This is a genomic window from Paenibacillus sp. MAHUQ-63 (assembly GCF_028765165.1).
Taxonomy (GTDB): domain Bacteria; phylum Bacillota; class Bacilli; order Paenibacillales; family NBRC-103111; genus Paenibacillus_E.
Genome location: NZ_JARADB010000005.1, coordinates 288,358 through 344,421 on the forward strand (window position 1 = coordinate 288,358; position 56,064 = coordinate 344,421).

64 protein-coding genes and 1 tRNA gene (1 of these 65 only partly in view) are annotated in these 56,064 nt (G+C 48.6%); 14 read left to right on the forward strand and 51 right to left on the reverse strand.

All coding sequences use genetic code 11. The annotated features are described in order from the left end of the window. Positions 1-124: 124 nt before the first annotated feature. The 6 genes from PUT07_RS27220 to PUT07_RS27245 all read right to left on the reverse strand — a co-directional run bounded on the left by PUT07_RS27220 (position 125) and on the right by PUT07_RS27245 (position 4,551). Positions 125-568 carry an SRPBCC family protein gene (locus tag PUT07_RS27220; RefSeq protein WP_274471922.1) on the reverse strand — a complete coding sequence of 148 codons (444 nt, stop codon included), beginning with the start codon at positions 566-568 and terminating at the stop codon, positions 125-127. 14 nt (positions 569-582) lie between these two features. Next, on the reverse strand, positions 583-1,014 hold the full coding sequence (locus PUT07_RS27225) for an SRPBCC family protein (RefSeq protein WP_274471923.1): 432 nt from the start codon (positions 1,012-1,014) through the stop codon (positions 583-585). Further along, positions 1,011-1,517: a MerR family transcriptional regulator gene (locus PUT07_RS27230; protein WP_274471924.1), complete on the reverse strand. Its 507-nt coding sequence runs from the start codon at positions 1,515-1,517 to the stop codon at positions 1,011-1,013. Before PUT07_RS27230 ends, PUT07_RS27225 begins: the two co-directional genes overlap by 4 nt. Positions 1,518-1,643: 126 nt before the next feature. Continuing rightward, positions 1,644-2,417: a TerC family protein gene (locus tag PUT07_RS27235; protein ID WP_274471925.1), complete on the reverse strand. Its 774-nt coding sequence runs from the start codon at positions 2,415-2,417 to the stop codon at positions 1,644-1,646. 209 nt (positions 2,418-2,626) lie between these two features. After that, complete coding sequence (locus PUT07_RS27240; RefSeq protein ID WP_274471926.1) at positions 2,627-4,105, reverse strand: M56 family metallopeptidase; 1,479 nt, start codon at positions 4,103-4,105, stop codon at positions 2,627-2,629. 68 nt (positions 4,106-4,173) lie between these two features. After that, the gene (locus tag PUT07_RS27245; protein ID WP_274471927.1) at positions 4,174-4,551 is read right to left on the reverse strand and encodes a BlaI/MecI/CopY family transcriptional regulator; all 378 of its coding nucleotides are present in this window, start codon (positions 4,549-4,551) and stop codon (positions 4,174-4,176) included. Between the two features lie 189 nt (positions 4,552-4,740). Between PUT07_RS27245 and PUT07_RS27250 the strand changes: the two genes are divergently transcribed. Then, positions 4,741-6,102, forward strand: a complete 1,362-nt coding sequence (locus tag PUT07_RS27250) for a catalase (RefSeq protein ID WP_274471928.1) — start codon at positions 4,741-4,743, stop codon at positions 6,100-6,102. 153 nt (positions 6,103-6,255) lie between these two features. Then, positions 6,256-7,818 carry a choice-of-anchor I domain-containing protein gene (locus PUT07_RS27255; protein WP_274471929.1) on the forward strand — a complete coding sequence of 521 codons (1,563 nt, stop codon included), beginning with the start codon at positions 6,256-6,258 and terminating at the stop codon, positions 7,816-7,818. A gap of 49 nt (positions 7,819-7,867) precedes the next feature. On the opposite strand, the gene PUT07_RS27260 is transcribed toward PUT07_RS27255, so the two are convergent. Beyond that, on the reverse strand, positions 7,868-8,329 hold the full coding sequence (locus tag PUT07_RS27260; protein ID WP_274471930.1) for a phage tail protein: 462 nt from the start codon (positions 8,327-8,329) through the stop codon (positions 7,868-7,870). Between the two features lie 165 nt (positions 8,330-8,494). Then, on the reverse strand, positions 8,495-8,848 hold the full coding sequence (locus tag PUT07_RS27265) for a winged helix-turn-helix transcriptional regulator (protein WP_274471931.1): 354 nt from the start codon (positions 8,846-8,848) through the stop codon (positions 8,495-8,497). A gap of 136 nt (positions 8,849-8,984) precedes the next feature. Here PUT07_RS27265 and PUT07_RS27270 point away from each other — a divergent pair, with 136 nt between their 5' ends. Both PUT07_RS27270 and PUT07_RS27275 read left to right on the forward strand, forming a co-directional pair. Continuing rightward, positions 8,985-9,875 carry an alpha/beta fold hydrolase gene (locus tag PUT07_RS27270; protein WP_274471932.1) on the forward strand — a complete coding sequence of 297 codons (891 nt, stop codon included), beginning with the start codon at positions 8,985-8,987 and terminating at the stop codon, positions 9,873-9,875. After that, entirely contained in the window at positions 9,872-10,381 is a 510-nt protein-coding gene (locus PUT07_RS27275) for a dihydrofolate reductase family protein (protein WP_274471933.1), read from the forward strand. The genes PUT07_RS27270 and PUT07_RS27275 overlap by 4 nt, the downstream gene beginning before the upstream one ends. 164 nt (positions 10,382-10,545) lie before the next feature. Here PUT07_RS27275 and trpB read toward each other — a convergent pair whose 3' ends face one another. The 4 genes from trpB to PUT07_RS27295 all read right to left on the reverse strand — a co-directional run bounded on the left by trpB (position 10,546) and on the right by PUT07_RS27295 (position 13,966). Further along, entirely contained in the window at positions 10,546-11,706 is a 1,161-nt protein-coding gene (trpB, locus tag PUT07_RS27280; RefSeq protein ID WP_274471934.1) for a tryptophan synthase subunit beta, read from the reverse strand. Between the two features lie 296 nt (positions 11,707-12,002). Continuing rightward, on the reverse strand, positions 12,003-12,482 hold the full coding sequence (gene rlmH, locus PUT07_RS27285) for a 23S rRNA (pseudouridine(1915)-N(3))-methyltransferase RlmH (RefSeq protein WP_274472004.1): 480 nt from the start codon (positions 12,480-12,482) through the stop codon (positions 12,003-12,005). Positions 12,483-12,545: 63 nt separating this feature from the next. Continuing rightward, positions 12,546-12,713, reverse strand: coding sequence for a CxxH/CxxC protein (locus PUT07_RS27290; RefSeq protein ID WP_274471935.1), 168 nt, complete (start codon positions 12,711-12,713; stop codon positions 12,546-12,548). A 29-nt stretch (positions 12,714-12,742) separates the two neighbouring features. Then, entirely contained in the window at positions 12,743-13,966 is a 1,224-nt protein-coding gene (locus PUT07_RS27295; protein ID WP_274471936.1) for a S1C family serine protease, read from the reverse strand. A 249-nt stretch (positions 13,967-14,215) separates the two neighbouring features. Between PUT07_RS27295 and PUT07_RS27300 the strand changes: the two genes are divergently transcribed. Beyond that, entirely contained in the window at positions 14,216-14,443 is a 228-nt protein-coding gene (locus PUT07_RS27300; protein WP_274471937.1) for a hypothetical protein, read from the forward strand. On the opposite strand, the gene PUT07_RS27305 is transcribed toward PUT07_RS27300, so the two are convergent. The 6 genes from PUT07_RS27305 to PUT07_RS27330 all read right to left on the reverse strand — a co-directional run bounded on the left by PUT07_RS27305 (position 14,394) and on the right by PUT07_RS27330 (position 21,688). Next, entirely contained in the window at positions 14,394-15,212 is an 819-nt protein-coding gene (locus tag PUT07_RS27305) for an MBL fold metallo-hydrolase (protein ID WP_274471938.1), read from the reverse strand. The two genes, PUT07_RS27300 and PUT07_RS27305, sit on opposite strands and share 50 nt — an antisense overlap. 55 nt (positions 15,213-15,267) lie before the next feature. Then, positions 15,268-16,110 carry a two-component system regulatory protein YycI gene (yycI, locus tag PUT07_RS27310; RefSeq protein WP_274471939.1) on the reverse strand — a complete coding sequence of 281 codons (843 nt, stop codon included), beginning with the start codon at positions 16,108-16,110 and terminating at the stop codon, positions 15,268-15,270. A gap of 42 nt (positions 16,111-16,152) precedes the next feature. Further along, positions 16,153-17,442 carry a YycH family regulatory protein gene (locus tag PUT07_RS27315; protein WP_274471940.1) on the reverse strand — a complete coding sequence of 430 codons (1,290 nt, stop codon included), beginning with the start codon at positions 17,440-17,442 and terminating at the stop codon, positions 16,153-16,155. Beyond that, entirely contained in the window at positions 17,439-19,271 is a 1,833-nt protein-coding gene (walK, locus tag PUT07_RS27320) for a cell wall metabolism sensor histidine kinase WalK (protein ID WP_274471941.1), read from the reverse strand. Before walK ends, PUT07_RS27315 begins: the two co-directional genes overlap by 4 nt. Before the next feature lie 2 nt (positions 19,272-19,273). Then, on the reverse strand, positions 19,274-19,996 hold the full coding sequence (yycF, locus tag PUT07_RS27325) for a response regulator YycF (RefSeq protein ID WP_274471942.1): 723 nt from the start codon (positions 19,994-19,996) through the stop codon (positions 19,274-19,276). 147 nt (positions 19,997-20,143) lie between these two features. Beyond that, positions 20,144-21,688, reverse strand: coding sequence for a M23 family metallopeptidase (locus PUT07_RS27330; protein WP_274471943.1), 1,545 nt, complete (start codon positions 21,686-21,688; stop codon positions 20,144-20,146). 313 nt (positions 21,689-22,001) lie between these two features. Between PUT07_RS27330 and PUT07_RS27335 the strand changes: the two genes are divergently transcribed. After that, on the forward strand, positions 22,002-22,265 hold the full coding sequence (locus PUT07_RS27335) for a hypothetical protein (protein ID WP_274471944.1): 264 nt from the start codon (positions 22,002-22,004) through the stop codon (positions 22,263-22,265). A 2-nt stretch (positions 22,266-22,267) separates the two neighbouring features. Here PUT07_RS27335 and PUT07_RS27340 read toward each other — a convergent pair whose 3' ends face one another. From PUT07_RS27340 to rpsF, 11 genes are all read right to left on the reverse strand, one after another. After that, a complete protein-coding gene (locus tag PUT07_RS27340) occupies positions 22,268-22,924 on the reverse strand; it encodes a hypothetical protein (RefSeq protein ID WP_274471945.1) in 657 nt (218 codons plus the stop codon). 158 nt (positions 22,925-23,082) lie between these two features. After that, positions 23,083-24,369, reverse strand: a complete 1,287-nt coding sequence (locus tag PUT07_RS27345; protein ID WP_274471946.1) for an adenylosuccinate synthase — start codon at positions 24,367-24,369, stop codon at positions 23,083-23,085. Positions 24,370-24,741: 372 nt separating this feature from the next. After that, a complete protein-coding gene (gene dnaB, locus PUT07_RS27350) occupies positions 24,742-26,085 on the reverse strand; it encodes a replicative DNA helicase (protein WP_274472005.1) in 1,344 nt (447 codons plus the stop codon). 123 nt (positions 26,086-26,208) lie between these two features. Beyond that, positions 26,209-26,658: a 50S ribosomal protein L9 gene (gene rplI / locus PUT07_RS27355; RefSeq protein WP_274471947.1), complete on the reverse strand. Its 450-nt coding sequence runs from the start codon at positions 26,656-26,658 to the stop codon at positions 26,209-26,211. After that, positions 26,655-28,619 carry a DHH family phosphoesterase gene (locus PUT07_RS27360; protein ID WP_274471948.1) on the reverse strand — a complete coding sequence of 655 codons (1,965 nt, stop codon included), beginning with the start codon at positions 28,617-28,619 and terminating at the stop codon, positions 26,655-26,657. Before PUT07_RS27360 ends, rplI begins: the two co-directional genes overlap by 4 nt. A gap of 18 nt (positions 28,620-28,637) precedes the next feature. Beyond that, complete coding sequence (locus tag PUT07_RS27365; protein WP_274471949.1) at positions 28,638-29,552, reverse strand: DUF2232 domain-containing protein; 915 nt, start codon at positions 29,550-29,552, stop codon at positions 28,638-28,640. 6 nt (positions 29,553-29,558) lie between these two features. Next, entirely contained in the window at positions 29,559-29,870 is a 312-nt protein-coding gene (locus PUT07_RS27370) for a MazG-like family protein (RefSeq protein WP_274471950.1), read from the reverse strand. Positions 29,871-29,944: 74 nt separating this feature from the next. Further along, complete coding sequence (locus PUT07_RS27375; RefSeq protein WP_274471951.1) at positions 29,945-30,283, reverse strand: cupin domain-containing protein; 339 nt, start codon at positions 30,281-30,283, stop codon at positions 29,945-29,947. Between the two features lie 72 nt (positions 30,284-30,355). Continuing rightward, entirely contained in the window at positions 30,356-30,643 is a 288-nt protein-coding gene (gene rpsR / locus PUT07_RS27380; RefSeq protein WP_274471952.1) for a 30S ribosomal protein S18, read from the reverse strand. A gap of 23 nt (positions 30,644-30,666) precedes the next feature. Further along, entirely contained in the window at positions 30,667-31,143 is a 477-nt protein-coding gene (ssb, locus tag PUT07_RS27385; RefSeq protein WP_274471953.1) for a single-stranded DNA-binding protein, read from the reverse strand. A gap of 35 nt (positions 31,144-31,178) precedes the next feature. After that, entirely contained in the window at positions 31,179-31,466 is a 288-nt protein-coding gene (gene rpsF, locus PUT07_RS27390) for a 30S ribosomal protein S6 (protein WP_274471954.1), read from the reverse strand. Positions 31,467-31,731: 265 nt separating this feature from the next. Between rpsF and PUT07_RS27395 the strand changes: the two genes are divergently transcribed. Continuing rightward, positions 31,732-31,914 carry a YjzC family protein gene (locus PUT07_RS27395; RefSeq protein ID WP_274471955.1) on the forward strand — a complete coding sequence of 61 codons (183 nt, stop codon included), beginning with the start codon at positions 31,732-31,734 and terminating at the stop codon, positions 31,912-31,914. Between the two features lie 16 nt (positions 31,915-31,930). After that, the gene (locus tag PUT07_RS27400) at positions 31,931-32,203 is read left to right on the forward strand and encodes a hypothetical protein (RefSeq protein ID WP_274471956.1); all 273 of its coding nucleotides are present in this window, start codon (positions 31,931-31,933) and stop codon (positions 32,201-32,203) included. 78 nt (positions 32,204-32,281) lie between these two features. On the opposite strand, the gene PUT07_RS27405 is transcribed toward PUT07_RS27400, so the two are convergent. From PUT07_RS27405 to PUT07_RS27450, 10 genes are all read right to left on the reverse strand, one after another. Further along, a complete protein-coding gene (locus tag PUT07_RS27405; RefSeq protein ID WP_274471958.1) occupies positions 32,282-32,977 on the reverse strand; it encodes a response regulator transcription factor in 696 nt (231 codons plus the stop codon). A 17-nt stretch (positions 32,978-32,994) separates the two neighbouring features. After that, on the reverse strand, positions 32,995-34,422 hold the full coding sequence (locus PUT07_RS27410) for a sensor histidine kinase (RefSeq protein ID WP_274471959.1): 1,428 nt from the start codon (positions 34,420-34,422) through the stop codon (positions 32,995-32,997). A gap of 12 nt (positions 34,423-34,434) precedes the next feature. Further along, a complete protein-coding gene (locus tag PUT07_RS27415; protein ID WP_274471960.1) occupies positions 34,435-35,220 on the reverse strand; it encodes an ABC transporter permease in 786 nt (261 codons plus the stop codon). Then, positions 35,174-35,896: an ABC transporter ATP-binding protein gene (locus PUT07_RS27420; RefSeq protein ID WP_274472006.1), complete on the reverse strand. Its 723-nt coding sequence runs from the start codon at positions 35,894-35,896 to the stop codon at positions 35,174-35,176. The genes PUT07_RS27415 and PUT07_RS27420 overlap by 47 nt, the downstream gene beginning before the upstream one ends. 68 nt (positions 35,897-35,964) lie before the next feature. Continuing rightward, the gene (locus PUT07_RS27425; RefSeq protein WP_274471961.1) at positions 35,965-37,203 is read right to left on the reverse strand and encodes a hypothetical protein; all 1,239 of its coding nucleotides are present in this window, start codon (positions 37,201-37,203) and stop codon (positions 35,965-35,967) included. A gap of 160 nt (positions 37,204-37,363) precedes the next feature. Next, positions 37,364-37,810, reverse strand: a complete 447-nt coding sequence (locus PUT07_RS27430) for a hypothetical protein (RefSeq protein WP_274471962.1) — start codon at positions 37,808-37,810, stop codon at positions 37,364-37,366. A gap of 190 nt (positions 37,811-38,000) precedes the next feature. Continuing rightward, positions 38,001-38,088: transfer RNA gene (locus tag PUT07_RS27435), tRNA-Ser, on the reverse strand. 68 nt (positions 38,089-38,156) lie between these two features. Next, on the reverse strand, positions 38,157-38,384 hold the full coding sequence (locus tag PUT07_RS27440; RefSeq protein WP_274471963.1) for a DUF951 domain-containing protein: 228 nt from the start codon (positions 38,382-38,384) through the stop codon (positions 38,157-38,159). Positions 38,385-38,411: 27 nt separating this feature from the next. Next, positions 38,412-39,218: a mechanosensitive ion channel family protein gene (locus tag PUT07_RS27445; RefSeq protein ID WP_338000778.1), complete on the reverse strand. Its 807-nt coding sequence runs from the start codon at positions 39,216-39,218 to the stop codon at positions 38,412-38,414. 50 nt (positions 39,219-39,268) lie between these two features. Continuing rightward, on the reverse strand, positions 39,269-39,505 hold the full coding sequence (locus tag PUT07_RS27450; protein WP_274472008.1) for a DUF3343 domain-containing protein: 237 nt from the start codon (positions 39,503-39,505) through the stop codon (positions 39,269-39,271). Positions 39,506-39,603: 98 nt separating this feature from the next. Between PUT07_RS27450 and yyaC the strand changes: the two genes are divergently transcribed. Beyond that, positions 39,604-40,227 (forward strand): spore protease YyaC, encoded by a 624-nt coding sequence (yyaC, locus tag PUT07_RS27455; protein WP_274471965.1) that lies wholly within the window; start codon positions 39,604-39,606, stop codon positions 40,225-40,227. On the opposite strand, the gene PUT07_RS27460 is transcribed toward yyaC, so the two are convergent. The 12 genes from PUT07_RS27460 to rpmH all read right to left on the reverse strand — a co-directional run bounded on the left by PUT07_RS27460 (position 40,202) and on the right by rpmH (position 51,134). Beyond that, entirely contained in the window at positions 40,202-40,693 is a 492-nt protein-coding gene (locus tag PUT07_RS27460; RefSeq protein ID WP_274471966.1) for a DUF4446 family protein, read from the reverse strand. The two genes, yyaC and PUT07_RS27460, sit on opposite strands and share 26 nt — an antisense overlap. Before the next feature lie 15 nt (positions 40,694-40,708). Further along, complete coding sequence (locus PUT07_RS27465) at positions 40,709-41,869, reverse strand: aminotransferase class V-fold PLP-dependent enzyme (protein ID WP_274471967.1); 1,161 nt, start codon at positions 41,867-41,869, stop codon at positions 40,709-40,711. 105 nt (positions 41,870-41,974) lie between these two features. Beyond that, on the reverse strand, positions 41,975-42,835 hold the full coding sequence (locus PUT07_RS27470) for a ParB/RepB/Spo0J family partition protein (protein WP_274472009.1): 861 nt from the start codon (positions 42,833-42,835) through the stop codon (positions 41,975-41,977). A gap of 8 nt (positions 42,836-42,843) precedes the next feature. After that, positions 42,844-43,602: a ParA family protein gene (locus PUT07_RS27475; RefSeq protein WP_274471969.1), complete on the reverse strand. Its 759-nt coding sequence runs from the start codon at positions 43,600-43,602 to the stop codon at positions 42,844-42,846. A gap of 161 nt (positions 43,603-43,763) precedes the next feature. Further along, entirely contained in the window at positions 43,764-44,579 is an 816-nt protein-coding gene (gene noc / locus PUT07_RS27480; protein WP_274471970.1) for a nucleoid occlusion protein, read from the reverse strand. A gap of 341 nt (positions 44,580-44,920) precedes the next feature. Next, positions 44,921-45,649, reverse strand: coding sequence for a 16S rRNA (guanine(527)-N(7))-methyltransferase RsmG (rsmG, locus tag PUT07_RS27485; RefSeq protein ID WP_274471972.1), 729 nt, complete (start codon positions 45,647-45,649; stop codon positions 44,921-44,923). Positions 45,650-45,652: 3 nt separating this feature from the next. Next, entirely contained in the window at positions 45,653-47,542 is a 1,890-nt protein-coding gene (gene mnmG / locus PUT07_RS27490; RefSeq protein ID WP_274471973.1) for a tRNA uridine-5-carboxymethylaminomethyl(34) synthesis enzyme MnmG, read from the reverse strand. Positions 47,543-47,589: 47 nt separating this feature from the next. Then, entirely contained in the window at positions 47,590-48,966 is a 1,377-nt protein-coding gene (mnmE, locus tag PUT07_RS27495) for a tRNA uridine-5-carboxymethylaminomethyl(34) synthesis GTPase MnmE (RefSeq protein WP_274471974.1), read from the reverse strand. Positions 48,967-49,041: 75 nt separating this feature from the next. Continuing rightward, a complete protein-coding gene (gene jag / locus PUT07_RS27500) occupies positions 49,042-49,659 on the reverse strand; it encodes an RNA-binding cell elongation regulator Jag/EloR (RefSeq protein WP_274471975.1) in 618 nt (205 codons plus the stop codon). Next, on the reverse strand, positions 49,656-50,429 hold the full coding sequence (yidC, locus tag PUT07_RS27505) for a membrane protein insertase YidC (protein WP_274471976.1): 774 nt from the start codon (positions 50,427-50,429) through the stop codon (positions 49,656-49,658). The genes jag and yidC overlap by 4 nt, the downstream gene beginning before the upstream one ends. A 71-nt stretch (positions 50,430-50,500) precedes the next feature. Beyond that, entirely contained in the window at positions 50,501-50,860 is a 360-nt protein-coding gene (gene rnpA, locus PUT07_RS27510) for a ribonuclease P protein component (RefSeq protein WP_274471977.1), read from the reverse strand. A 139-nt stretch (positions 50,861-50,999) separates the two neighbouring features. Continuing rightward, complete coding sequence (gene rpmH, locus PUT07_RS27515; protein WP_028557239.1) at positions 51,000-51,134, reverse strand: 50S ribosomal protein L34; 135 nt, start codon at positions 51,132-51,134, stop codon at positions 51,000-51,002. A gap of 633 nt (positions 51,135-51,767) precedes the next feature. Between rpmH and dnaA the strand changes: the two genes are divergently transcribed. From dnaA to remB, 5 genes are all read left to right on the forward strand, one after another. Then, the gene (dnaA, locus tag PUT07_RS27520) at positions 51,768-53,132 is read left to right on the forward strand and encodes a chromosomal replication initiator protein DnaA (RefSeq protein WP_274471978.1); all 1,365 of its coding nucleotides are present in this window, start codon (positions 51,768-51,770) and stop codon (positions 53,130-53,132) included. A gap of 178 nt (positions 53,133-53,310) precedes the next feature. Continuing rightward, complete coding sequence (gene dnaN, locus PUT07_RS27525; protein ID WP_274471980.1) at positions 53,311-54,453, forward strand: DNA polymerase III subunit beta; 1,143 nt, start codon at positions 53,311-53,313, stop codon at positions 54,451-54,453. A gap of 12 nt (positions 54,454-54,465) precedes the next feature. Continuing rightward, positions 54,466-54,681 (forward strand): S4 domain-containing protein YaaA, encoded by a 216-nt coding sequence (gene yaaA / locus PUT07_RS27530; protein WP_274471982.1) that lies wholly within the window; start codon positions 54,466-54,468, stop codon positions 54,679-54,681. Between the two features lie 30 nt (positions 54,682-54,711). Continuing rightward, positions 54,712-55,830 (forward strand): DNA replication/repair protein RecF, encoded by a 1,119-nt coding sequence (gene recF, locus PUT07_RS27535; protein WP_274471984.1) that lies wholly within the window; start codon positions 54,712-54,714, stop codon positions 55,828-55,830. Between the two features lie 5 nt (positions 55,831-55,835). After that, a protein-coding gene (gene remB / locus PUT07_RS27540; RefSeq protein ID WP_274471985.1) for an extracellular matrix regulator RemB crosses the window boundary here: on the forward strand, positions 55,836-56,064 show its 5' portion. It continues 20 nt past the right edge of the window; only the first 229 of its 249 coding nucleotides appear in the window; its start codon is at positions 55,836-55,838; its stop codon lies beyond the right edge, outside the window.

Here is a 56,064-nt window from a genome sequence, read left to right on the forward strand (position 1 = left end):
AATAATTCGTTAATGGACATGCATCTATTATATCACTTGGCAGCAAAAAAGCCCCATACAGGGGCTTTGTTACAGACTTATTGGCTATCCTATTCGGGAGCGCCCTCTCGACGCCCCTGCACCCTTACTTTCCACTCGCTAGCACCGCATTCAACCGGTCAAAGTTCTGTTCGTTGCCTTCGATGCAGTACTTCTTAGCATTCTCGAACTGCTTGGCTATCTTGAAAAGCTGCCGGAAGACGACTTTCGTACGGCCATCCACATCCTCGAAGGTAGCCGTCACTTGAAATTCCGGGGCGGACATATGCTGAATGACTATTCGTTCATTCGGGACGATCTCCACAAATTCGCTATGATTCGGATAGTCCTTACCATCCGGGCCGTGCATAACAAAACGCCACGTACCGCCCGGCCGCATGTCGCACTCGTGAAACGTGTTGGTGAAGCCCTGCGGCCCCCACCACTGAACCAACTGCTCGGGATTCACCCAAGCTTGAAAAACCTGCTCCCGCGGGAAGTCAAACTCCCGCGTCGAGATGATCTCATTCACGCCTGCGATAGCTTCCATGATAGCCCTCCTCCTTAGAGTGACTTGCCTAACGCATCCAGCATCTCTTTGGTACCATGCTCGCGGATCTCCGGCGTATCGTGTCCGTCGAAGAACGCTCCTTGCTCGGTGAAAACCAGCTTCGTGCCGCCCTCGACCTGGAAGAACTCGATCGTCGTCAGCGAAGCGGAGATGCGCGTATCGCCCGCATCCAGCGTGTATGTGTAGACGATGCGCTGCTCGTTTACGATCTCTTGGTAGGAAGCGTCATAGGTAAAGACAGGTCCCTCTGGCGGACCTCCGCTGCTGTATTCGCGGCCGCCAACCCGGAATTCGAAGATTTCGGGCTTCGAAAACCACTTGGATTTCTCGGCCTGGTCAGACCAAGCGCTGTATACCTTCCCAAGCGATGCGGCATAGGTGCGCTCAACCACGAAAGTGGCGTGTTTAACGAATCTTTCAATCATGATTCATCCTCCTCTGATTTCGTTCCATTCGTTTCATTGCCTAGGAATTTCCCCAGCGCATTCAGACTGTGCTCCCAGCTCGTCCGCCGCTCGAAGACAAGCTTCTCATGGCTTTTCTTCATCGCTTGCAGCAATCCTGTGAAGTCTTCCACAGTTAATGGCGCATTTCGTTGAATCGACTTCGATACGTGTTGAAGCTGCTCAAGGAGCTTCTGCTGGAGATTAATTTGCTCTTTGATCCGAGCCATTTGCAGGTCAACAATCTCAAGCGCACTGATCCGTCCCCCGGTCAGGAGAGTCTTAATCTCGTCAAGCGACAAGCCCAGCTCCTTCAGCGATACGATCTGCTGCAGCCGCGAGAGGTCGGATTCGTTGTACAGCCTGTGACCGGAATCCGTCTGATCGGACGGCGAGAATAAGCCGATTTGATCATAGAAACGCAGGGTTCGAACGGTGAGTCCCGTTAATTGCGCAAGATCTCCTACCTTCCAATGTCGTTTCATGGCCACTCCTTCGTTAGCGCTAACTGCTTACCGGTAATTTGATTATAAAAGATGACGTAACGTAAGGTGCAAGAGGGAATTTCAAAAAAAGCACCCCGTAAGAGTGCCTTCAATGATCATCCAATGCTAGGATGGATCGGCTTGGGAGCGTTTTTTGCCCGGTGCGAACCAGCCGACTAGAGCTATAACAACCAAAACGCCGTAGAATACCAACGTCCAGCCCGTGCTATGCGGGAAATCATGGCCCAGAATGCCAATATCCCCATGAGCCAAGGTAATGACGGCAAGCTTCACGCCCACCCAAGCTACAATTGCATAAGCCGTTGTCTCCAGCGAGGGGCGCTGCTCAAGCAGCTTCACGAACCATGTCGCCGCATACTTGATTAAGATGAGCCCCGCGACGCCGCCGAGCACGACGACAATAAACTGCCCGCCGTCCATACCGCCGAAATCGCCAAGCGGGGAATCCGGCAGACCCAACGCGAGAGCCACGGCTGCTAGAATGGAATCAATGGCAAAAGCGAGATCCGCGAACGCAATTTTGCCAACCGTCGGCCAGAAGCCCTGTCCGGCGGAATCTTTGGCGTCTTTGCCGTGAGCGCCGCCCTTTCCTTTGTTCAGGCGCGCCGCAATGATGTGCTTTAACCCGAGATACAAGAGGTAAGCCGCACCAATCGCCTGCACTTGCCATACGTTCGCGATGAACGAAATCGCGAAGAGCGCCACAAACCGGAAAGCGAAAGCCATGATAATTCCATAGTTAATGGCTCGCTTCTTCTGGTCTTCCGGCAAGTGCTTCGCGATCACCGCCAAAACAAGCGCATTGTCGGCCGATAGTAAGCCCTCTAAACCAATCAGAATAATTAATGTCCATGCATACTGCAGCCAAAGTGATTCCAATTTACCTTCTCCTCTACGAAAAAGAATACTGTCGGCACTAATCTTAATTTATAGCGTAATGATGTCCTCCTCCTCCATTTTAGCTTAGATAAATCGGGCTTTACAAATTTTACCTCGCACCCGGTACAGGAGTGATTCACGTTGAAACAAAAGGGCTGTCCGCATGCAGGAATTCCTGCAACGGGACAGCCCTCAATTATCCTATTTAATTACCGGGCGGATGGAGCGCTCTCCGCTGTCGGTGCTGCAGGCCGCGACTGCTCTGGCGAGGTCTCGGTTACGGAGCTCCCGGCAGGAATGACCCTTGGTGCCGGTGCAGGCGCCGACTGTCGTTCCGAAGGTACAGCCCTCGGCTTCTGGGCTTGCGCCGCGGCCGGCCGTGACTCTTGGACGGGCACCCGTCTCTCTGAAGCTGCCGGCGCCGCTGTCGGTTCCCTTGTCGAAGCTACAGGCATCGGACGCTGGTCCGCTGCTGCCGGACGCGTTTCTGCCGGTTGCGGCTTAGCTTCCGTTTTTGTTGAGTCCGCTCCTGCGGAATCCGACAACTGGGCCGAATTGTCTGCAACACTTTGCAGCTGATCTCCCGCACCGGCCGGCTTCGTGGAACTCTCCGGCATCACCTGCTGCTCACTGCCGGCCGGTTTATCCGCCGATGTGATTGCGGAGCTCGCCAGCGGCGAAGAAGTCGATTCCATTGGGGGATTGGTTAACGTACATCCGCTAATGAATACCATGATTGCCGCACCAAGGAACGACCACCGGTAGGATTGGGCCTTAAACTGTTTGATCATTCTCATTCTCCTTTGCAATTGCACTTTTTGTCCTATCCAATTGACACTGCCCATCGCTCTGGCAGGCTGCGAGAAGCTCTCCAACAGTTTGATCAACGTGTATCCGTAGTCCTGTCGTTGTTCCGGATTCAAGCAGCTGAGCGCCAGAGCGTCGCTCGCGATCTCCTGATCGTCCCGCATACGGCGGTAGGCGTACCATAGTACGGGATTAAACCAATGAATAATGAGCAATGCATACATAAGTCCATTGACCTTAATATCGTTTCTTTTGCTATGAGCTAGTTCATGCAGGAAAATATGCCGCCATTCGTCATCGTTCAAGCTGCCGGCCAAGTTATGAGGGATGATGAGGACAGGTTTTAGGAAACCGAAAAGAGCCGGGCTTGCCAACTGGCTGGATTGAACCAGACCGATAGAGGTTTGGACGCCCATCCTTGTTTTACACTCATAAAACAGCTCCCGAACCCGCGTGTCGGTTACCGCAACTGTGTCTCTTTTCAGCTTAAGGGCAAAGATCCCGTTCACCCAGACGGTGTAGGCAGCCAGCAGACACACCCCAACGACCCAAATAAGCACGAATACATGCCGGTATGTGAATGAGTCCGTGGCGCCCTGATCCGCCCCAACCATCCTATCTGGACTAAGTTGTACATCGGAGTAAAAGGAATTAGAGTAGTCAATCCAATGATAGATACTAAATTCGCTCTCCGGCCCCCACGGCAGAATTAACCGCATGATAACGAGCAGCCACATCAAATAAAGCCACCGCGGCTTCAGCCGATTCTTGAATACCTGCTGAAACACCACAATCAAAGCAACCAGGATCGCAGCCATGAGCGAGACAGAGCAAACCCAATTGAATAGACCCGCAAGATGTTCTGTGAGTAATCGAATCACGCTTACCCTACCCTTCTCTATTGGAGTTAATAAGATTATTAGTGTCGGTTTGGCTCTTCATGGAGCACTTACTCCTTGGCTTTATCATCGAGAATATGTCTTAATTCTTTGATGTCTTCCGAGGACAATTTTTCTTCTTTTAGAAAGTTGACCAGCAATGGCTTAAAGGCGCCTCCAGATATTCTTTTCAAGAAGGAGGCCGTTTCCGACCTGACGCATTCGTCTTCGGAGACCAACGTATAGTAGGCATACACCTTGCCTTCTTGCGAATAAGCAATCGCCCCTTTCTGTACTAATCTGTTCATAAGCGTTCTTATCGTTTTGGGCTTCCAGTCCGTGTAGTCTTCTAAGGCCTCTATGACCTCATTGGCAGATCTGGGCGACTTAGACCAGAGAACCTTCATGACTTCCCATTCCGCGTCCGAAATTTGGGGAATTTGGCTCATCCTTGTACCTCCTTGCATCGATTGATTACATATGTAATACAACATCCATATTACAAGTGTAATCTTCTATTGTCAAATTCAACGCAGCTTCCGTCCGAATCAGTTCTCTACCTTGTCATATTCCCATTGAACCTATTCATACCTTTAATATGTCCATACAAATTGCAGAGCGGCATGGGAGGTTGCGAGATGAACGGGAATAAGGGGAATCACCCTGACCAATGGCCGGGAGATACACCGGCGGCTTTACATTCGCAGACAGTTGGCGAAAGAGGCCCCGTATTGGAACAGGACAGTGTCCTGCATGAAACGCTGGAGACTTTTGTCCATTCGAATTTATTGGAGAGGCCTGTACATGTCAAAGGTTATGGCGCATTCGGCTGCTTTCAGACCGTGAATGCCATGTCGGCCTACACACAGCTATGTTTCTTGCAAAATCCGGGTCAGCAGGTGCCCGTCACGGTCAGATTCTCCCTTGCCGTCAGCAATAAAGGCACGCCGGATACACCTCGCAACGTGCGAGGGTTCGCCACTAAGTTCTATACGGATCAGGGCGTCTTCGATCTTGTCTGCAACCATATCCCTGTATTTTCTGTCCGAGACGCCATCCGCTTCCCGGCATTCATCAAGTCCCTCCTGCCATCACCGGTCAATAATCTCCTTGACCCGGAGCGATTCTGGAGCTTCGTCGCCCAGACTCCGGAATCCACGAACTTTATCGTTTGGCTCTACTCCGACGTTGGCACCGTCAAGAGCTTTCGCCACATCTCGGGTCACAGCGTCAATACATACGTATGGAAGAACGCACAAGGCGTCCGCACCTATGTCAAATATCACTGGATGCCGCTTGCGGGCGTGCAGTACATCGACCAACAAGAGGCTGCCCGGCTTGCCGGCGAGAATCCCGATTATGCAGGCAAGGATCTTTTCGACACGCTGAACGCGGGAAACACAGTTGAATACGGCCTTTACGTACAGCTGATGGACCCTGTGGACGAGGCGTCTCTCCCTTACGACCCGCTTGACCCTACGAAGGTATGGGATGAGCAGCAATATCCCCTGCACCCGGTTGGCAGATTGATCTTAAACCGCAATCCGCATAATTATAAGGAGCAAGTAGAGAAGTTAGCCTTCTCTCCTTCCAACCTGCTCGAAGGCGCCGAGTTATCGGATGATAAGCTGCTGCAGGGGCGTGCCAATATTTACTCGGATTCACAGCGGCGGCGGCTGGGACCGGACTTCCGCCATATTCCGATCAATCATCAGCAGAACTGGTCGCCTGAATCGCTTGTGACCAGCGGTAACGGCAGATTCGTCGAAGGACGTCTCGGACGGTCCGACATCTCCAAGCAAGACGACTTCACGCAAGCCGGTCAGTTCTATCTTGCTCTTGCACCGTTGCAGCGGGAGCACTTGGCCGATCATCTAGCCGGTGATCTTGCCCAGGTATCACACGGGACGCAACATACTGTGCTTAGATATCTGTACCAAGCATCAGCCGAACTTGGCGAACGAGTCGCCACAAAGATACAAATGCATGGAAGTAGATGAGAGAACAGCCAGGGCACCCCGATCGGGGTGCCCCTTTTCCATGTTAGCCATCTATTTTTACGTAATATTTACATATAGTTCTAATAGAGTTTACAAAAGATTTCTATGATAGTAGTAAGCTTCATAGAACTTTACTTTAGAGGGGTGTACACGTTGATTAATAAAAATAACATTGCCGCTGCCATTACCGGCTGTGTGCTAGCCGCGAGTCTGAGCATCGGCACCGCAAGCGCGAATACCGACGATATCCAGCTGAGGAAAGCAATCGAGAATATGCAAGGTACGGTAACATGGAATGAGCAAGATCGTTCGGTCACCCTTAACGTGAGCGGGATACAAGCAACTATCGCTATCGATCAGGACAATGCCACCCTTCAAGGCAAAGCGTTCAAATTGAGCCAGAAACCATACATTTCTAAAGATACTGCTTACATTTCGCAGGAAGTCTTCAAGCTTATCCGCGACAAAGTGGTCGCTGAACAGAACCAATCCGGACTTGAGCTGTTCGGCTCCTATTCCATGCCATCCCAGAAGGCGGAAATCGCCGCTTCCACGCCGGACGGCAAACGTCTCATCGTGACCGAAGCCAACCTGGGCAGCATTCGCGTACTGAACATCGAGGATGTAACGAAGGTGTCGGATGTGCAACAAATCAGCTTCAAATCCGTCTCCGATAAAGCTGAAGTTACCAGTGTGGCTGTAACCCCTGACGGTAAATTCGCCTTGGCGGCAGTTCGGACGGGAGATCATGTATCCAACCCTAGCAAAGGCTTCGTAGCCGTAGTCGATCTGTCCACCCTAGAAACTGTCAAAACTTATGAAGTAGGTATCGGCCCTGACTCCATCGCTGTCTCGAAGGACGGACAATACGCAGTTATCGCCATTGAGGACGAAGAGATCGACCCGACTACAGAGGAAATCGACATGCCTACTACGAAGCGGCCGGGTTCGATTGCCATCTTGACATTGCCGGCAGGTGACGCGACGAAGGGAGAATTGACGGATGTAGCCATCGATTTGAGTCAAACCGGCGGCGGTGCCGTTTACCTTCACGATCCCCAACCGGAATATGTTGCGATTAGTCCTGACAGCGCGACGGCAGCGGTAACGCTTCAAGAAAATAATGCGATCGCTATCGTAGATCTGAAAACAAAGAAAATAACGAAAACCTTCGGTCTCGGGACAACCAAGCATTTGGCGGACCTGAAGAAGGACGATAAGGTGTCTTTCCAAGATGAATTGACAGCCCGCCCTGAACCGGACGGCATTGTCTTTACGGCAGACGGCAAATACCTGGTCACAGCGAATGAAGGCGATTTGGGTAAGGATGAGTTTAAGGATGGCGTGAAGTCCGGCGGGCGGAACATCATGGTCTGGGATCTTGACGGCAAACCGGTGTACGACAGCAAGGAGCTGGTTGACTTGAAAGCAGCCCAAGCCGGCTTATACCCGGACGATCGCAGCGCTAACCGCGGCTCGGAAGTGGAGAATGTCACGATCGGCGAAATCAACGGCAAACAGCTGCTGGCCGTAGCCGCCGAGAGGGACAATGCGATTTTGTTCTTTGACGTGACGGATCCTATTAAGCCGATTTACCAAGGATTGATCCCTAGCGCCGGCGTTTCCCCTGAGGGCATTCACAAGGTGAACGGGCGAGATCTGTTCGTGAGTGCGGACGAGGTTTCGGGAACCATCAGCTTTTATGGAGTCAAATAAAAGATAACGAACAAGGCCTTCTGTCATAAGAAGGCCTTGTTTTACAGCTTTAATATTCTCCTTTGATTACAAAAAACGAACCCCGGATTGTTCCTGCCAATGCAGACTTCTGCCTAGCAAACTTAAACTTTCCTTCTAACTCCTGCGGCACTTCCATCCCCTCCGACAGTTTAAAACCAACAGCCCGCTTCTTAGGGTCATCAATTGTGTACATGACATTGAGCGCAAGCCCGTCTTCATAAAAGACATAGGCAAATTTAATATTTTCCACCTGAAAGCGCGATGTCTCTAAAGGTTTGGCCGCAAATTCGATTTGACGCTCTTTCAAAATTTGGTTCACATAATTAAGCGTCTCCTGGCTTTCGCTCGCGGGTACAACCGTAAATTCATGTTTGTATTTGTTCATAAAGTATCGAGCTTCATTGGCACGTAAACCGGCAAGCGCTTCAACTACAGGTGAAGACTCTAAACCAACCTTAGACACTTTTTTGAAATCAACGATATAGGACATAATCATCTCTCCTTTTATCTCTTTATTTCCTAGTGCTAGTCATTTAATTCATTTACAAGAGTTGTTCACGCTCAGAACCTCTTATTAATTAGACACCATTTGGTGTCTGTTTTGATTATATGACACCTTTCGGTGTCTTGTAAAGACTATTCGCTAAAATAACTATCAGTCCGTCTGATTGATCTCGTTCGTCTCTTTCCGTAAATAGGAGCCATGCTCTTGCGTCCACGTCCACATGGCGGCGAATATCGGCTGCAGGCCCTGCCCAGACGCCGTCAAATCGTATTCGACATGCAGCGGTACGCCGGGATACAACGTGCGCGTTACGAGTCCTTTCCCCTCTAGCAGCCGTAGCCGATCCGTCAATGTTTTCGGGCTAATCGGATGCAGCTTGCGGCGCAATTCCCCGAACCGCCGGTTACCGTTAAACAACTCGAACAAGAGAAGGAGCATCCACTTACTGTCCAGTATTTCAAGAATGGGCTCGACCGTGCCGGGGCAGGATTTATCCATTTCCATTCGCGATTCCTCCATAGTTCATTTTTTGAAACTATTGCACTTTAATGTAACTACTTTTCAAATGTACCACAGAGCCGTTATGATGTGAATCAAGAAGTGGGAAAATTATGCAGGCAAGCAAAAGGAGTGATTATTCATGGATCGACCATTTGAATTGGATCCGGCGGAATACCCGTTCGAAGATCATTGGCTGTCTTACCGGGATGGGCATATCCATTATCTCGATGAAGGTCAAGGACCGACGGTTCTTCTTCTACACGGTAACCCCACATGGTCCTATCTTTATCGAAACGTTATCAAAGAGCTTCGTGAGGATTTTCGTCTTATCGCCCCTGATTACCCCGGATTTGGAATGTCGAAAGCGCCGGCTGGCTACCGATTTACGCCGCAGGAGCAATCGGTAGCCATTCAAGAGCTGATTCGCTATTTGGATTTAAAGGATTTTATATTAGTGGTTCAAGATTGGGGAGGACCGATCGGCATGAACTACGCGGTACGACATCGCACTAACTTGCGCGGCATTGTCGTGATGAACACTTGGGCTTGGCCTGCAAAAATATGGCCGATGAAGTTGTTCTCGCTCGCAATGGGGGGCCGGCCTATCGGTTATTGGCTTCAGACACGGTTCAATTTCTTCGCCAAAGTTATTGTTCCGCACGGGATATACCAGACCGACAAAGTCACGAATAGTTTGCGAAGAGCTTATACAGACCCATTCCCCACCCCGGAATCCAGAAAACCGACATGGGTATTCCCGAGGCAGATCCGCAAAGCACGGACTTGGCTCGCCGGCATTGAATCGAAGTTGTCAGATTTGAACGACTTACCCGCACATATTCTTTGGGGAACAAAAGACAGTGCCGGGTTCCCGCCTGAACAGATGGCTAAATGGCAAAAATATTTTCCGCTGAACGAAACCGAAATTCTGGAAGATGCCTCCCATTATGTGCAAGAGGATCGTCCTGACCGGGTAGCGGCATCCATTCGAAGTATATTCAAGAGAACAAGAGGAGGCGTATTTCAATGAAAACGATTTTGTGGGCAACTTTAACCGCCAACGGCAATTATGCTCAATCCGGCCCTGAAAACCCACCGAAGAAAGAAGCGTTGGATGACTTCGCCACACAAGCGAAAGCGGCTGGGAACTTCGTTGTCGGGCGACGGACTTTTGAAGGTATGCGCGGAAATGGCGCTGGGGGGCCTTTTGGCGAAGTAGATATTGTCGTGATTTCCAGGAGTGCCGCGGAAATTCCCGGCGTAAAGATCGTCAGATCTCCTCAGGAAGCCTTGGACTACCTGCAACGGAAAGGTCATCAAACCGTTCTCATTAGTGGCGGCGCTGAAATCCACAATTCATTTTTAGGCCAAGAATTGGTAGACGAATTGATATTCAACGTGGCGCCCGTGTTGGAGGGGAAAGGGTTAAATCTGTTAATCGATAAAGAGAACTATAAGTATAAACATTTGCAATTACTGGACTGCAAACCCCTCGGCGGTGATGTCGTTCAACTGAGATATTCGCTAGAACGTTAACTTGTAAAGGCTGGGCCATGCATTCTAAACTTCATTTTGACGCTTTCGTATCTCGGCTCAGCATAACATCTGTACGGCGAAATTAAAGGGCGCCCAAATTGGACGCCCTTCCCCTCTTGCATGTCTATTTCTATTGTATTGTAATAAGTAATGCATACCCTGTGTTATTTGAGCATTTGATACACTTGCTCAACATCCTTATCCCCACGGCCGGACAGATTAACAATAATAATTTGATCCTGACTCATCGTCGACGCTAGCTTCTTTGCGTATGCAACCGCATGCGCGCTCTCTAGGGCAGGGATAATCCCCTCCGTGCGAGATAACTCCTGGAAGGCCTCCAGTACTTCCTCATTGGTGACAGTTGCATATTCTGCACGACCCGTCACCTTCAGGTGGCTATGCTCCGGCCCAATTCCCGGATAGTCAAGTCCCGCGGCAATCGAATAGGTCTTCTTTGGCTGGCCTTCCTCGTCCAACAGCACTAAACACTTAAAGCCATGAATGATACTTGGGACACCTTGGGTTAAGGATGGCGCTTGATCAGGCTCAACACCGATCAAGCGAACTGTCGGCTCATCGATGTAGTGAGCGAAAGCACCAATGGCATTGCTGCCACCACCTGCACAGGCTACTACGGCATCCGGTAAGCGGCCCTCCTTTTCCATAATCTGCAGCTTCGACTCTTCGCTAATAATCGCCTGAAAGTGCTTGACCATCGTCGGAAACGGATGTGGACCAACTGCGGAGCCGAGCAAATAAAACGTATTTTTATAATTGCGAACCAGATCGTCCAGCGCAGCATCTACTGCATCCTTCAATCGTCCTTGGCCATTATGAACCGGCACAACCGTTGCGCCGAGCAACTCCATTCGGAACACATTTAGCGCCTGCCGGCGCGTATCTTCAGCACCCATGTAAATGACACAGTCCATATTAAACATGGCGCAGGCCGTTGCCGTAGCAACTCCATGCTGTCCGGCACCAGTCTCGGCAATGATCCGCTTGGCACCCATCCGCTTCGCAAGCAGAATCTGGCCAATCGCATTGTTAATTTTATGCGCTCCGGTATGATTCAGATCCTCACGCTTTAAGTATATTTTGGGTCCTCCCCAAGCTTTGGATAACCGCTCTACATACGTCAGCGGATTCTCGCGGCCAACATATTCGCGCAGGTAATAGCGGAGCTCTTCCTTAAACTCCGGGTCATCTCTAAACTTGTAAAATTGCTCACTCAAATAATTCAACACTTCTTGCAATTCCGGCGGGACGAAGCTGCCGCCAAACTCCCCAAAGTATCCCTCTTGCTGCAATTGTTGGTCCATAGGTAAGCGCCTCCACTAAGTTAGGAATAGGAATAATTTCCACACTCAACTATCTTACCATAAATTACTGATATAACTCTCCGCGTTGTCTGGAACGGCCCATATTGAATATAAGAAAGCTCTCCCCAACTATACAAAAACAGGCTCCAGTATCCTCGGTAAGTTTTGAGGGTACCCCAATTGGGTGTCCTCTGGAGATATCTTTATCCGTTTTAAATCTCAATTTAGTTACTATAATGTCGTATCTGCTGGTCTAATTTCTACATTACGAAAAAATTTATTTGAAAAACTTATTGTCACTTATGATACGGCTCCCCCCGATTAATCCGCATAGCGCGATAAATCTGCTCCACCAGCACCAGCCGCATCAGCTGGTGCGGCAGCGTCATGCGGCCAAACGACAGCCGCATATCCGCACGGCGCAGCAGCTCGCTCGACAGCCCCAGCGAGCCGCCGATCACGAAGGCCACTTGGCTCCGTCCATAGGTGGCCAACCGGTCGAGCGACGCCGCCAGCTGCTCGCTCGACCACATCTCACCGTCGATGGCCAGCGCCATGACGTAAACGTCCGAGCCGAGCTTGGCCAACAGCCGCTCGCCTTCTTTGACCCGCACCTGCTGCTCCTCGGCAGGGCTCATGTTCTCCGGCGCCTTCTCATCCGGCACCTCCACGATGCTGACCTTGGCATACGGCCCAAGGCGCTTGACATACTCCGCGATCCCATCAACGAGATAGCGCTCCTTCAGCTTCCCAACCGTTAAAATCTGTATCTGCATGACGCCAACTCCTTTTCCTTCTCTTCCAATCGCCAAAACAAAAAGGAAGGCCTAAGCCTTCCCTCAAACAACCAGAAATCGCGCTAATTCCTTGCAATGCTCACAGTGTGTCGGAGGCTCCCAATTGGCGAAGTGGGTTTTCTGCAAATCCACAATGTCCGGCGCCTCTTCGTATTCATCGACAAATTCATCAATCGCGATTTCGACATGATCTTTGCAAACTACGTGCATGCAGCTACCTCTCATTATACATTCCTGTTTTATTTATCGGTTGCTTCCACTAAGGTGACCACCGTGTTCATTTTCTTGCCGCCGCGATAGAACACCACGTTCACTTTGTCCCCGATGTGCTTCTCGTTGTATAAATATTTACGCAGCGCGATCGTGGAGTCAATCTTCCGGTCGTCCAATTGGATGATGACATCCTGTGGCTTCAGACCCGCTTCCTTGGAAGGGCCGGAAACATCGAAGACGATAATTCCAGTCTTCACCTCTGCAGGCAGCTTTAATACATCCGTCCCCTTAAAAGCTTGCAGCTCCTGCGTAGACACACCCATGAGCGGCCGTTTCACCTTGTGGTCCGTAATCAAATTGTCGATAATCGGCTTCGCGCTGTTAATCGGAATGGCAAAGCCCAGACCTTCCACGCCCGTATCGGATATCTTCATCGAGTTAATGCCGATGACCTTCCCATCGATATTAACCAGCGGACCCCCGCTGTTCCCTTGGTTAATGGCTGCGTCCGTCTGGATCACATCCATTTCCCAATCGTAGTCCGTACCTTCGCGGGACAGCGCTACAGGAATCGTCCGCTTAGGCGATGAAATGATGCCCTGCGTTACGGTCGGCGAGAACCCCAGACCTAGCGGGTTCCCGACAGCAATCGCCACCTCGCCCGCGCGCAGCGTCTCAGAATCGCCAAATTCCGCAAGCACCTTAATGTCCTTGCCATCCGCCTCAAGCACGGCCAGATCGGTCACCCGGTCGCGCCCGACCAGGGTTGCACTGCGATGCTCGCCTTGGAAATTGACCATTTCGAATTGGTTGCCGTTCTCCACCACATGGCTGTTCGTGACAATTCGCACTTTATCGCCATTGCGGGCGAATATAACACCGGATCCGATGCCTATGCCGCTTTCTTGGCCCTTATCATCCTTCTTCGAAGAAATCACGCTGACCACGGCCGGTTTGATTCTCTCCGTTGCCGCTACGATCGAATCGTTAATATTCATAGGGCGTACTTCGGCATTAGCTGCTGCAGCCGGTATGGCCGTCGCTTCGGTAGACGATTCGCTGTCTCCGAACCCGTTGACGATTCCGACAAGCAGCAGCATGGCTAACGCTCCGCCCACCCCTGCAGCAAGGGCCACATTTCTTCTGCGTTCCGCGAAGCTCGCGAATGCGCCAGAACCTTTCGGGCGCCACACAGGCTGGCGATGCTTAGTTCTTTTGGTCGAGTAAAAATCATCATCAAACAAACTCACAGGGGGTCCCTCCTTTGCTGTCGGGGGTCTGTCGCTACAGGTATGAAAGCCACTGCAGTCTCTGCCATTTCTCAGTCACTCAGTCACTTAGCCAGATGCTGCAGCCCCATTCGCCACGGCAACCTATTTTTGCAAAAAATAGGAATGTTTCGTTCCGTTCTTGCCTACAATAATAGTAAACCAAATCTCTCAAGGAAATACTAGAGTCTGCCTAAACTTTTAAATCGGAAATTAAAGGAGATGCTCCCTATGAACCGGATTCCATCCCATCTCGACGAAATCAACATGATCGGCAAGCTCGCTGATCTCAAAGACAGCCAGTACCACCAATCGCTGATACTCTCATCTCTCATTCAAACGCTTATTGATAAAGGGATCATAACCCCCCAAGAAATTCAGCTCAAATCCAAAGAAATCGATGCGGCGCTTACTCCAAGTCCGAATCCGAATGCGAACCCAATACATCCCATTTCGTAGACCGGTCAAAATAAGTATCCATCAGCCTTAGCTGCTTAGACTCAGGGGCGCGCTCTTGTACTATGTTATTCACCGTCAGCCTGGCCAAATCCATTAAATTATGGTCGCGGCTCAAATGCGCCATGTAGACGGACTTCGTTCTATTCGTCAGCACATCGCAAAGCGCTTCCCCTGCAGCCTCGTTGGATAAATGCCCCTTATCCCCGAGAATGCGTCGCTTGATGCTCCATGGGTAATGCCCGACCCGCAGCATGTCCACATCATGATTCGTCTCCAGCACCAGAGCGTCGGAATCCGTAATCTTCTCCTTCACCTTCTCGCTCATATAGCCTAGATCCGTCACAACGCTTAACTTTTGCTCGCCTTCATAAAAGCAGTAGCCCACCGGCTCTGCAGCATCGTGCGAGATGCCGAAGGACTCCACGCGCAGCGTGCCGAATTCAACGGATCCTCCGGTTTCCATGACCCGCTTGTTCTCATCCGCGATCACGCCGATTTGACGGTCGAGCTCGACCCACGTCTTCTCGTTGGCGTAGATCGGCAGATCATACTTGCGCGCCAGCGCGCCCAAGCCTTTGATATGATCCGAATGCTCATGCGTGATCACAATGGCGTCAATACTGTCGGCCGCGAGCTCGCGTTCCTTCATCAGCTGTTCCATCTTCTTGGCGCTGAAGCCTACATCGATCAGCACCTTCGTTTCCCCATTGTCAACGACCGTTGCATTCCCTGTCGATCCGCTCGACAGCACTGTAAATCTTATACCCATCTTACCCTGCTCCTCTATGCTTCCATGTCCACGCTTATAAACCTATGTAAATCGTTTATTGCTTCTTGTTGTCCGGACTGCTAGGGCCGGCGGAATTCCCGGGGCCGATCGTGCTCCCCGGCTTCCCGCTGTCCCCCTGCGTACCGAACGGTAGGACGTCCGATCCTTTTTGCGGAGATTCCACTGCGCCGTTGAACGCTTGCAGATAATAAATATCTCGATTATCAACCGTAATCCGCCAGTGCGGGAACATCGGCTGCGTCTGCGAGTTGTATGGCTGCCCGTGATAGCCCAAGCGGACCTCCGTAATTATCGAGCCTTCGCTCAAATAATTGTCCGCCAGCGAACTGACCGCGAGCTGCGCCGGAATCAGCTTCTGCTCCGTCTGCTCCACTCCTGATTCTACTTCAACGTAAGCTTGTCGGTAACTGGTAATTTCTCCATTCTTCTCATTGAGCTCGACATTCACATCGAACAGCGGCAGCTTACCGTACAACTGGTTGAACACATAGACACCACTCTTACTTACGGCAGAATCCAGCTGGTACAGGTTGAAATTCGGGATTTCCGATTGCTTCTGCACTTCTTTGCTGGCTCCTTTGCCTAGCAGCGCACTCATGCTCAGCGGCGTCTTCAACGCCTTCTCCTCAGTCGGCTTGAAATTATCGTCATACTTCACCGTAATAACCTTCAGCTTCATCACATCGGTCGGCAGCTCCGCCGTTAACCGAATGTTCTTGCTGTGGAGCGCCCGGTTCATTTCTTCGAGCGTTCCCGAGACATCGAGCGCGATTTCCGTCTGGTTGGAGCGATTGGTAGACCACAGCTGGAAGCCAAGAATCATATTGAGCAGTAAAAAAGAACAAATCAGAATCGTTTTGGCCCTGCTCCAATTCATGGTCTCACCAACCTTTCCGTAATGGTTTGAATGCCTGCTTGATTATTCGATAAAATCATAGGTCCCATCCCGCAGCTCAAGCGCCCATACCGGCAGCAGTGTCAATGTCTTCTCTGCGACGACCGGACGATAGGCCGGGAAGATTGAGACAATGCTCGAGCGCCGCTGATAATACTGCAGCCGTTCTTCCAGCGCGTCGCCGGACATGAGCTCACCGTCGCGGCGCAGAGCCGTCTTGAGATCAGGAATAATCATCGACCTCTCGAAGCCGGTTACAATTCCCTTCTGTACCTGCAGTTTCATTGAACCGAACCCCTCCGGCTGCGTCGTGACGATCGGCAGAGATTCATAATACTGGCGGAACGTGAAAGCTTGATTCTCAAACAGCTGCTTCTCCGGCGTGCTCGCCACCATATATTTGCCATCCCAGCCGATATGCTGGTTAATGAATTTAATGCCGGCAACCAAATTCTCGAGCACATCGCTTTTGCTTTCCACCGGCGCTACGGGATCGGAGTACGTAATCCACCGCAAATCCCGGTTCAGCTGGAAGCCGCGCTTGCTGTCCGTATAAATCTCGGAACCGTCGCGCTCCTTGAGATACCGGGTAATGCCCGGATCGACGAATAAGCTCTGCTTCAATTGATCCGCCGTTAATTGCGTATAATTGAATGTGAAATTCGGCAGCTTGAGCGGTTTCACCGGCAGGTAATAATCTCCGCTGTTCGTTGATTTGTACAAGTTGGTCACATCGCCGAAAGCGGCGAAATTTTCCACGTCTTTACTCGTGAAGTCGGCCCCGATGACCTCATACCCTACGCCCGGCGAATCCGTAAAGAAGAAGGCACGAACATCCTCGTTATTCCCTTTGGAATAAATCCAAATCCGGGTTACTTTATCGTTATCCGCCGGCAGCTCGCCCTCAATCCGCAGCAATTGCTGAAGCACAGTGAACGGCATGCCGTCATTGAACCGGATCTCGACCCCTTGCTGCTTCGACCTGACGTCCTCCCAGTTCACATTGACCAAATACATCGAAGTTTTGCGGAAGCCTTTGAAACTCCGCTGCTTAATGTTGTCTAGCAACCGCGTATAGTAATAGTTGCTCGGGTAGAGCACAGAATGCTGCTGGTTGCCCAAATGCACGATAATCTGATCGGGGAACAGCATATCCTGCAGCTCGGCCTGCTTTCCGAGCGTCTCCGTTTGCATATAATTGCTCTGTTGGATGGGCTCGATCTTCGGAGGATTATAAGAAGCCAGCAGAAAGCTCTGATACAAAGAGGTTCCAATCAGGACGACAAGCAAGATAGACTTTACACTTTCAATCACAGCTCATCTTCCTCCTCTTGCAGAATCGGCAGCGTGAAGACAACCCGGGTTCCTTGCCCCAGCTCCGACTCCAAGCTGATCGTGCCCCCATGGGCTTTGACTATTTCCCGGGCAATGGACAAGCCTAGGCCCGTACCGCCCATATTGCGCGAACGCGCTTTATCGACACGGTAGAACCGGTCGAAAATCCGGCTCAAATCCTTCTTCGGAATGCCGATTCCGTTGTCCTGGACGGAGATTTCCAGTATATCCTTCTCCAGCCTCCGCGCTTCCAAGCGGATCGTCCCTTCGTCTCCCGTATATTTAATCGCATTCGATACGAGGTTATCGAGTACCTGATCGATTTTATCCCGGTCCAGCCGCAAGCTGGTCACGCCGGGCTCCACGCGAATGAAAATATCGATTTTGCGCTGCTGCAGTTGGAAGGAAAACCGGTCGGCCACCTCCTCCAACATTTCGTTCACCATGGTCTTCGTCTTGCTCATCATCGACTGCTTGGAGTCCAGGCGGGACAAATGCAGGAGATCCGTCACCAGGCGAATCATTCGTTCCGTCTCGCTGCGCGTCACGCTGATGAAGCGCGAAGCCAGCTGAGGCTCTTCAATAGCGCCGTCATCCAGCGCCTCTAGATAGCTCTTGATCGTCGTGAGCGGCGTACGCAGCTCGTGGGAGACGTTGGCCACGAACTCGCGCCGGGCCTGCTCCAGCTTCTCCTGCTCCGTGACATCCTGCAGCACGGCGATGATCCCGCTCTGCCCTTCTCCACGGCGATGAATCGGTGTGAACGTGATTCGTACCGAGAGCGCCTCATCGTCATCGGGGAGCTCCACATCGAGCAGCGTTGTTTGCACTTCGCCGTGAAGCAGCCCTTCAATCGTCTCCTTCGGTATGCCGAGCACTTCGGAGATATCGAGGCCCAGCGTCGCCTCTTCCTCCGTTTGGAGAATTTGCTTCGCCCTCCGGTTCAACACGATGACATGCCCTTTGTCATCCGTTGCGATGACGCCGTCGTTCATATTCGTCAGGATCGAAGCGAGCTTCTCCTTCTCTTCTTCATTGAGCGAGAGCGCTTCCCTTAACCGGTTCATCATGAAATTGAATGTATGCCCGAGCTGCCCGATCTCATCGGTCCCTTGGATATTCACCTGCTGGTCGAAATTCCCTTCCGCGACGGCCGTAGCCTGCCTGGTGATCTCCTTGATCGGATTGGTGATGGTGCTGGTGAGGATTACGCCGAGAATCGCCGTCAAGCCTAGAGCAATCAACGTGCCGGAGATTAGAATCCGGTTAATGGACCGGATGGTTTTGTAGACGTCTTCCATCGAAGCGATCAAGTAGACGGCGCCCAGCACGCGCACGCCGCTGCCGACCGGCTTGGCGATGATCACCTTGCGGTAGCCGTCCTCATCGGTGAAGATCCGTTGATTCTCCTTAATGCCCTGCAAGGCCCGAATGACCTCGGGCTGTGTATTCTTCTGTTTGAGATGATTGGGAACCGACGTCGATATCACGTTCCCGTTAGCATCTATAATTTGAATCTCCGCATTATTAATAGAAAATAAATTGCTGACGAACTCGTTCAAATCCGCGTACGTTTTCTTGCCTTCCGCCGCATTCTTGCTGTCCTGGTCCCCCGTCAAGTAGGAGCCGACGAAGCCCGCCAGCAGCGTCACCTGGCTGTTGCGCGATACCAGGAAGTCATTCTTGAAGTAGGTCTCCACCGTCTTGTAGAAATAAACCCCGATGAGCTGCATCGCAATCAGAATGAGCAGGACATACACAATGATCAGCTTCGCTTGAATCGATTGAAAGAAGCGGATGCCCTTCATGCTTAGAAGCCTCCGGCTTTCGGGCTGCGCATGAGATAACCGAGCCCCCTGCGCGTCATGATGTACTCCGGACGGCTCGGGTCGGTCTCCAGCTTCTCGCGGAGCCGCCGGATCGTCACGTCGACGGTACGAACGTCACCGAAATATTCAAAGCCCCACACCGCTTGCAGCAAGTGCTCGCGCGTCATCACTTTACCGGAATTTTTGGCCAAATATTGAATCAGCTCGAACTCGCGATGCGTCAAATCGAGCGGTGCGCCATCCTTGTACACCATGTACATGTCGTTGTCGATGAACAGCCCGTGAATTCGCATGCCGTTGCGCTGCGTATCCGCCTCGCTCGGCGGTGCCGCTACAGCCTTCGTCTGCCGGCGCAAATGCGCCTTCACACGAGCCAGCAGCTCCCTCGTGCCGAACGGCTTGGTCACATAGTCGTCCGCGCCCATTTCCAGCCCCAGCACCTTGTCCAGCTCCGTATCTTTGGCTGTAAGCATAATAATCGGCGTATTCAGCTTCGAACGTACCTCCCGGCAGACGTCCATGCCGTCCTTCACGGGCAGCATAAGATCCAATAGAATTAGATCGGGCTGCTCTGAGAAAGCAAGCTCGACAGCGCTCCCGCCGTCATAGGCACATATGACCTGATACCCTTCTTTTTCCAAGTTAAATTTCAAAATATCTGCAATCGGTTGTTCGTCATCCACCACGAGAATTTTCCCAAACAAACCTACCACCGCCTAAATAAGGTTAAACAACGGATAAACACTGGATCATCTTATTCGCTGCATACTACTCTCTATTTTATCATATATTCAACTGAAAAGAGACAAGGCCCCCCGAGTTGTCCGGTTTGACCTTGCCTCTTATGTAATTTAACGATTCAAATATTTCAAAGGATTTTCCAAGCTTCCGTTTTTGTGAATTTCTAAATGCAAATGCACGCCTGTGGAATCGCCTGTACTTCCCATAATGCCGATTTTATCGCCCTTCTCGACGATGGTGCCCTCTGTGGTCGTAATTTTGCTCAAGTGGCCATACAGCGTCTCGTAACCGTTCAAATGATTGATAATGATATAATTGCCGTAATCTGATTTGTACCCGGTTTCGACGACTTTGCCGTTATCGGCCGCCATAATATTCTTATTGCCTGTAATATCGATGCCTTTGTGGAGCTTGCCCCAGCGAACGCCGTACGTGCTTGAAATGCTCGGGGAAACGACAGGCCATGCGAACTTCCCTGTGCCCTCGCCTTGGATGACTTTGGTACCCTTCTTCACCTTCGCCGTCACCGGCTGATCGATGATCTCTTCGTCGACCAACTTCTCCTCGGTCATTAAACCGTCGACCTTGGTCACCTGGATCGTCACCTTCTTCAGCCCGTTCTTGCCAGGCGAAATCGGCTGTACAACCCCTACTCGTTGCGAATCATCCTTGATGTACTCGGTATCATATTGAATTTCTTGATTCTGTACGATTTTCTCCGTCGTTTTGACGGATAACGCCGGCTTCAGCACCGTCACATCCAGCTGGCTGCCTAACTTCAGCTTGTCATCCTGGATGCCAGGATTATTATCATAGATGAACTGCTTGGTAATTCCTAATTTCTTCGCGATACAGGAGACACAGTCTCCCTCAACGACCGTATATTTGGCAGGCGTTACATCGCCCGTCGTCAGCTTCTTCACTACATCTTCCGGCTTCGCCAAGTCTTCCGGCTCAATCGGTACTTCCTTCGTATCCACCTGCTGAACGAACTCTACTTTCTCGAGCTCCGAAGGAGCCGTAGAAATATCCTCGCCCTGACTAGCCGACAACGCAGCAACCTTAGAGGCTTCCTTGCCTTTGGGCGTGTAGGGCGCACTCACTTGCGCCAGAATTTGATCAGCCGTCTGCTGATCCTTCACAATAGCAATGGCTTTACCGTCTACCTTCAATTCTACCCCGACCGGTTGGGGCACTAACGCCTTATTCAGCGTTGCAAGGACAGCAGCATCATCCGTTTGCGGTTTGAAAGCCTTTTCAGAGCTGTAGGTGACACCGTTAGTTTTAAGAACGACATGAACGTCTGGGAAATTCTTTTGTACCTCAAGAGGTCTTTGCTGCTTATATTCATCAATTATCTTACTGTCGCTGACGACGCCGATTTCTTTGCCGTTCAGCATAACATGATATACATCTACCATTTTCGCTTGCACGTAGATATGCCCTGCAAACGTTATAACCCCTGTCAGTGCGACTGCACCAACTCCCAGAGCAAGAGACCATTTATGTCGTTTGATTACCGTTAGCGTCGTAGTTGTCGTTAATTCTTCCTGCTGCTTGTCTGATATTGATTCATTTCCGGTCAAGCTTTCTCGCTTCGACTTGAATCTCTCAATGAGATCCTTGACAAAGCGCATACCCCTGAAACCTGTCATGATCTTCTCCCTTTGAACGGTTTTGCATCCATGAAGTAATTATTCACAAGCACCCCAATGATTAATTACTCCAAAATACATAAATAAACCTTGATTAGACATAATATCCATTAAGGATGTCTTCCTTTTGTTAAATTTAACACACTTTCTCTGCCAATTTCAACAAAATACTCGATATCCATGTGATAGATTCGTGTCCACCGCCAAAAGAAGACGCTAAATTTTCATTTTTTTGGTTAAATATCCAATAGATTTTACACCCGATTACGAGAAATGACGAATTAGAGTGAAAATTGAAAGGGGAACTGATGAAATGGAAGTCCAGTTGGAAGCTACATTCACAGATCGACTAACGATGGAGAAAACAGCGGAAATTCTTCGCTCTCAGGGTGTGCTGGACATTAAATTTAATTATGGCGGCGATGCACAAGCTGTCGATCTTGGAGGCAGCCTCGTTCAATCCGTTGAATCCTACGCAGCCGCAGAACCGGCTTATGCGCTAACAGTCAGTGTGGAGAAGTCGCGCTACCGCCAAGCGGAAGACACCATCGTGAAATATGGCGGACAGCTCCATTAACATCACGAGTATTTGTTCAGGATGTCCGTCAGCTGTTTGTATTCCGTCTCGTTTAAATACTTTTTGAGCGTATCGTTCACTTGTTTCAGCTCATCATTCGTAATGCCGTTTTCCAGCAAAACAGACAAGTGCTGCACTTCGTCTTGCGGCAGCTTGGCAACCACAAGCGAAAATATTTTCATCTTATCATCACTGGACAGCGCCTCTTTCTTCTTGGCGAAATCCTCGGTCGACATGACGATTTGCTTATCCTGCTCGTTCGCTTCGCTACTTACTCGCCCCATGACGGCTACAGCATCGTCCTCCGCTCCTCGGGAAGCGCCGCTACCGCTCTCCGTTTCCGGGCTAACACGGTCAGCCGTGCCGGAACTCGGCACGCTTCCTGACGGGCTGGGACTAGGTGCAGGCTGCGTCGGTGCCGGCGATTCCGCCGGGGCAGCTTGCTTCCCCCCGTCTCTACGCATAACTATATTCAAGTCATCTGCCAATCTTGCTGCAAATTCACCAAATTGAATCTTTTTACCCAATGCCGGTATCTGATATTGTCGAAATATATCTTCAACATACATGTTCACCACATACCATGTCGTAAACATTGTGATGGATGTAATAAGCACCGAACTGATGATAATTTTGCCGAGCCATGTCAATACTTTCATTCTTCTGATCACTCCTGCCGTTTGGATCAAATGCCTCTCATAAACCGCTTCCTCCTTCCCAGTATTGACGAATTGAGCACCATTAAATCCCTTCCGGGCAAAAAAAGAAATCCTCTAAGCTGCGATTGCGCCTAGAGGATTTTCATTCATTTTGTCGCTTATGCGTAAATTGGACGAACCAGGTTCGTTTGCTCGCGATTGCGGCCAACGGAGAAGATGGCGATCGGGATGCCTGTCAGCTGGGAAATGCGCTCCACGTAGTGTCTCGCATTCTCAGGCAGATCGCTGAGCGTACGCGCGCCGGACACATCTTCGGACCAGCCTGGCAGCTCTTCATACACAGCTTCGCATTCGGAAATAGCTTTCAAGCTCGCCGGGTAATGCTCGATGAGTTGGCCGCGGTACATGTAGCCTGTGCAAATTTTTACCGTATCCAGACCTGTCAGAACGTCGATCGAGTTCAAGGACAAGCCTGTGATGCCGCTAACGCGTCTGGCGTGGCGGACAACGACGCTGTCGAACCAGCCGACACGGCGCGGACGGCCTGTTACCGTACCGTACTCGAAGCCTTTCTCCCGGATCCAAGCGCCCACTTCATTGTCCAATTCCGTAGGGAATGGACCGTCGCCGACGCGAGTCGTGTAGGCTTTGGCTACGCCGATGATGTTGTGAATCTTCGTCGGACCTACGCCGGAACCGATACATACGCCGCCGGCCGTCGGGTTGGAGGACGTCACGTAAGGGTATGTCCCTTGGTCGATGTCCAGCATCACGCCCTGCGCGCCCTCGAATAGCACTCTGCGGCCTTGGTCGATGTATTCGTTCAATACGACGGATGTATCTGTCACATAAGGACGAATGATCTCTGCATAGGCGAGGTACTCCTTCAGAATCGGCTCGACATCCAGCCCTTTGGAGCCGTACACTTGCTCGATCAGCACGTTTTTCTCCGCGACGATGCGTCTGAGCTTCAATTCGAACTCTTGCGCATCCATCAGATCGGCAATCCGAATCCCGTTGCGCGCCGCTTTATCCATATAGCAAGGTCCGATCCCTTTGCGAGTCGTACCGATCTTGCTGTCGCCTTTGCGGTCTTCTTCCAGACCGTCCAGCACCAAGTGATACGGCATAATGACATGCGCGCGGTCACTGATATGCAAATTTTTGGTGGAAAAACCATTATCATGAATGTAGTTAATTTCTTCAATAAGTGCTGCGGGATTAATGACCATACCGTTCCCGATCACACAAGCTTTCTCTTGATAAAAAATACCGGAAGGAATCATCGTCAGCTTGTACTTCTTGCCGCTGATAATGATCGTATGGCCTGCATTGTTACCACCTTGGTAACGAGCGACAACCTCAGCGGATTCCGCCAGGAAATCCGTGATCTTACCTTTTCCTTCATCTCCCCATTGTGTTCCGACAACAACAACCGTTGACATATGCACTTACCTCCGTACGGTGACGAGTCACCCATAATGAGCCGATTTGGCTTTCGTACCACAGATTAAGGTGGACCTCATTAAAGCGCTAAAGCGCGAAGCGTCCACGGTTCACCGAAGGATCAATTCGGTCTCTTCGGCAGCCATCTGCAGGAAGGGGACCTACCCATCGGCATGAAAAACGACCTTAACTCGCAGCTGCCCTGCGTGATGCAGTTGTACAGGCAGTCGAACAAGGTTTTTTTCACCGTCTCTAGTGTAGCAGTCCCCTTTCGCAAAGTCAATGAAAAACGAACAATTATTAATGCACATGTATAATCGTTCGGAAATTGTACATACTATGAAGTTGGCATAAAAAAAAGCAGCAGGGCGTCAATGCCCGGCTGCTTCCTGATGGGTTCGATCCATATTAACGAACTTGTTGAACTGCTTCAAGAACGCCAGCTCGACCGTGCCTACCGGACCGTTACGCTGTTTGGCGATAATGATCTCGATAATGTTCTTCTTCTCGGATTCTTTGTCATAGTAATCGTCACGGTACAAGAACGCGACGATGTCGGCATCCTGCTCGATGGAGCCGGATTCCCTAAGGTCCGACATCATCGGACGCTTGTCCTGACGCTGCTCGACACCCCGGCTCAGCTGTGAGAGCGCGATAACCGGCACGTTCAGCTCACGGGCGATCTGCTTCAACGTACGGGAGATCTCGGAGACCTCCTGTTGACGGTTGTCGCCTTTGCCGCGGCCCGCGATGAGCTGCAAGTAATCGATCAGGATCATCCCGAGGCCCCTCTCCTGCTGGAGACGGCGGCACTTCGCGCGGATATCGGCGACGGTAATTTGCGCGGAATCGTCAATGAAGATATTCGCCTCCGACAAGGCGCCGATCGCCATCGTCAGCTTCTCCCAGTCGTCCCCTTCCAGGTTCCCCGTCCGCATGCGGTTCGCATCGACGTTCGCCTCCGCGCAGACCATACGTTGTACGAGCTGCGCGGCGCCCATCTCGAGCGAGAAGATCGCGACGGTTTCCTTGGCGCGCACGCCGACGTTCTGCGCCACGTTCAGCGAGAAGGCGGTCTTCCCTACGGAAGGACGCGCCGCCAGAATGATAAGGTCGGAGCGCTGGAAGCCCGACGTCATCTTGTCCAAGTCGATGAATCCTGACGGGATGCCTGTGGAGCTTCCTTTATTCGAGTAGAGCGACTCGACCTTCTCGAATACTTCCATGAGCACGTCGCGAATGACGACGAACCCGCTGGAGCTGCGGCGCTGCGAAATCTCAAGAATTTTCGCCTCCGCCTCGCTCAACATGGACCCGACATCGTCCTCGTTGGCGTAGCCGTTGGTGACGATCTGGGTTGCAGTGCGGATCAAGCGGCGGAGCATCGATTTCTCTTCGACGATCGCCGCGTAGTAATCGATGTTCGCCGCCGTCGGCACCGCGTTGGCGAGCTCGGACAGGTAGGTGACCCCGCCGATCTCCTCCAGCAATTGCTTGTTCTGCAGGCGCGCCGTCAGCGTGACCAGGTCGACCGGCTCCTGCTCTTCCGCCAGCTCGACGATCGACTCGAAGATGCGCTGATGTGACCCCCGGTAGAAGTCGTCGCTCGTGATTCGTTCCATAGCGGTAATCAATGCTTCGCTATTGATCAGAATTGCGCCGAGCACCGCCTGCTCGGCTTCTATATTTTGTGGGGGTATGCGATCCATAAACATATTATCTCCGCTCATGCTACAGTACCCGCCTTTCTTTTCGTAGTTTAATAGATTGTGAGGCAATGTCACCCGACAATAGAGAAGAGCCCCTCCTAGGGACTCTCATCGGTCTTTCTCTGTCACTTACTTCTCTTCCAATACTTGCACGTTCAAACTTGTTGTAACCTCCGTGTGAAGCTTCACAGGCACTTTCGTTACGCCCAGCGTACGAATCGGCTCATCCAGAACAATTTTACGTTTGTCGATGGCAATCTTGTACTGCTTCTCCAGCACTTCAGCGATCTGCTTGCTCGGAATCGCTCCGAACAACCGTCCGCCTTCTCCGGCTTTCGCTTTAATTTGTACGGTCATTTCGCTCAGCTTCTCGCCCAGCGCCTGCGCTTCAGCCTTCTCTTGCTCCTTGCGGCGCTGTTCAGCCTTCTTCTGATTATCAAGCACTTTCACCGATCCTGCCGTCGCGGGAGCTGCCAGCCCCTGCGCAATCAGGAAGTTCTGTGCGTAGCCTTCCGATACTTCTTTCACTTCGCCTTTTTTCCCTTGGCCCTTTACGTCTTTCAAAAAGATTACTTTCATTCGAAAAGTCCCTCCTCTTCCTGTATTTCATCTAATACTTTCTTCAAACGGGTCGTTGCTTCCTCTAAGGTCACGCCATCAAGCTGCGTTGCCGCGTTGGTCAAATGTCCGCCGCCGCCCAGCCGCTCCATCACGATCTGGACGTTCATCTGCCCCAGCGATCTCGCGCTGATCCCGATCAATCCGTCCGGCCGCTCCGCGATGACAAAGGAAGCCATAATATTCGTCATATTCAACAATGTATCAGCAACTTGCGCAATCATCAACTGAGAATATTTGCGATTAGGCTCAGCAACTGCCAATGCGACGTGCTCGTGGATCGTTTCCGTATGCTTGATCACTTCCGCGCGTTCGATGTAGGAGCCGAGATCCTCCTTCAGCAAGCTCTGAATCAATGCGGAATCGGCACCGTTACGGCGCAAGTAAGACGCGGCCTCGAAGGTTCGCGCTCCGGTTCGCAAGCTGAAGCTCTTCGTGTCGACCACGATGCCCGCGAGCAGCGTCGTCGCCTCCAGCACCTCCATCGTCAGCTTCTCATTGATGTACTGGAGCAGCTCCGTCACGAGCTCGCACGTAGAGGACGCGTACGGCTCCATATAGACGAGCGTCGCATCGTGGATGAATTCCTCGCTGCGGCGGTGGTGATCGACCACCACGACCCTGTGGGTCTGCTGCAGCAGCTTAGGCTCGGCGACCATGGACGCCTTGTGCGTGTCCAGCACCACGGCCAGGGACCGCTGGGTCGTAATCTGCATCGCTTGCTCCGGCGTAATGAACCAGCGGTGCAGCCGCTCATCGCCGGCGATCGTTTCCATCACCTTCTGGATCGATGGGTTAATGCCTTCCAGCACGATGTAGCCTTCCTTGCCGACGACCTGCACCGCCTTCAGCACGCCGATCGACGCGCCGATGCAGTCCATATCGGGGAAGCGGTGCCCCATGATCATGACCTTGTCGCTATCCTTCATCAGATCGCGCAGCGCATGCGAGATGACTCTGGCTCTGACCCGGGTGCGCTTCTCTACGGCATTCGTTCTCCCTCCGTAGAAGGATAACCGCTGGCCGACCTTAACGGTGACCTGATCGCCGCCGCGGCCCAAGGACATATCCAGACTCATCTGCGCCTGTTGGCCGATCTCCGTTAGCTGCTCGGCTCCCGATGCGATCCCGATGGAGAGCGTCATCGGCAGCTTGTTCTCGATCGTCAAATCCCGCACGTCGTCCAAGATCTCGAAGCGCGTCTGTTCCAGCTGACGCAGCGCCTTCTGGTCCATCAGAATCAGGAAGCGGTCCGATGACGTCCGGCGCAAGTACAGCTGATGCTTCTGCGCCCACTCCGTAATCTCGCCCGTTACCTTGGCCAGCATAATGCTGCGCGTCTGATCGTCCAGCCCCTGCGTCGACTCTTCGAGATTATCCATCATAACGATTCCGATCGCCGTCTTCTCATCTTCATATTTCTTCGCCAGGTTGGCCTGCTCCGTGATTTCGCGGAAATACAGCAGCCGCTCCTCTGGTCGAATCCACACTTGATAGATCAGCTTGCCGATCGTCAGGTCCACCTTCTCGTTCTTGTCCTTCCGGCTTTTCAAATCCGGCAAGCACTCGTAGAGCGATTCCCCAATGACGGAATCCTGCCCCAACATTTTCGCCACAAAAGGGTTATGCCATTCGATTCGCTTCTCTTCATTGTACAGGATGATCCCGATCGGAAGGCCGCTCATGACTTCATTGCCTGCCTTCTTGACACGATGGGAGATCGTCCCTAAGTACGTATTCAGCTCTCTGCGGAAAGCCGCTTCCGCCTGCAGGGTGAAATACGCCAACAACCCGCAGATCAGGAAGGCCGTAACGCCCAGCCACCATTTGAACATATAAATCGTTGCGGTCATCAGGATGAGCAGGACGAAAATCCACACAATGTGTTGACCATGCCACCGCTTTAAAAGGAACTTCGGCATTCGAACTAGCTCCTAATCCTATAAATTTTTCTTGAATCGTTCACGGATTGGAAACGCAACATCAAATACCCCTAGTAAGCTGTAAACGATAAAAAGTGGAGGCATGAAGCAGACGAGAATGATCGCCAGAATCGGGAGTACCGGCTTCCACCTGTTGGTATGGGCAATAAAGAATAGAAAGCCTATGGCTTGAATCGCGAATGCCAGCATCAATAGCGGCATGGCGTTCATCAGCAGCGTAGGGATTAGCGCCGTGGATGCCGGGTTCATGAACATATCCAATACGAACACGACCAGATAAATCCAGACGAGGGATTTCTGCAGCATCCATTCCCGCATCGGCCGCAGGCCCGGGATGCCTTCCCCTGTCTTATTCAGCAGCCAGCGGCTGATCCCGTGGGTTACGAAGGTGAAGAACAATGCTACGAAAATCAAGTACAATGGGATCACTTGCACGATGAAGTTCACGTACCAGTCTTGATCCTTCGGCAGCACCTCGCGAATGCCCGGAGGCATGCTGGCGATGCTGTCGATCATGAAGCCCTTGAACTTCGCTACCGGATCGAACCCAAGCATATATCCGATAAGCAAGCTCAGCAGCGCCTCAGCCAAGATCGTGACGATCCCTGCCGTCAGAACGGACCGCGCCGGCGCCTTCCGCTTATACAAGTTGCCCATGACCAGCACCGGCGGCAGCATGAACAGCGATACCGATATCAGGGATATGCCATGCCACTGTGTCAGCAAATAGACGACTAGCAAGCTAAGCACATAGCTGATGACGAAACGTTTGGTGCTTGATTTCACATATAGCATCAGTACAGGAATCATAAGAAAACTGAATGTGAAAATAATAAAAGGCGTCATTAGAGACAGCAATGAAACAACGGTCACCGCGCTCCAGATGATGCTATGCCAACTTCGATTCCCCAACCGGGCTCACCTCTTACGTAAATGTTCTTCGAGCGATGAAATGTCGCCGTACCAGTCCTCAAGTTGATGGCCCTCTTGGCGGTGTTTTTTCATTTTCTCTGTCATGGCTTCGTCCAAATCTCGATACGATATGCCGAGCCTTCTCCCCAATATGTACCCGCTGGAGATCAAACTGGCTAACCCGTCTACAATTTTGACATGGCTGCCTTCCCATATGCCTTTGAGCAGGTGTGCGACATGATCCACGACTTCCGTCTTGAGCCACTCAATGACTTTGGCCCGTCTGGCTAGGTCAACTTCTTTCTCCCTATTCAGCAACCGTCATCTCTCCCTATCCCCAAAAGACTATTATGTTAATTATACCACAAAAAAGGGGTAAGAAAAGAAAGCCTCTACAGCGCTTTCCGATCCCCCGCGGTGGTCGGTGTAGAGATGACCAGGAACTCGACATCCTCCCCGGAGTCATTGCGTATTTGATGCGGAACGCCCGGCATAATCGTACAACCTTCCTGCATGGTTAACGTCGTTTCCTGACCGTCCACCCACATGACCGCTTCGCCTTTTATAATGAAGAAAAATTGCTTCGCCCTCTCGTGCACATGCTTGATCTCGCTCGTTCCTGCAGGCATGCGCTCCTGGATAATCGTTCTGTCTGCATCCCGCTCCAGAAACCAGCCATCGCAGCTGTCGCCCCATATGTAATGGTCAGCCTGATCCTTGTGAATTTTCATTATTGATCGACAGCTCCTCCACATTTCAAATAAAAAAAGACAGCCGGTTATCAGCTGTCTTTCTAATCTAACTTATTCCGTTGTGTAAGGCAACAATGCGATTGTACGAGCACGCTTGATAGCGATCGTCAATGCACGTTGGTACTTAGCGGAAGTACCAGTTACACGGCGAGGAAGGATCTTCCCGCGCTCACTGATGAACTTTTTAAGAGTTTCAATGTCTTTATAGTCAATGTGCTTGATTTTGTTAACTGTGAAGTAACAAACTTTACGACGTTTGCCTTTACCGCCTTTGCCACGAGGAGCAAATTTGCGATCGCCGCGATCTTCACTATTGTTATCTCTTTTTTGGAAAGCCATTAGTTTGTTCAGTCCTTTCTACTTTAGAATGGCAAGTCATCATCGGAAATATCGATCGGTTTTCCGTCATCGATGAAAGGATCCTGCTGTCCGCGTGACCCACCGCCGCGATTGCCGCTGCTTGCGCCATAGTTGGCGTTCGCATTCGATCCGCCGCCGTCTTCGCGATTCGCACCGTTGCTGGACTCAAGGAAACGTACATTATCGGCAATGACTTCGGTCACATAAACTCTCTTGCCCTCGTTATTGTCGTAATTCCGTACTTGAATGCGTCCTTCCACTGCTGTCAAACGGCCTTTACGCAAATAATTCGCGCATGTTTCGGCAAGCTGCCGCCATGTTACGATATTGATAAAGTCCGCTTCACGTTCTTTCGAACCTGCATTCGTGAAAGGGCGGTCTACCGCAAGTGTAAATTGCGTTACGGCTACGCCTGCTGGCGTATAACGTAGTTCCGGATCTCTGGTCAATCTACCGATAAGAATGACACGGTTCAACATCGAACATTCCCCCTGACGAAAAATACTGGCATGAATTAAGCTACGTCGTTTGTGATTAAGTGACGGATAACTTCATCCGTGATCTTAAGTACGCGATCAAGTTCAGTTACAACAGCAGGCTCTGCGTTGAAGTGTACCAGCACGTAGTGCCCGTCACGGAACTTATTGATCTCATACGCAAGACGGCGTTTGCCCATCAGGTCTTGTTTGGAGACTTCGCCTCCACCGTTCGTGATGATGCCTTGGAACTTTTCTACTGTAGATTGAACAACTTCTTGCTCAACGTCAGTACGAATGATGTACATCAGTTCATATTTGCGCATGTATGTCACCTCCTTATGGACTTAGCGGCTCCCTTCAAGCTTGCTTGTACAAGCGAAGGAGCAAGGAGCGAGGATTCTTTTTCAAAACTCGCACCTGAATACTATATCAAATTGCGCGGCGGATTACAAGTTTTTATCTTGAGGAATTGATCTGTCGTCCATCGCTAATGGGGCAAGGATGAACATGGCAATCCCTATCGTACATGGTTCCCCTGTCTTGGGACAATCTAAACATGATTGAAAATCTTCTGATGAGGTGATCAATATGGGTGAATGGACAGTATTCAATGAAGGCGACCATGTTCCTAACGACGGGGTATACATCGAGATGGGCGAAGATGCCGTCCACATGGGAATTGAGAACCCGAAAATCGTCACATTAAAAAAAGGCGACCGCTTCCCGGAGAACAGCAATCACAATCGGAAATGGCATCGCAAAAAGCCATGACGAGGAGACTGCAGGTATGAGAACTTCCACCTTTACCTGGCTGTTTACCTTCATTGGCGCAGCACTCTGTTTGATGCATTATTTATTTCACGATCATGATGCTTTCTACATGATTTTCTATGCGCTGAGCGTTCCGGCTTGGTTCGCATCTACGTTCACGAACGTCTATGAAATCTCCATGTTCCGGATGTTGATCATTTATGTACTGACGATCGCCACTTGGGCGCTTGTCGGCTATGTCATCGACAGGTTCTCGGTCAGCTACCGCAACCGGGACAGAAACTATTAGCAGCATGGCTGCCATCACACAACAACTGGCCCTTCTGTAGGAGTTCTACTTAAGGGCCAGTTCTTTGTATTGGAACGTTCATACGATAAACCTATACCCGGATCCCCATACGGTACCTATATACTGGGGTTTGGACGGGGTTTCCTCGATTTTCTCACGGATTCTGGCGATATGGACGGTTACCGTCGAAGCGTCGCCCAATGAATCCAGCCCCCAAATTCGCTCGAACAATTCTTCCTTGCCGAACACCCGGTTGGCATTCTGCAGAAGAAACAGCAGCAGATCAAATTCTTTTTGTGCCAGTGTCACTTCATTCCCATTCACGAACACTCTTCGTGCGTCCTTGTGCACTTCAAGTCCTCTCACTTGAAGCTTGCTGCCTTCGTTGCCTTTGCCGAACCGCTCTTTCATCCGCTCAAATTTCTTCAAATGCGCGCTAACCCGGGCCACCAGCTCTCCGGAACTGAACGGCTTCGTGATGTAATCGTCCGCTCCGAGGCCTAAGCCGTTGATTTTATAAATTTCTTCCGCTCTGGCCGAAACCAACAGAACCGGAATATCATCGTTTTCGCGCACGGTTCTCAGCACTTCGAATCCATCGATATCCGGAAGCATGATATCTAAGATGATAAGCTCAAACTGTTCTTCCTTCAGCGCCTTCAAGCCTGCCGATCCGCTGTTTACGATGGTTACCGAGTACCCGCTCAGCTCCAGATAGTCCCTCTGCAGATTGGCAATACTTTGATCGTCCTCGACAATAAGAATCTTCTTCATCCTATCCTCCCAAACACCTAGAACTTCTTCAACGAAATCATAATCCGGGTCCCTTCCCCTACCTGACTGGTCGCCCAGATCTTCCCTTCATGACCTTCCACAATCTGCTTGGCGATCGCCAGACCTAGTCCGCTTCCGATCTTCCTGGAGGGGTCCGCCTGATAAAACCGATCGAAAATGTGCGGAAGCTTATTCTCTGGTATGCCTTTACCATTATCTCTTATCTCTATAATCGCCGATGTTCGCGTTTCTCTTAATATAATGGCAACCCGCCCAGTCCCCTTCTCGACATAAGTCAAGGCATTATCCAAAATGTTCTGAATGACCCTCTTTAATCTTTCGACGTCGATTAATACTTGAACAGGGGCTTGTAATTCACTTATTAATTCAATCGTAACATTTGCCTTCTGAAATTCATAATTGTAATCCCCGACACAATCCTCGAAATACGCCTGTAGATCGCTCCTCTCGAAATGGTACGGGAGCTGGTTCAGATCCAGCTTGGAATATAGAAGCAGATCATCGATCATCGCATTCACCAAAATAGCTTTGGAGCGTGCTGTCTCCAGGTATTCTTCCAGCTTCTCAGGGGTCTTCGCCACCCCGTCTATGATGCCTTCTATATACCCTTTTATGGAAGTAACCGGTGTTTTCAAATCATGAGAAATGCTGGAAACGAGGAACTTGCGGTTATCGTCATACTTTTGCTGTAAATAGACCGATTCTTTCAGTTTGATCCTCATGAGCTCCAAAGTCCGGCATAGCTCGCGAATTTCGTCTTCGCCCTCCTCAGGGATGCCGCGGCTCAAATCCCCTTCGCTGATGGCTATCGCCGCTTTCTTCAGCCTGGCAATAGGCGAAACGATCCCGCGTGAGAATCTATAAGAAACCCATAAATTCATAAGAAGGAATATCACTGTGAAGAAGCTTAAAGTGAATATGGCGAAACTCCAGTAAATGCCGTATTTCAGCTTGGTCGGAGCGAGCAGCAGTAGAACGCCCGTATCTCCGCTTGACAGCGTATAGTCGGCCCGGGCATACATATACATACTGCCATCGAGCTCCAGCGTGTCCGAGCCGGAGGAGCCGTCCGACAGGATCAGGCTTTTCTCGATATCGATCTTCGCGAAGCTTTTGGTAGCGTATAGAACTTCCCTATTTTTAATCACAATGACATGAGCTCCCACTGCGTTTGCCCGTCCGGCAAGCTCTTTCTGAAACTTGGTATCCATGAGCTGCTCGAATTTGTATGTCTGGGCTTCACTTCGGAGTTCGCTGATTGCCGCCCTCACCTCGATAAACTGCTGAAACTCCTTCATCTGGACTTCACGGCCGAAAACTTTTGTATAGGAAGCTATGAAAATAATGGCCGCCAGGACGGTCAAACCGATCGAAGCCAGCACAGCCAGCGCATTCATCGTGAAAAAGCGTTTAGTGAAATTCATACAGATTCCTCTCTAGATATCTTTCCTGTCAAACAAATAATAACCTGTTGTAAATAACATGATACCACATCCCGAGATGATTAGAACTTGACGGACTATTTTCAACCAGTTGATCGTTTCCGAGATCCAGAGAATGTACCAATCAAACATCGATGTAATAAAAAAGCTGGAATACGAAGAAAACATAATACCAAAGAAATTAAAAGCAATAAAAACGAGGATGGCTAGGAAGAAAACAGCTAACCCGCCCTGAATGACATTCGCCAACAGCACGACGATAAGGGCAAATACGAATACAGGAAAGAAGGTTAACCCATAGGATACGATCACTTTGAATACACCCACCAAACTGGCGGACGACGGATTAAAGATGAAACCGGCGAGCAGGGATAAGATCATAACAAAAAGCAGATTTCCCGCGATGAATAAAGCCAAATTCAAAACCTTCGCGCTAAATACGCCAAATCTGGAGACCGGTCTTAAAAGCGTAATTTTCATTGTATTCGATGAAGACTCGCCGTTAAACATATCGATAGCCACGAAGATGGCAAACAGCGGTAATATCGTATACGTAAAGAATGACAATACGACAATCGGAAACTCAACACTGCCTACTACCCGCAATCCAAGACCGTGCTTAATCGTCGTGACGGCAATTTGTCCGATGATTACAGCAAGCGTGGATAAAATGGCGGCTGCCATCAATTTTTTCTTTTTGAGCAGCTTCACGGATTCATTCACAAATGCAGCCTTAAATCCTGCCATTCCTGTCCACCTCGCTAACGAAATAATTTTCAAGAGAAGAATAATATGAAAGGATTTGCTGCGTGTACTCGACGTTGACCAGCTTGCCCCCGTATACGATCCCGATTCTTGTGCAAGTTAATTCCACATCGTGAATCAAGTGACTGGAGATGAAGAACGTCGTACCTTCCTGCGACAGCTGCTTGATCAGCTTCCTCATCTCCAGCATTCCTTCTACATCCAGTCCATTCAAGGGCTCGTCCAGAATAAGCAGCTTAGGCTTGGACAGGATTGCCGCCGCTATACCTAACCTTTGCTTCATGCCAAGCGAGAACTTTTGTGCTTTCTCATTTTTATATTTCAACATGCCCGTAGTCTCCAGGCACTCGTCTATTCTTCGTTGGTCGACTTCCGGATAATATCTGGCAAACAGCTTCAAGTTCTCATTAGCCGTCAAATACGGATACGACTCCGCTGTTTCAATCATACAGCCTACATGTTTCATGGCGTTAACATAGTCCTCCGTAATGCTCGCGCCAAAAATCTTCACATCTCCGCGATCCGGTTTCATAAGACCCGTCATCATTTTCATCGCCGTCGTCTTCCCGGCCCCATTCGGACCCAGAAATCCGAACACATCTCCTTGATCTACATCCAAATTCAGCTCGCTGATACCCCGGCCATTCTTGAATGACTTGGTTAGCCCGCTGATTTCAATAGCTTTGACTATCAATGGATATCCCCCTCATAAACATGCTCAGGAAGCTGCATGAGCGCAGCCTCCTGAACTTCTTGTTTTTATTCGAATACGCGATCGAACTGACCGTCATAGAATGGTTTCGAATCTGATCTGTATGTGTCTTTGTTGCTAACTTCCAAATTCATATCGAAATAGATCTTGCCGGAGCCGTTCGGATGGATCATACCGTTCTTCTGCTCACCTTTCGCATCGGTATACGTGAAGGTCGAAGAGGCTGCCAGATTGTATTCGAAGTTGAAGACATCCTTATCCGGATATTCCTTCTCGTAACCAGGCTTCACGGTTTCAGTGAATTTCCCAGTCACTTTATCGCCGTCAACATTTGTGATTTCAATGGTTCTCTCACCGATCTTCACAAACTTGCCGTCTTTCTCCATGATGATGTTGTTTTTGTATGTTCCTACATACTTGCTGCTGAATCCGCTTGAGTAGCTGACTTTCTCAACATTCGCACCGGTTAGATCAGGCGTGACGATCTTCGTGTTCCCTACATCGGAAAGCTTCATAACAACATTCAGCGTTAAATCGTGTTGAACGCCATTCGCATCTTTCCCCGACAAGATGATGTCGCCAGTCACATTTTCCAGATAGCCGGCATTATTCTCTAGGGCAGATCCCACAACCTTTTTCACGAAAATATCGTTTTCGATTCTCGGTAGACTTTGCCCATCATTCAACATCTGTTTGAAACCGAAGGAAGATACGGCGTTTGCGATAGCAGGTACTTGTGCTTCAGACAAGCTTCCGGAGTACACTTTGCTACCGTTAGCCCCCTCTTCGACTTGTACGTAATCTTTGAGGTTACCGACAACAGCGTCAACAATCTTCTCAATCTCCGGAGCTCCCTTTTCATTGAAAGGATTATCGAAATCTGCCGGACCGCGTTGTTTGATATTAGCCGGGTGCTCACTTACATAGTACTTATCGTCCGTACCGTTTTTCCGTACCGTTAGTTTTGCGTCGGCGTAGGAATAGTTCGTCGTTGTTATGCCATCTGTCGTAGTTACTCTATTGGTCTCGGTCAATTGGTTGACCGTGTCCATCTTCTGAGTTTCGGATGCTTGCATCAAAACTTGGCCATTGTCTTTTAACGAATACAGAGCCTCAACCGTATAGTTATTCAAACCTTTCTCCATCATGGCTGCCGTCGTTTTGGCAGAGCCTTTCAAGCGGTCATACCCAGACCCGAGCAGCGTATCGGCGAAAGCGGTAGATACGAACAAGCACGCTCCGATCGTAAATGAAAGTACCGTAATTCCTTTTTTACTAAGTTTCATTTCGGTTCTCCTTTAATAACACGAATTAGGGGGAAACGTTTCCTTATCTCTATTGTAAAACATGCTTATTGCATCCTTCTAAATGGAATATTAACAAAGTATAAACTCTGGGCAAGATAGGAAAGGCCGTACAGCATCTCTCAGCTGCACGGCCTCATCCTCACTTCTGATATACATTCTTCTCCGATATCTTCCCGTCCGCGAAGTAAACAATTCTCATGTAATAGCCGGGTTGGTTCGAAATCGCAAATTCGTACGTCCTCTTGCCGTTCTCTTCTTTAACCAACTTCCCTTTGACTCCTGTCGCTTTCACCATTTCGTCATAGGTGCTTGTCATGCTTATTTTATCAGCCTGTTCCCGCGTCAACTGCGGAAGAGGCTCTTCCTTCGTCGTGTTAGTGCCGCCTGCTGCCGGCGTTGCTGTCGCTGTTCCACCTGTACCACCGCTTGTCCCGCTAGGCGTTGCAGATGCCCCTGCGGACGGCTGTACGGTCGCTCCTGCGCTTACCGTCGGGCTAGGCGATGCTGCCTCTTCATTCTTCTTAGCGCAGCCTGCGGCTGCTACGACGGCTGCTAGCGTCACCATCAAGATCAACCATTTCTTCATATGTTACTCCTCCTTCGTGATGCCCATACACATAGATATAAACTATTTTGCTTGTTTTTAAACAGTTTTATTCTTAACGGAATTGGCGTCGAAATTGTTTCACGTGGAACGATTTTATACATAGCTATTTGAGAATAAAAAAAGCCTCCTGCGATTACAGGAGACTCTCTAATCACTATTCAGATCAGTACGGAAAGAGTGGGATTCGAACCCACGCACGCCTCGCGACGCCTAGCTGATTTCGAGTCAGCCCCCTTGGGCCTCTTGGGTACCTTTCCACGAAAAGTGAGAACAGGATTTATTATAACAAATAATCCGTGTTCTCGCAAGTACCTGTCCCATTTTTTCATGAGGACGTTTCTTCGTCTCCTTCAACCGCCGCTGCGTTGGAGCGAAGCACTTTCTTCAACTTGCTCTCAAACTTCGTTCGGGGTACCAGGACACTATGTTTACATCCCACACATTTGATCCGAATGTCCATTCCCATCCGTATGATTTCCATCTCATTGGTGCCACACGGATGGGGCTTTTTCATTTGCACAATATCGCCAAGCTGATACTGCTTTTTCTCCATTCGTCCGCCACCGCCTTCCACTTCAAGTTAGCTATTCTCGATTTGCACCGTATCCAACCTTTTCTTAATTTCAATATTCAAAAGTCTGGTCACATTAAACTGCCTAGTCGGTTTACATTCGGCAATGATCCGGATTTTCAAATCCGTGGAGCCTACAACTTGAACGCCAAGCACCTCCGGCTCTTTGACAACGTCGTCTGTTAACTCATGTACATGCTTGGCCGTTTCTTTCAGCACTTTCGTAGCTTCATCAATATCCATATGATGCGGGATGGTCACATCGACAACAGCCAATGAATTGTAAGTTGAGAAATTCGTCACTTGCTTAATATTTCCGTTCGGGATGATATGCACTTCCCCGGTCCAGCTTTTGATTCTCGTCACGCGAATGCCGATTTCTTCTACCGTTCCTTTATAGGAATCAATTTGGATGACATCTCCAACCCCGAATTGATCCTCGAAAATAATGAAGAAACCCGTAATAACATCCTTCACCAAACTCTGCGCTCCGAAACCTATCGCCAATCCAAGAACCCCCGCACCGGCAAGCAGCGGCCCCAGATTAAAACCTATTTGCCCTAAGATTAGCATAATACATATTAAATTAACCGTATATGCTATTAAATTATGTATGAGACTACCAATCGTATTCGTCCTTCGCCTATCAAACTTCAGTGGCGACCTATCTCTAGCAGCCATCATATGTGCTATTGTTTTGTCCGCTATTTTAATACATATTCTAGCAGCTATATAAATAACAATAATTTTCACTAGAATCCAGAATAGCGATGCCAGCATCTCAGGTTTCATGACATGCTCGCGAATCCAGTTCATCAGATCAGTAAAATACTTGGTAATAAAGGCCAAGGTTTAGACCTCCTTTTTCATTCCATCGTAACATATTTATCTTCTATTTTAAAATAGATGCCTCTGATTTCTACCTTCTCAGACTCTATAATCTCTTTGACTTCCGCTAGATTCTCCCCCGGGAATTCAATAGACAAAGCACAGCCCGCTGTGACCTCCTTAGGCGTCGGCCTTATGTCGATTTCGATATCCGCGTACTCTAGCAGCATCTCGGCACGGAGGGCTTGCTGGGTCGAATCAAAGGCCAACAGCATGATCGAAATATTCAAGGAAAAACCCTCCTCTCCTACGTATAAATGTCTCTATCTATCCATATACTAGTAAAAAAAGAAGAAGTACTTGGAGGGATAAAATGAAATTCCAATTTGGTTTCGACGGAATGAAAGATACGGATCTAGCCCCACTCAAAATCCAGCATACAGATGCCGATACCCCTTTTCTTCTCTCTAAGCATTTGCAAGCCATCTTTAGCAAGCTACCATCCTATCAACCTATTGTTATCATCTGTGTAGGAACCGATCGCTCTACTGGCGACTCGCTCGGTCCGTTAGTCGGCTCTCATCTTAATCGTACAACCAATCTTCGGAACCTTCATTTGTTCGGCACTCTGGATGAACCTGTTCACGCCATGAATCTGGCGGATACGGTTGAGAAGATAAATCGTCAGTTCGATAACCCGTTCATCGTAGCCGTCGATGCTTGCTTAGGTCAAGTCTCAAGTGTCGGCTGCATCCAAGTTGCGGATGGCCCCCTCAAGCCTGGTGCCGGTGTGAATAAAGACCTTCCTCCGGTTGGCAACATTCACGTCACGGGCATTGTCAACGTCGGAGGATTCATGGAATATTTCGTGCTGCAAAATACAAGGCTTAGCTTAGTCATGAATATGGCCAACGTAATTGGCGATGCGCTTCACTCCGCATTGCGTCGTACGCAAGCTTATTCGCCAAGCATTAAGACGGCTTTAAAGTTTGACTAATGGCTTCTTTTTCTTCCGGACTTAGTGTAAATGTGGATTGACCATTTTGAATCGGCTTAGCGTATAGATACATCTGCTCCCTGCTATGTATACCTGTTAACACTACGCCATCTTGATAATCATCCAGAATTGCCACAGTAAAGCTTAAGTTGCTTCCGCCATCTTGAAAAGCATTATAGCGATGAATGGCGACTTTCGATTTCATCTTCGTTAAGGATTGGCGAATCGTTTCTACATGGGCTGAAGTCATTGCGGATTCGGCCTTTTGCGCGTTGATTTCGCTTTGCATATCAATGACGAGCTGCTCCATATTTTCTGCTTGTGAGCCGTTCATCATTCGCACGTACTGCTTCCGCAAGGATGATAATTTCGTGGAAAGCACAATGACGTAAATAAATAAAATCAAGATAAGCACATAACTGGACAGCACAACAACGCTGCCATCCAAGCCATACAGTTCCCCCATGGTTGATCCCTCTTTCTACTTAGCATACTGCGTTTGGATCTCTTTGACTGCCTGAATAAGAGCATCCACTTCTTCATTTGTTGTGAAATATCCGATACTGGCTCGAACCGCGCCACTGGCTAGCGTGCCTGCTGACTCATGGGCCAGCGGTGAGCAATGATAGCCGGAACGAACGGCGATTTGAAATGACTGGTCCAAAATAAAGGCTACTTCCGAAGAATCCGCATCATGAATATTAAAGGAAACAATCCCTGTTTTATTTTGTCCAAGTGCAGGTCCAAGAATCGTGACCCCTTTAATTCCCAGTAAACCTTCCATTAGCCTTTGAGTTAGATTCCACTCTTTCTCATGGATTTTCTCAATCGTCTCTGAGAGTATGAATTTCACGCCTTCATTCAAGCCCGCGATCCCTACCGTGTTTTGCGTCCCCGCCTCATACCGGTCAGGTCGTACGGTTGGCTGGTGAATAGCTTCTGATTGACTCCCCGTCCCCCCATGAAGGAGAGGCTCCAAATCGATATTCGGATGAACATACAACCCGCCCGTTCCCTGAGGCCCTAGAAGCCCCTTGTGGCCCGGGAAAGCCAACATATCGATATTCATATTCCCTACATGAATGGGCAGAATTCCGGCGCTCTGAGCGGCGTCTACGAGCAGCTTAGCGCCATGCATACGGCATATTTCACCGATCTCAGCAACAGGCATAATCGTGCCTAACAAATTAGAGCTATGATTGACGACAACAAGTGATGTATTCGAACGCAAAGCCTGTTTCAGCTCATCTAACCGGATATTTCCCTGCACGTCATTGCGAATATATGTAAGCTCAACTTGACCAGAGGCTCTCAGATGTTCAAGCGGTCTTCGAACCGAATTATGTTCGATATTCGTGCAAATCACATGATCTCCAGGTTTAACAAACCCTTTAATCGCTTGATTAAGCGCTTGTGTTGTGTTCAAGGCAAACGATATGTCGTTCGGATTTTTAATACTGAATAGCTTAGCGAGGTTTCTCCTTGTATCAAAAAGCACCCTGCTCGATTTGACCGCCATCTGATGGCTTCCCCGACCTGGATTGGCCGCGTATTCCTGCATGCAATTCATCATGGCTTCCATGACGGCTGGCGGCTTCGGCCAGGAGGTTGCCGCTTGATCGAAATACATAATTCCCTCCATACTACGATCACCCTCTCCTACGAAATCGAAGTTCCACTCATAAATATAGCATACCTTAGTTTGATCTTTCTGCTCGAAAGAAAACCATCGGTATGCTATCTAATTTTAAGAGATTTTGCCTTGAAGTAATTCTAGCAGACGGTTCAAATCGTCCTTCGAATAATAGAGCAGTTCGATTTTCCCTTTATCCTGCTGATGTTTGATTTTCACCGTTGTACGGTAAATATCCCTCAGTTGATCCTCAGCTTGATTAATATAGGGGTCTCTATTCTTTTCTTTTTGCTTCGGTTTTTCTTTTTCCTGCCCTGGCGCTTCCTCCAGCATTTTCACTGCTTCTTCTAGCTCACGGACACTCCACTGCTTGGAGATAGTCGCTTCGGCAAGCTCTTTCTTCACTTTGTCATCTTTGACACCGACAATGGCTCTCGCATGTCCCATGGATAATGTTCCACGTGAAACATATTGCTTGATTGACTCCGGCAGCTGCAGCAGTCGAAGGAAGTTCGCGATATGCGAACGGCTTTTCCCTACTTTGGCGGAGAGCTCTTCTTGCGTAAGAGAAAACTGATCAATAATACCTTGATAAGCAAAAGCAATCTCCATCGCATTCAAGTCTTCCCGCTGGACATTCTCGATAAGGGCAATCTCCATAACTTGCTGATCGGTGAAAGATCTTTCAACAGCTGGAATTGTAGCAAGTCCTGACATTTGCGAAGCCCGAAATCTGCGCTCGCCGGCAATGATCTCATAGCCTTTAAGGACTTTACGCACAATAATCGGTTGAATAACGCCATGCTCTTTAATCGAGTCCGATAACTCTTTGATGCTATCTTCGTTGAAATGTTTCCTAGGTTGATAAGGGTTTGCTCTCAGTTGGGCCAAAGGAATTTGAACAACTTTATCACTTTCATCAATATGCAAAGAAGTAATTAAAGCGTCCAATCCCTTACCTAACCCCTTGGACAGACCTTTGGTCATATCGAGATCACTTCCTTCGCAAGCTCTAAATACACTTCCGCGCCTTTTGATCTAGGATCATAAGTAATAATCGATTGTCCGTGGCTGGGTGCTTCGCTTAAGCGAACGTTCCGCGGAATAATCGTTTGGTACACTTTCGTTTGGAAGTATTTCTTCACTTCCTCAATAACTTGAATGCCGAGGTTCGTCCTTGCATCAAACATCGTCAGCAGAACGCCTTCAATTTGAAGCCCTGTATTGAGATGCTTTTGAACCAAGCGAACTGTATTCAGCAGTTGGCTCAGCCCTTCAAGCGCATAGTATTCACATTGAATTGGGATAATGACAGAGTCTGCAGCTGTTAATGAATTAATCGTAAGAAGACCTAAAGACGGAGGACAATCAATAAGAATATAATCGTACAAATGTTTTACGAGTTGCAAAGACTTCTTCAGACGCACTTCTCTAGAAATCGTTGGGACAAGTTCAATCTCGGCACCGGCAAGCTGAATCGTAGCCGGCACGATTTTTAGATTTGGAACATTCGTATCTACTGTTGCATCTTTTGGGTGAACGTCGTTAATTAGCACATCATAGATGCAATTCACAACGTCTGCTTTATTAACACCAATCCCACTTGTCGTATTACCTTGCGGATCAATGTCAACAAGAAGCACTCTCTTCCCTAGAGAGGCCAGGGAAGCACCCAAATTAACAGAAGTTGTCGTCTTGCCGACGCCACCCTTCTGATTTGTTATTGCTATTATTTTAGACAAAACTATTTCACCTCAATCACTTATGTTCCAAATGCCAATCTACAGCAATAACTCTATCTTAACATATCTATCAACCAGTTACCTTATCTACTTTTGTTCATGATATCTCATAAGATGCAAAAAAACGGCTTGCGCCGTTTAAGGTAGCAATAAATGCTGGATTATCGTTTAGGAATTTTAATTACGATTTCATAATGATCTTCATGATCTTGCTCTTGGGTATTAATATTCAAACCGGAGCTGGTCACCATCTCAACAGATTGCCGAATGGTGTTTAAAGCTAAACGAACATCCTTCGAGAATGACACGCGACGCGCCTTCTTAATCTTCGTTGCTTCCTTTAAGAAATTGATCTTAATCTCCGTTTGCTTAACATTCAATTCCTTGGCGATCACTTCTTCAAGGATTTTCACCTGCAAATCTTCTTGATCCAAAGCCAACAGAGCACGAGCATGGCGTTCCGTAATTTTCCGCTCCATTAAGGCCATTTTCACTGGCTCACTTAAATGAAGTAAACGAATTTTGTTCGCAATCGTCGACTGGCTTTTGCCCAGTCGCTGCGCCAAGCTCTCTTGTGTCAAATCGTGCATCTCGATCAATTGTTGATAGGCGGCTGCCTCTTCTATAGCAGTCAAACCTTCGCGCTGCAAATTTTCAATAAGTGCAATGGAAGCCGCCTGCGAATCGTTAAAATCGCGGACGATGGCCGGGATCGTATCAAGCCCCAGCTTCTTCACCGCTCTTAACCGACGTTCACCGGCAATAAGTTCAAATGTATTGTTTTTGACCCTGACTACGATAGGTTGAATGACCCCGTGCGTTCGAATCGTTTGGCACAATTCATCGATACGATCATCGTCAAATAAAGTTCGAGGTTGATATGGACTTGGAATAATATTATTAACAGGTATGTTTTTGACTTCATCCAACGATGAACGATCAGCCAGTCCAAATAGCTTTGATATTTGCTCTTTCATAGGAAAACCTACCACCAACTCTTCCCGTAGTTTAAGCGACCATAACGATCCAAAGATAGACGACCTCTTCGTTCTACTCAAGGGCAACGACTTCGTCGTCCTTTGGGGGCGGGCGCGTTTGTCAAAGTTGACATGGAAAGCACCAGCAGTACCTGATCCTACTTTCCGATCAACGAACGAAAACGCTTGTCAAGATTACGGCGAAGTATGACAAGTGCAATCACATGATTTCGAATACATCCTACTTAATAATAATTCTCCATGAAAGCAAAATTTCCTGCTTTTCATGATTGTGAAACTTCGATGAACCATTCTCTTTGAATGTTTCACGTGGAACATTCTTAGCGCTTTTCTAGCGGCTCTTTCAAAGGTAGACCGGCTTTCCTCGGGTACTTCGCGGGCGTAGGAGCTAGCTTTTTGATTTCTACAAAATGCCGCATAGATTCCTCGATAGGCAGCTGCATAGGGATCACCCGCAGTACCTTCCCCCTGAGCTCGTTCAAGCTGTAGTCAGCAGCATGCAGCTCCTCGTCGATCTCCGCCCCCTTCATTGCAATGAAAGTTCCATCCTTCCTAGCGAAAGGCAGGCAGAACTCATTCAAAACTTGAAGTCTAGCAACCGCTCTAGCCGTAACAAGATCGTATTGGTCGCGGTACTTGGGCATTCTAGCAATATCCTCTGCCCTTCCGTGTACACATTCTGTTTCGGTTAGACCTAGCTGGGAAACGATCTCTTTCAAAAATAAGATGCGTTTATTCAAAGAGTCGACAATCGTAACTTTCAAATGAGGAAAAGCAATCTTCAAAGGGATACTCGGAAACCCCGCCCCAGAACCAATGTCTGCGACGGAGTTTACCGATTTCATATTAAAGTGGAAAGCGACGGAAAGAGAATCATAGAAATGCTTCAAGTAAACTTGATCTCTCTCTGTAATTCCTGTCAAATTCATTCGCTCATTCCACTCGACAAGTGTCTTATAATATTGCTCGAATTGTTCTAATTGCCTATCGTTCAGCGTTATGTCGTGTTCTTCAAGCATACGTACAAATTGTTGTTGAATAGCGTCCATCCGTTAACCTCTTGCCGCTGTGACTCTGTTATAGTGTTCCAAATAAACAAGTAAGATGGAAATGTCGGAAGGCGTCACACCGGCAATACGCGATGCTTGCCCGATCGATATCGGACGAATTTTGGCCAGCTTCTGCTTAGCTTCCGTTGCGATCCCATGGATGTCACTATATTCGATATCATCAGGTATCTTTTTCTTCTCCATCTTGCGCAGGCGATCAACTTGATTGCTCTGCTTCTCAATGTATCCCGCATATTTCACTTGGATTTCGACTTGTTCCTTCATCTCTTCATCCAGTTCAAGCGGGGATGGACACATGATTTCGATATGCTTATACTCAATCTCCGGACGGCGCAGCAAGCCAATTGCGGGAACGGAATTATTCAACTGAACGCTTTCCAAGCTTTCCAACAGTTGCTGAACATGAGGCTCCGGTCTTACTTTATCCGTATTCAACCGCTCAATCTCTTGCTCGACCAAAGCTTTCTTATTCAAAAACGCCGCGTATCGCTCTTCAGAAATCAAGCCGATTTCATACCCGATCGGCGTCAAGCGCATATCCGCGTTGTCATGGCGAAGGAGCAAGCGATATTCAGCACGAGAAGTTAACAAACGATAGGGCTCATTCGTTCCTTTGGTAACCAAATCGTCGATCAGGACGCCGATGTATCCTTCGGAGCGATCCAGAACAACAGCTTCTTTCCCTTGCACTTTGCGGGCCGCATTAATACCGGCCATGACCCCTTGCCCTGCAGCTTCTTCGTAACCGGAAGTTCCGTTAATTTGACCTGCCGTGAACAAGCCGCTAATGAGCTTCGTTTCTAGCGATGGCTTAAGTTGAGTAGGAACGACAGCATCATACTCGATCGCATAACCGGTGCGCATCATCTCTACTTTCTCCAAACCTGGAATGGAACGCAAAATCCCTAACTGCACATCCTCCGGCATGCTCGTCGACAGCCCTTGAACGTAGTATTCGGAAGTATTGCGGCCTTCCGGCTCTAAGAATATTTGATGCTTTGGCTTATCAGCAAAACGTACGATTTTATCTTCAATCGAAGGGCAATATCTTGGACCCGTACCTTCAATGGCGCCAGAAAACATCGGAGCACGGTGAAGATTGGAATTGATAATATGGTGCGTTTCTTCAGATGTATAGGTTAACCAGCAAGGCAGCTGCTCATTGGATCCCGTTTTTGTCTCGTAGGAGAAAAATTTCGGCTGGTCGTCGCCGGGTTGAATTTCAGTTTTGCTGAAATCGATCGTGTCTTTGTGCACACGCGGCGGCGTACCGGTTTTGAAACGAACAAGTTCAAAACCGAGACTGCGCAAGGATTCGGACAGCTTCACAGATGGCTGTTGATTATTCGGTCCGCTCTCGTACATGAGCTCACCCATGATCACTTTGCCTCTTAGATAAGTCCCGGTTGTTAGAACAACGGCCTTGGCATAATATTCAGCGCCTGTTTTTGTCACAACCCCTTTGACCTCTCCGTTCTCCACGATGAGATCTTCAGCCATCCCTTGACGAAGCGTCAAGTTTGGTGTCGCTTCGATCGTTTCTTTCATTTTGTGCTGATAAGAAAATTTGTCGGCTTGCGCGCGAAGTGCGTGCACGGCCGGCCCCTTACCTGTATTCAACATACGGAGTTGAATATACGTTTTGTCGATGTTGCGTCCCATCTCACCGCCAAGTGCGTCGATCTCTCGAACGACATGGCCCTTAGCTGGACCTCCAATAGAAGGGTTGCAAGGCATGAAAGCCACCATATCCAAATTGATCGTAAGTAACAATGTATTGCAGCCCATTCGGGCAGATGCCAAAGCTGATTCACAGCCAGCGTGTCCGGCACCGATGACGATAACATCATACTCGCCTGCATGATATCCCATCGTAGTCATTCCTCCCTCTTTTGTGAAAACGAAAATGCTGTCGGTTTTCATTTACCTAAGCAGAATTGTGTAAAAATCTGATCAATCAACGACTCGCCTACGGAATCCCCAATAATTTCGCCAAGCTGCTCCCAAGCAGCCCGAATATCAATTTGGATCATATCGATCGGTACATATTGCTCATTGGCATCAAGCGCATCCGACAAGGAACGCTTCGCTTGCTTCAATAAAGATATATGTCGAACATTGCTCACATACGTCAAATCGCTTGATTCTAGTTTACCCTCAAAGAAAATGCCGGCAATCGCCTTTTCCAAGTTCTCTATACCTTTATTCTCAATCAGAGACAACTCGACAATACGCTCTTCAGGGAAATAGTTCCGAACTACTTCGACATCTATTCTTCGACTCAAGTCTGTTTTATTCAAAATAACGATCGTTTGCCGATCAGCCAATTGCTTCATCATTGCAATCTCATCCAATTGGAGCTCTTCATTGCTATTGAGCACCAGGAGAATCAAGTCCGCTTCCGCTAGCGCAGTCTTCGAACGTTCAACCCCGATCTGTTCGACAATATCGCTGGTCTCCCGGATCCCCGCCGTATCCAACAGCTTCAGCGGAATTCCGCCAATATTCACGAACTCCTCAATGACATCGCGGGTCGTACCCGGAATATCCGTCACAATCGCTCGATTCTCCTGAGCCAATTCATTGAGCAGCGACGATTTCCCCACATTCGGTCTGCCGACAATAGCCGTCTCGATCCCTTCACGCAAAATCTTCCCTTGCTCTGCGGTCACCAAAAGACGGTCAATTTCGTGCATAACCGTGTCACATTTACTCTTTATGAAAGCATTCGTCATCTCTTCAACGTCATGCTCGGGATAGTCGATATTCACTTCGACATGAGCCATCAATTCAACCAGTACATGCCGCAAATGTTTGATTTGCTTCGACAAATTTCCTTCAACCTGCTTCAAGGCGACCTTGAAAGCCCGATCCGATTTGGCTCGAATCAGGTCGATTACCGCCTCCGCTTGTGTCAAATCAATTCGACCGTTCAAGAATGCGCGCTTCGTAAATTCACCCGGCTCAGCCAGTCGAATCCCTTGCAACAGCAGCAGATCAAGTACTTTCTTCACGGACACGATCCCTCCGTGACAGCTGACCTCCACCACATCCTCCATCGTAAAGGAACGCGGAGCTTTCATTAACGTAACGAGAACCTCCTCCACCTTTTCGGCGGAAGCAGGTTCTACAATGAATCCATAATGTACCGTATGCGTGGCTGCATCTGATAATTTCGTTTTGGAACGGAACACGCGGTCCACAAGTGGAACGGCTTCATCCCCGCTCACACGAATAACCGCTATTCCGCCCTCGCCGAGCGGCGTAGAAATAGCAGCAATCGTATCGTTTAGCATAGTAGTTGCACCTCGAATTTACCTCATCTTAAAGAAAAAGCAATGACATGATCCTAAGTCATTGCGATTCCACGATTATTTGACGGCGATGACGACCCGACGATTCGGTTCTTCGCCTTTGCTGTATGTTTTGACAACTGGATGCCCTTGCAACTCGGCATGAATAATCTTGCGTTCTTGCGAGTTCATCGGCTCCAAAATAACTTCTTTTTTGGACTTAATGACGCGGTTAGCCAGCCTCGAAGCCAGCTCTTCCAGTGTTCTCTTCCGTCTTTCGCGGAAATTCTCGGCATCTAAGACAATGCGAAAATGCGAGTTCGCATACCGATTTGCGACAATATTAGCTAAATACTGCAGCGCATCAAGCGTTTGTCCCCTTTTGCCAATCAAAATCCCTAACTCCGAACCACTCAAATTCAAGAGGTAGCCTTCGCGATCCTTAGTCGTATCTATGGTGATGGAAATTTTCATCGCTTCGAACATATCTTGTAAGAAAGCAATGGCTTCCTCAAGTGGATCTGGTATCAATTCAAGCTCAACTTTAGCTTCTTTGGAACCAATAAACCCGAACAACCCTTTGGTGGGCTGTTCCAAAATATGAATCTTTACACGATCTTCCGAAACTTGCCATTGAGAAAGGCCGGCTTTCACCGCTAACTCAATGGTTTTTCCAGTCACCACGATTTTTTTCATTTGGACAGGCCACCCTTATTATTTTGAGATCCAGGATTTTTTTGTTTTCCAGGAGAACCATAAATGAAGTAAGACTGAACAATGGTGAAGATGTTACCGTAGATCCAGTAAAGCGGCAGAGCGGCTGCGAAATTCATGGACATCACGAAAATCATAACCGGGAAAATATATAGCAAGCTTTTCATTTGTTGATTCATTTGGGACGACATGAACATTTGTTGAACGAATGTTGTCGCCGCGGCGATCAATGGAAGAATGTAATAATGGTCGGGTTGTCCAAGATTCATCCATAAAAAATTATGTCCATGAATTTCTTGGTTGCGCATGATCGCTTGGTACAAGGCAATCAAGATTGGCATTTGTACAATGATCGGGAAACATCCCGCCAATGGATTCACACCATTTTGTTGAAACAGCTTCATCGTTTCTTCCTGCTGTTTCTTTGCGTCATCTTTATACTTCTCTTTCAGCTTCTTCATCTCTGGCTGCAGTTCTTGCATCCGTTTGGAGCTCTTGTACTGTTTCAGCGTCAGCGGCAAGATAATGAGACGAATGATAATGGTAACAACCAGAATCGACAGCCCATATTGACCCCACAAATGATCGGCAAACCAATCCAGCGTTTCAGAAAGCGGGTACACAAAATATTTCGTGAAAAAATTTGCGGTATTTAGATCAATTGGTGCCATGGCTGAGCTGGACGGACTACACCCTGACAGTAACAAGATCATCGCAGAGATTGCGGCTAGCATATAAATTCGACGAGTCAAAATGAGATCCTCCTAAATATCTTTTCCAACATAAACTATATCACATCTTCAGCCTGCAAGGAAATATAGCTTCATTTTTTTATTGGTTCGTTCCTTTTTAATAAAGAAGCTTTTCGCACGACATGCCAAATGCTCTTCTCAAGCTCCACATATTCCATATCGGCCGCGGGTTTCCGCACCAGAAGAATATAGTCGTAATGCGGCGCCATATTCTCCTTTTTCAAACGAACAATTTCCTTGATCATACGTCTTAACCGGTTCCGAACGACTGCATTGCCGACTTTTTTGCTCACCGAAATGCCAAGGCGGAAATGATCCAGTTTGGGCTGAGGCAAATAATATAGAACAAACTGATGGTTGGCCATCGATTTGCCGTATCGATATATCTTATTGAAATCTTCCCGTTTCGCTAATCTATATTCTTTTTCCACAGACATGTACGCTCCAGACTGTTAGCTTTCAAGATAGGTTAGATCAGCAATAGATATCCCATCTATTTTTGACCGATTTGGACGGAGATAAACCAGACCATTCAAATGCAAAAAAAAAAGCCCCTTCCGGAGCCTCTTTTTACGCGCTAAGAACTTTTCTTCCCTTAAGACGACGAGCTTGCAGAACTTTACGACCGTTCTTCGTGCTCATTCTTTTACGGAAACCATGGTTTTTCTTACGCTTTCTCGTATTCGGGTTAAACGTCGGACCCATCTATAGCACCTCCCTACCTGAGGATATCCATCCTACAAAATTTCTACTACTCATTAAATCACAAATCAAGCAAGAAAGTCAACCTACATGAGCGTGCAGAAGGATCTGCCAAAATCGGCAGCCGCAGCCCCAAAAGAATAACCTGTGTATAAAATTTAGACGAGCGAAACAGAACTCTGTCGAAAATTAACACAATATCAACAATATCTTGTGTTGTGAACAATTTCTATGCACAACTTGTTGTAATTGTGGATAATACCAAACAATCCGTTGATTAACAAGCCATCTTTTGATAAGATGATTATGTTTCTGTTGTGGATATAACCTAATCCTTCTCCGATTTATCAACAGTCTGTGGATAACATTGTGAACAAAATTCCCTCTATAAGAATAAGTCATTTTAGCCGAATCTTAATAATGTGGATAAAACGACAAAATCCGTCCTTTATTGAGCCCATCAGACATTAAGGTTCTTTTTGCCGTTAAACGTGCAGACTATACTCTGATTGCGTTTGAGCTGCTAAATCTCGCGGAACGCTCCGTTTGAGTTCAACATAATGATTTATGCACAGATGCTTTTTTCTATTTAACTGGCCCTAAGCCACATGTTTGATTTCAAAGGAGTGAATTATTGTGGAAGGCCATTCTACGGACTTATGGCAGCAAATCTTATCGATCATCCAAACAAAACTCAGTAAGCCGAGCTTCGATACCTGGCTCAAATCAACGAAAGCGACAGTCTTCAATGATTCCACTGTCGTTATTTGTGCGCCTAACAATTTCGCGCAGGAATGGTTGGAAAGCCGCTATACCAAGCTGATCGAAGGCACCATTTACGATTTCACCGGCAAGCATGTATCCGTCAAATTCGTTATCGAAACCGAGGAGCAGAAAGCGCAATCAGCTGCCGTTCAGCCGACCGTGCTGCCTCCGAAGGGACCAGCCATCGTCGCGGGTGAAGAGAATTTCACCAACATGATGAATTCCAGGTACACCTTCGATACATTCGTTATCGGATCCGGGAATCGTTTCGCGCACGCGGCATCGCTCGCCGTAGCCGAAGCGCCGGCCAAAGCTTATAACCCGCTCTTTCTATATGGAGGCGTAGGTCTGGGCAAAACGCATCTGATGCACGCCATCGGCCATTATGTGCTGGAGCATAATCCAGGAGCTCGCGTTCTGTATATTTCATCCGAGAAGTTTACGAATGAATTCATCAATGCCGTCCGGGATAACCGCGGCGAAGGGTTCCGCAACAAATATCGAACGATCGACGTGCTATTAATTGACGATATTCAATTCCTCGCGGGTAAAGAAGGTACGCAGGAGGAGTTTTTCCATACATTTAACGCGCTTCATGAGGAAGGCAAACAAATTATTATCTCCAGCGACCGGCCGCCTAAGGAGATTCCAACCTTGGAAGACCGCCTGCGCTCCAGATTCGAATGGGGATTGATAACGGATATTCAGCCTCCGGACCTGGAGACACGCATCGCCATCTTGCGGAAAAAGGCGAAAGCCGAGAATTTGGAGATTCCGAACGAAGCGATGATCTATATCGCGAACCAAATCGATACGAATATTCGTGAGCTTGAAGGTGCGCTGATCCGCGTAGTGGCCTACTCCTCTCTGATCAATCAGGACATCAGCGTTCATTTGACCGCAGAAGCGTTGAAGGATATCATTCCGTCGAACCGGCCCAAAGTCATTACGATTCAGGATATTCAGCAGCGCGTTGGTGAATTCTATGGATTGAAGCTTGAGGATTTCAAGGCGCGCAAACGAACAAAAGCCGTAGCCTTCCCTAGGCAGGTCGCGATGTACCTGGCACGGGAGCTGACGGACTTCTCTTTGCCGAAAATCGGAGATAATTTTGGCGGCCGCGACCATACGACGGTCATACACGCCCATGAGAAAATATCGCAACTGCTGCAAGAGGACCAGGAGCTCTACAAGGTCATTCATAACCTGACGGAGCGCATCAAGAACCCCTCTTAATAACCTTTGATTTATGATAAGCCTATGCACAAACTATGCACATGTGGATAGGCTTGCTTTATATAAGCTTCATCCACATATCCACATATCCAGAGGCCCTACTGCTATTACTAATAAAGAATGATATTATATAAAGATATGCCAACGAATCTCAAAAAAGAACCGCAGGAGTGAAGTCATGAAATTAACGATTCTTAAAGACCATTTAATTGAATCCATTGGTCACGTTTCCAAAGCAATCTCATCCCGTACAACCATCCCCATTCTGACTGGGATCAAAATAGATGCAACCGTAAGCGGCGTTACCCTTACAGCCAGCGATACCGACATTTCCATTCAAAGCTTCACACCTAGTGAAAATGGAACGAACAAAATCATTCAGTTATATCAAGCCGGCAGCGTAGTGCTTCCAGCTAAATTTTTCGTTGAAATTATTCGTAAACTGCCAGCTCAACTTATTGAGATTGAAGTAAGCCACAATTTCCAAACCGTTATTCGTTCAGGTTCTTCGGAAATTCAAATCATGGGGCTCGATCCCGACGAATATCCGCTGCTGCCGGAAATCGAAGAAAGCAAGATGCTTCGTCTGCCGAGCGATCTCTTAAAAACGATGATTAAACAGACGTCTTATGCCGTTTCGACCAATGAATCGACACCGATTCTTACCGGGGTTCTTTGGAACATTAACGGAGACAAGCTCAAATTCATCGCCTGCGACCGTCATCGCCTTGCCAGCAGAGAAGTTACCGTCGATAATGACAATGCGCATAATTTGCCGAACATTGTTATTTCCGGCCGTACGCTGAATGAGTTGAGCAAAATTTTGCCTGATCAGAACTCCCTTATAGATATAGTTATTTCGGACAATCAGGTTTTATTCAAGATTCATTCGATTTTATTTTATTCCCGCATTTTGGACGGTACTTACCCGGATACGTCGAAGCTGATTCCGCAATCCTTCCAAACCGAGATGGTCGTTCCGACCAAGGAATTGGCGGAAGCGATCGATCGCGCCTACCTGTTGTCCAAGGAAGAGAAGACCAATATCGTCAAAATGATCATGTTGGAAGATCAAACGATCGAGATCTCCTCCAGCTCCTCCGAGCTCGGTAAAGTCACGGAGCAAATTAACCTGCAGCATATTGCCGGCGAACTGCTCAAAATTTCGTTTAACTCCAAATATATGCTTGATGCGCTTAAAGTGCTCGATTCCGAGTTCATTCACATCGGATTTACTGGAGCCATGCAGCCTATCATCATGAAACCGCAAGATTCGACGAACATTTTACAGCTGATCTTGCCTTATCGAACAACCAACTAAGGGGGCTCCAGCATGAAACAAATCGCTATTAACACGGAATACATTACGCTCGGCCAGTTTCTGAAGCTGTCGGATTGTATATCCACAGGTGGACAAGCCAAATTTTTCGTTGTGGATACCAAAATTGAAGTAAACGGGCAAGCGGAAAATCGCAGAGGACGGAAACTCGTTCCGAAGGATATTGTGACCGTGGAGGGTTTCGGACAATTCGAAGTCGTTAGCTCCTGAGACCGCGTGTTGCCAGGAGGATGACCACCTATGTTTCTTAATAGACTTGCGCTCAAATCTTACCGGAATTACGAACAGATCGAGCTGACCACCGATCGCAATGTGAATATATTCGTCGGACCTAATGCTCAAGGCAAGACGAATCTGCTGGAATCGATCTATGTTTTGGCCATGACCAAGTCACACCGGACTCACCAGGACAAAGAGTTGATCGGATGGAACGGCGAGACTACGCAGCTGCACGCCCAAATTCAAAAGCGTTACGGCACTTGCCAATTGGATCTCTCGATTTCCCCCAAAGGCAAAAAAGCGAAAATCAACGGCCTCGAGCAAAAGAAGCTAAGCAATTTTATCGGTGCGCTCAACGTCGTCATGTTCGCTCCCGAGGATCTGGAGATCGTGAAAGGGACACCCGGCGTTAGGCGCCGGTTCCTCGACATGGAGATCGGCCAGGTCCAGCCCTCCTATCTCTACGATTTATCGCAATACCAGAAAATTTTGCAGCAGCGGAACAATTATTTAAAGCAAAATTACCCTGGTAAAAGCACACCGGACGCCATGTTGGACATCTGGAACGAACAATTAGCACAGTATGGTGTTAAAATTATGAAAAAGCGTCAAAACTTTATTAAGAAGCTGCAACAATGGGCGGAAACCATTCATCGAGGAATTACGAATGACAGCGAAGAGCTTCTCATCCGGTACTCCCCTTCTTTTGACATGGAGTCGTTTGAAGATGAATCTGTTTTATTAAACCAATTTATGATAAAGTTATCATTGGTTAGAGAGCAGGAATTCCGAAGAGGCGTTACGTTAGTGGGTCCTCATCGTGACGATCTTCTTTTTTACATTAACGACAAAGAAGTGCAAACCTACGGTTCTCAAGGGCAGCAGCGGACCACAGCGCTATCCCTCAAGCTGGCTGAGATTGAACTCATCCAGGAGGAAGTCGGCGAATATCCCCTTTTATTGCTTGATGATGTGCTTTCAGAGCTTGATGAATATAGGCAGACGCAGTTGATCCGCACGTTCCAGGAGAAGGTCCAGACGTTCATAACAACAACGGGTCTCGAGAGTGTCCATTTGGACCAACTGAACCATGCTTCCGTGTTTCATGTTTTGAAAGGAAATGTAAGTGGCAGGAGCTGAGGAGCATGTTTATACATTTGGGTGGAGAGAAAATTATAAGAGCTTCCGAACTGATTGCTATTTTCGATATCTCGATAGAGAAATCTTCAAAAATATCGAAACAATTCATTCAACAAGCTATAAAGGATAAAAAAACAGAAAAAATCGGCGATGAAGAATGCAAATCACTCGTTGTTACGAAGAGTAAAGTGTATTATTCCCCGATTTCCTCTACGACGCTCAAAAAAAGAGCGC

What these genes read in the sequence shown, in the direction of transcription:
- PUT07_RS27220 (WP_274471922.1), bottom strand. Translation starts at nt 568, where the DNA reads ATGGAAGCTATCGCAGGCGTGAATGAGATCATCTCGACGCGGGAGTTT.
- PUT07_RS27225 (WP_274471923.1), bottom strand. Translation starts at nt 1,014, where the DNA reads ATGATTGAAAGATTCGTTAAACACGCCACTTTCGTGGTTGAGCGCACC.
- PUT07_RS27230 (WP_274471924.1), bottom strand. Translation starts at nt 1,517, where the DNA reads ATGAAACGACATTGGAAGGTAGGAGATCTTGCGCAATTAACGGGACTC.
- PUT07_RS27245 (WP_274471927.1), bottom strand. Translation starts at nt 4,551, where the DNA reads ATGAGCCAAATTCCCCAAATTTCGGACGCGGAATGGGAAGTCATGAAG.
- PUT07_RS27250 (WP_274471928.1), top strand. Translation starts at nt 4,741, where the DNA reads ATGAACGGGAATAAGGGGAATCACCCTGACCAATGGCCGGGAGATACA.
- PUT07_RS27260 (WP_274471930.1), bottom strand. Translation starts at nt 8,329, where the DNA reads ATGTCCTATATCGTTGATTTCAAAAAAGTGTCTAAGGTTGGTTTAGAG.
- PUT07_RS27265 (WP_274471931.1), bottom strand. Translation starts at nt 8,848, where the DNA reads ATGGAAATGGATAAATCCTGCCCCGGCACGGTCGAGCCCATTCTTGAA.
- PUT07_RS27270 (WP_274471932.1), top strand. Translation starts at nt 8,985, where the DNA reads ATGGATCGACCATTTGAATTGGATCCGGCGGAATACCCGTTCGAAGAT.
- PUT07_RS27275 (WP_274471933.1), top strand. Translation starts at nt 9,872, where the DNA reads ATGAAAACGATTTTGTGGGCAACTTTAACCGCCAACGGCAATTATGCT.
- trpB (WP_274471934.1), bottom strand. Translation starts at nt 11,706, where the DNA reads ATGGACCAACAATTGCAGCAAGAGGGATACTTTGGGGAGTTTGGCGGC.
- rlmH (WP_274472004.1), bottom strand. Translation starts at nt 12,482, where the DNA reads ATGCAGATACAGATTTTAACGGTTGGGAAGCTGAAGGAGCGCTATCTC.
- PUT07_RS27290 (WP_274471935.1), bottom strand. Translation starts at nt 12,713, where the DNA reads ATGCACGTAGTTTGCAAAGATCATGTCGAAATCGCGATTGATGAATTT.
- PUT07_RS27300 (WP_274471937.1), top strand. Translation starts at nt 14,216, where the DNA reads ATGAACCGGATTCCATCCCATCTCGACGAAATCAACATGATCGGCAAG.
- PUT07_RS27305 (WP_274471938.1), bottom strand. Translation starts at nt 15,212, where the DNA reads ATGGGTATAAGATTTACAGTGCTGTCGAGCGGATCGACAGGGAATGCA.
- yycI (WP_274471939.1), bottom strand. Translation starts at nt 16,110, where the DNA reads ATGAATTGGAGCAGGGCCAAAACGATTCTGATTTGTTCTTTTTTACTG.
- walK (WP_274471941.1), bottom strand. Translation starts at nt 19,271, where the DNA reads ATGAAGGGCATCCGCTTCTTTCAATCGATTCAAGCGAAGCTGATCATT.
- PUT07_RS27330 (WP_274471943.1), bottom strand. Translation starts at nt 21,688, where the DNA reads ATGACAGGTTTCAGGGGTATGCGCTTTGTCAAGGATCTCATTGAGAGA.
- PUT07_RS27335 (WP_274471944.1), top strand. Translation starts at nt 22,002, where the DNA reads ATGGAAGTCCAGTTGGAAGCTACATTCACAGATCGACTAACGATGGAG.
- PUT07_RS27340 (WP_274471945.1), bottom strand. Translation starts at nt 22,924, where the DNA reads ATGAAAGTATTGACATGGCTCGGCAAAATTATCATCAGTTCGGTGCTT.
- PUT07_RS27345 (WP_274471946.1), bottom strand. Translation starts at nt 24,369, where the DNA reads ATGTCAACGGTTGTTGTTGTCGGAACACAATGGGGAGATGAAGGAAAA.
- dnaB (WP_274472005.1), bottom strand. Translation starts at nt 26,085, where the DNA reads ATGTTTATGGATCGCATACCCCCACAAAATATAGAAGCCGAGCAGGCG.
- rplI (WP_274471947.1), bottom strand. Translation starts at nt 26,658, where the DNA reads ATGAAAGTAATCTTTTTGAAAGACGTAAAGGGCCAAGGGAAAAAAGGC.
- PUT07_RS27360 (WP_274471948.1), bottom strand. Translation starts at nt 28,619, where the DNA reads ATGCCGAAGTTCCTTTTAAAGCGGTGGCATGGTCAACACATTGTGTGG.
- PUT07_RS27375 (WP_274471951.1), bottom strand. Translation starts at nt 30,283, where the DNA reads ATGAAAATTCACAAGGATCAGGCTGACCATTACATATGGGGCGACAGC.
- rpsR (WP_274471952.1), bottom strand. Translation starts at nt 30,643, where the DNA reads ATGGCTTTCCAAAAAAGAGATAACAATAGTGAAGATCGCGGCGATCGC.
- ssb (WP_274471953.1), bottom strand. Translation starts at nt 31,143, where the DNA reads ATGTTGAACCGTGTCATTCTTATCGGTAGATTGACCAGAGATCCGGAA.
- rpsF (WP_274471954.1), bottom strand. Translation starts at nt 31,466, where the DNA reads ATGCGCAAATATGAACTGATGTACATCATTCGTACTGACGTTGAGCAA.
- PUT07_RS27395 (WP_274471955.1), top strand. Translation starts at nt 31,732, where the DNA reads ATGGGTGAATGGACAGTATTCAATGAAGGCGACCATGTTCCTAACGAC.
- PUT07_RS27400 (WP_274471956.1), top strand. Translation starts at nt 31,931, where the DNA reads ATGAGAACTTCCACCTTTACCTGGCTGTTTACCTTCATTGGCGCAGCA.
- PUT07_RS27405 (WP_274471958.1), bottom strand. Translation starts at nt 32,977, where the DNA reads ATGAAGAAGATTCTTATTGTCGAGGACGATCAAAGTATTGCCAATCTG.
- PUT07_RS27410 (WP_274471959.1), bottom strand. Translation starts at nt 34,422, where the DNA reads ATGAATTTCACTAAACGCTTTTTCACGATGAATGCGCTGGCTGTGCTG.
- PUT07_RS27425 (WP_274471961.1), bottom strand. Translation starts at nt 37,203, where the DNA reads ATGAAACTTAGTAAAAAAGGAATTACGGTACTTTCATTTACGATCGGA.
- PUT07_RS27430 (WP_274471962.1), bottom strand. Translation starts at nt 37,810, where the DNA reads ATGAAGAAATGGTTGATCTTGATGGTGACGCTAGCAGCCGTCGTAGCA.
- PUT07_RS27440 (WP_274471963.1), bottom strand. Translation starts at nt 38,384, where the DNA reads ATGGAGAAAAAGCAGTATCAGCTTGGCGATATTGTGCAAATGAAAAAG.
- PUT07_RS27445 (WP_338000778.1), bottom strand. Translation starts at nt 39,218, where the DNA reads ATGAACTGGATTCGCGAGCATGTCATGAAACCTGAGATGCTGGCATCG.
- PUT07_RS27450 (WP_274472008.1), bottom strand. Translation starts at nt 39,505, where the DNA reads ATGCTGTTGGCCTTTGATTCGACCCAGCAAGCCCTCCGTGCCGAGATG.
- yyaC (WP_274471965.1), top strand. Translation starts at nt 39,604, where the DNA reads ATGAAATTCCAATTTGGTTTCGACGGAATGAAAGATACGGATCTAGCC.
- PUT07_RS27460 (WP_274471966.1), bottom strand. Translation starts at nt 40,693, where the DNA reads ATGGGGGAACTGTATGGCTTGGATGGCAGCGTTGTTGTGCTGTCCAGT.
- PUT07_RS27465 (WP_274471967.1), bottom strand. Translation starts at nt 41,869, where the DNA reads ATGGAGGGAATTATGTATTTCGATCAAGCGGCAACCTCCTGGCCGAAG.
- noc (WP_274471970.1), bottom strand. Translation starts at nt 44,579, where the DNA reads ATGAAAGAGCAAATATCAAAGCTATTTGGACTGGCTGATCGTTCATCG.
- rsmG (WP_274471972.1), bottom strand. Translation starts at nt 45,649, where the DNA reads ATGGACGCTATTCAACAACAATTTGTACGTATGCTTGAAGAACACGAC.
- mnmG (WP_274471973.1), bottom strand. Translation starts at nt 47,542, where the DNA reads ATGGGATATCATGCAGGCGAGTATGATGTTATCGTCATCGGTGCCGGA.
- mnmE (WP_274471974.1), bottom strand. Translation starts at nt 48,966, where the DNA reads ATGCTAAACGATACGATTGCTGCTATTTCTACGCCGCTCGGCGAGGGC.
- jag (WP_274471975.1), bottom strand. Translation starts at nt 49,659, where the DNA reads ATGAAAAAAATCGTGGTGACTGGAAAAACCATTGAGTTAGCGGTGAAA.
- rpmH (WP_028557239.1), bottom strand. Translation starts at nt 51,134, where the DNA reads ATGGGTCCGACGTTTAACCCGAATACGAGAAAGCGTAAGAAAAACCAT.
- dnaN (WP_274471980.1), top strand. Translation starts at nt 53,311, where the DNA reads ATGAAATTAACGATTCTTAAAGACCATTTAATTGAATCCATTGGTCAC.
- yaaA (WP_274471982.1), top strand. Translation starts at nt 54,466, where the DNA reads ATGAAACAAATCGCTATTAACACGGAATACATTACGCTCGGCCAGTTT.
- recF (WP_274471984.1), top strand. Translation starts at nt 54,712, where the DNA reads ATGTTTCTTAATAGACTTGCGCTCAAATCTTACCGGAATTACGAACAG.